Annotated in this window: 49 protein-coding genes and 1 pseudogene (1 of these 50 running past the window's edge); 27 read left to right on the top strand and 23 right to left on the bottom strand. The window is 55.1% G+C overall.

Features of this window, described 5'->3' with window-relative positions; all coding sequences use genetic code 11:
• Both LDK53_RS07075 and LDK53_RS07070 read left to right on the top strand, forming a co-directional pair.
• Window positions 1–414, top strand: partial view of a Bcr/CflA family multidrug efflux MFS transporter gene (locus LDK53_RS07075; protein ID WP_225285179.1) — the 3' end only. It extends 783 nt beyond the left edge of the window; 414 of the gene's 1,197 nt are visible here — the last part of the coding sequence; its start codon lies off the left edge, out of view; the stop codon is at window positions 412–414.
• A gap of 278 nt (window positions 415–692) precedes the next feature.
• Complete coding sequence (locus LDK53_RS07070) at window positions 693–1,037, top strand: YejG family protein (RefSeq protein ID WP_008500952.1); 345 nt, start codon at window positions 693–695, stop codon at window positions 1,035–1,037.
• A gap of 3 nt (window positions 1,038–1,040) precedes the next feature.
• On the opposite strand, the gene yejF is transcribed toward LDK53_RS07070, so the two are convergent.
• The 9 genes from yejF to LDK53_RS07025 all read right to left on the bottom strand — a co-directional run bounded on the left by yejF (window position 1,041) and on the right by LDK53_RS07025 (window position 12,632).
• Window positions 1,041–2,630, bottom strand: coding sequence for a microcin C ABC transporter ATP-binding protein YejF (gene yejF, locus LDK53_RS07065; protein ID WP_216689772.1), 1,590 nt, complete (start codon window positions 2,628–2,630; stop codon window positions 1,041–1,043).
• A 1-nt stretch (window position 2,631) separates the two neighbouring features.
• Window positions 2,632–3,657 (bottom strand): ABC transporter permease, encoded by a 1,026-nt coding sequence (locus LDK53_RS07060; protein WP_025756283.1) that lies wholly within the window; start codon window positions 3,655–3,657, stop codon window positions 2,632–2,634.
• The gene (locus tag LDK53_RS07055; RefSeq protein ID WP_059385226.1) at window positions 3,657–4,751 is read right to left on the bottom strand and encodes a microcin C ABC transporter permease YejB; all 1,095 of its coding nucleotides are present in this window, start codon (window positions 4,749–4,751) and stop codon (window positions 3,657–3,659) included. The genes LDK53_RS07060 and LDK53_RS07055 overlap by 1 nt, the downstream gene beginning before the upstream one ends.
• 9 nt (window positions 4,752–4,760) lie before the next feature.
• Entirely contained in the window at window positions 4,761–6,566 is a 1,806-nt protein-coding gene (locus tag LDK53_RS07050) for an extracellular solute-binding protein (protein WP_225285176.1), read from the bottom strand.
• A 74-nt stretch (window positions 6,567–6,640) separates the two neighbouring features.
• Window positions 6,641–8,197, bottom strand: a complete 1,557-nt coding sequence (locus LDK53_RS07045) for a cyclic di-GMP phosphodiesterase (RefSeq protein WP_025756280.1) — start codon at window positions 8,195–8,197, stop codon at window positions 6,641–6,643.
• A gap of 127 nt (window positions 8,198–8,324) precedes the next feature.
• On the bottom strand, window positions 8,325–8,894 hold the full coding sequence (mepS, locus tag LDK53_RS07040) for a bifunctional murein DD-endopeptidase/murein LD-carboxypeptidase (protein WP_008500946.1): 570 nt from the start codon (window positions 8,892–8,894) through the stop codon (window positions 8,325–8,327).
• A gap of 426 nt (window positions 8,895–9,320) precedes the next feature.
• Window positions 9,321–10,022, bottom strand: coding sequence for a phosphatase PAP2 family protein (locus LDK53_RS07035; protein WP_164881271.1), 702 nt, complete (start codon window positions 10,020–10,022; stop codon window positions 9,321–9,323).
• A 33-nt stretch (window positions 10,023–10,055) separates the two neighbouring features.
• On the bottom strand, window positions 10,056–11,042 hold the full coding sequence (locus LDK53_RS07030) for a CobW family GTP-binding protein (RefSeq protein ID WP_025756279.1): 987 nt from the start codon (window positions 11,040–11,042) through the stop codon (window positions 10,056–10,058).
• A gap of 123 nt (window positions 11,043–11,165) precedes the next feature.
• The gene (locus tag LDK53_RS07025; RefSeq protein ID WP_225285170.1) at window positions 11,166–12,632 is read right to left on the bottom strand and encodes a mannitol dehydrogenase family protein; all 1,467 of its coding nucleotides are present in this window, start codon (window positions 12,630–12,632) and stop codon (window positions 11,166–11,168) included.
• A 204-nt stretch (window positions 12,633–12,836) separates the two neighbouring features.
• On the opposite strand from LDK53_RS07025, the gene uxuA reads away from it, so the two are divergent.
• A complete protein-coding gene (gene uxuA / locus LDK53_RS07020; RefSeq protein WP_025756277.1) occupies window positions 12,837–14,027 on the top strand; it encodes a mannonate dehydratase in 1,191 nt (396 codons plus the stop codon).
• 116 nt (window positions 14,028–14,143) lie between these two features.
• Here the strand turns inward: uxuA and yeiP are convergent, their stop codons facing one another.
• Window positions 14,144–14,716, bottom strand: coding sequence for an elongation factor P-like protein YeiP (yeiP, locus tag LDK53_RS07015; RefSeq protein WP_008500940.1), 573 nt, complete (start codon window positions 14,714–14,716; stop codon window positions 14,144–14,146).
• A 163-nt stretch (window positions 14,717–14,879) separates the two neighbouring features.
• On the opposite strand from yeiP, the gene LDK53_RS07010 reads away from it, so the two are divergent.
• On the top strand, window positions 14,880–15,134 hold the full coding sequence (locus LDK53_RS07010; protein WP_225285169.1) for a YkgJ family cysteine cluster protein: 255 nt from the start codon (window positions 14,880–14,882) through the stop codon (window positions 15,132–15,134).
• On the opposite strand, the gene setB is transcribed toward LDK53_RS07010, so the two are convergent.
• Entirely contained in the window at window positions 15,131–16,312 is a 1,182-nt protein-coding gene (setB, locus tag LDK53_RS07005; RefSeq protein WP_225285167.1) for a sugar efflux transporter SetB, read from the bottom strand. The two genes, LDK53_RS07010 and setB, sit on opposite strands and share 4 nt — an antisense overlap.
• Before the next feature lie 362 nt (window positions 16,313–16,674).
• Here setB and fruB point away from each other — a divergent pair, with 362 nt between their 5' ends.
• The 6 genes from fruB (at window position 16,675) to LDK53_RS06975 (ending at window position 23,931) form a co-directional block, all read left to right on the top strand.
• Window positions 16,675–17,805, top strand: a complete 1,131-nt coding sequence (gene fruB / locus LDK53_RS07000) for a fused PTS fructose transporter subunit IIA/HPr protein (RefSeq protein WP_225285162.1) — start codon at window positions 16,675–16,677, stop codon at window positions 17,803–17,805.
• The gene (gene fruK, locus LDK53_RS06995; protein ID WP_014170919.1) at window positions 17,805–18,743 is read left to right on the top strand and encodes a 1-phosphofructokinase; all 939 of its coding nucleotides are present in this window, start codon (window positions 17,805–17,807) and stop codon (window positions 18,741–18,743) included. Before fruB ends, fruK begins: the two co-directional genes overlap by 1 nt.
• Before the next feature lie 16 nt (window positions 18,744–18,759).
• On the top strand, window positions 18,760–20,445 hold the full coding sequence (fruA, locus tag LDK53_RS06990) for a PTS fructose transporter subunit IIBC (RefSeq protein WP_059385231.1): 1,686 nt from the start codon (window positions 18,760–18,762) through the stop codon (window positions 20,443–20,445).
• Window positions 20,446–20,722: 277 nt separating this feature from the next.
• Entirely contained in the window at window positions 20,723–21,664 is a 942-nt protein-coding gene (locus LDK53_RS06985) for a pseudouridine kinase (RefSeq protein ID WP_225285160.1), read from the top strand.
• Window positions 21,652–22,590: a pseudouridine-5'-phosphate glycosidase gene (locus LDK53_RS06980; RefSeq protein ID WP_025756272.1), complete on the top strand. Its 939-nt coding sequence runs from the start codon at window positions 21,652–21,654 to the stop codon at window positions 22,588–22,590. The genes LDK53_RS06985 and LDK53_RS06980 overlap by 13 nt, the downstream gene beginning before the upstream one ends.
• Window positions 22,591–22,683: 93 nt before the next feature.
• The gene (locus LDK53_RS06975) at window positions 22,684–23,931 is read left to right on the top strand and encodes a NupC/NupG family nucleoside CNT transporter (protein ID WP_225285155.1); all 1,248 of its coding nucleotides are present in this window, start codon (window positions 22,684–22,686) and stop codon (window positions 23,929–23,931) included.
• 15 nt (window positions 23,932–23,946) lie between these two features.
• Here LDK53_RS06975 and LDK53_RS06970 read toward each other — a convergent pair whose 3' ends face one another.
• The 3 genes from LDK53_RS06970 to LDK53_RS06960 all read right to left on the bottom strand — a co-directional run bounded on the left by LDK53_RS06970 (window position 23,947) and on the right by LDK53_RS06960 (window position 27,771).
• Window positions 23,947–25,041 carry a sugar kinase gene (locus LDK53_RS06970; RefSeq protein ID WP_225285152.1) on the bottom strand — a complete coding sequence of 365 codons (1,095 nt, stop codon included), beginning with the start codon at window positions 25,039–25,041 and terminating at the stop codon, window positions 23,947–23,949.
• Between the two features lie 2 nt (window positions 25,042–25,043).
• Window positions 25,044–25,901, bottom strand: a complete 858-nt coding sequence (nfo, locus tag LDK53_RS06965; protein ID WP_094919131.1) for a deoxyribonuclease IV — start codon at window positions 25,899–25,901, stop codon at window positions 25,044–25,046.
• Between the two features lie 823 nt (window positions 25,902–26,724).
• Entirely contained in the window at window positions 26,725–27,771 is a 1,047-nt protein-coding gene (locus tag LDK53_RS06960) for a YeiH family protein (protein WP_047959108.1), read from the bottom strand.
• A gap of 97 nt (window positions 27,772–27,868) precedes the next feature.
• Here LDK53_RS06960 and yieE point away from each other — a divergent pair, with 97 nt between their 5' ends.
• The 3 genes from yieE (at window position 27,869) to cirA (ending at window position 32,555) form a co-directional block, all read left to right on the top strand.
• Window positions 27,869–28,735, top strand: a complete 867-nt coding sequence (gene yieE / locus LDK53_RS06955; RefSeq protein WP_025756268.1) for a DNA-binding transcriptional regulator YeiE — start codon at window positions 27,869–27,871, stop codon at window positions 28,733–28,735.
• A 158-nt stretch (window positions 28,736–28,893) separates the two neighbouring features.
• Entirely contained in the window at window positions 28,894–30,363 is a 1,470-nt protein-coding gene (locus tag LDK53_RS06950) for an amino acid permease (RefSeq protein ID WP_025756267.1), read from the top strand.
• A gap of 221 nt (window positions 30,364–30,584) precedes the next feature.
• A complete protein-coding gene (gene cirA / locus LDK53_RS06945) occupies window positions 30,585–32,555 on the top strand; it encodes a catecholate siderophore receptor CirA (protein ID WP_225285147.1) in 1,971 nt (656 codons plus the stop codon).
• Window positions 32,556–32,658: 103 nt separating this feature from the next.
• Here cirA and fghA read toward each other — a convergent pair whose 3' ends face one another.
• Complete coding sequence (gene fghA / locus LDK53_RS06940) at window positions 32,659–33,486, bottom strand: S-formylglutathione hydrolase (protein ID WP_225285111.1); 828 nt, start codon at window positions 33,484–33,486, stop codon at window positions 32,659–32,661.
• Between the two features lie 138 nt (window positions 33,487–33,624).
• Here fghA and LDK53_RS06935 point away from each other — a divergent pair, with 138 nt between their 5' ends.
• From LDK53_RS06935 to mglC, 7 genes are all read left to right on the top strand, one after another.
• On the top strand, window positions 33,625–34,773 hold the full coding sequence (locus LDK53_RS06935; RefSeq protein ID WP_047959104.1) for a YbfB/YjiJ family MFS transporter: 1,149 nt from the start codon (window positions 33,625–33,627) through the stop codon (window positions 34,771–34,773).
• Between the two features lie 102 nt (window positions 34,774–34,875).
• Complete coding sequence (folE, locus tag LDK53_RS06930; protein ID WP_025756263.1) at window positions 34,876–35,544, top strand: GTP cyclohydrolase I FolE; 669 nt, start codon at window positions 34,876–34,878, stop codon at window positions 35,542–35,544.
• Between the two features lie 19 nt (window positions 35,545–35,563).
• Window positions 35,564–36,721, top strand: a complete 1,158-nt coding sequence (yeiB, locus tag LDK53_RS06925) for a DUF418 domain-containing protein YeiB (RefSeq protein WP_225285109.1) — start codon at window positions 35,564–35,566, stop codon at window positions 36,719–36,721.
• Window positions 36,722–36,876: 155 nt separating this feature from the next.
• Complete coding sequence (galS, locus tag LDK53_RS06920) at window positions 36,877–37,899, top strand: HTH-type transcriptional regulator GalS (RefSeq protein ID WP_225285108.1); 1,023 nt, start codon at window positions 36,877–36,879, stop codon at window positions 37,897–37,899.
• Between the two features lie 295 nt (window positions 37,900–38,194).
• Window positions 38,195–39,193, top strand: coding sequence for a galactose/glucose ABC transporter substrate-binding protein MglB (mglB, locus tag LDK53_RS06915; RefSeq protein ID WP_008500923.1), 999 nt, complete (start codon window positions 38,195–38,197; stop codon window positions 39,191–39,193).
• 79 nt (window positions 39,194–39,272) lie between these two features.
• Window positions 39,273–40,793 carry a galactose/methyl galactoside ABC transporter ATP-binding protein MglA gene (gene mglA, locus LDK53_RS06910; RefSeq protein ID WP_094919124.1) on the top strand — a complete coding sequence of 507 codons (1,521 nt, stop codon included), beginning with the start codon at window positions 39,273–39,275 and terminating at the stop codon, window positions 40,791–40,793.
• Between the two features lie 15 nt (window positions 40,794–40,808).
• Window positions 40,809–41,819: a galactose/methyl galactoside ABC transporter permease MglC gene (gene mglC / locus LDK53_RS06905; RefSeq protein WP_225285106.1), complete on the top strand. Its 1,011-nt coding sequence runs from the start codon at window positions 40,809–40,811 to the stop codon at window positions 41,817–41,819.
• Window positions 41,820–41,868: 49 nt separating this feature from the next.
• Here the strand turns inward: mglC and LDK53_RS06900 are convergent, their stop codons facing one another.
• From LDK53_RS06900 to LDK53_RS06880, 5 genes are all read right to left on the bottom strand, one after another.
• Window positions 41,869–43,257, bottom strand: coding sequence for a glutamine synthetase family protein (locus tag LDK53_RS06900; RefSeq protein ID WP_225285193.1), 1,389 nt, complete (start codon window positions 43,255–43,257; stop codon window positions 41,869–41,871).
• Between the two features lie 120 nt (window positions 43,258–43,377).
• Window positions 43,378–44,097 carry an outer membrane permeability protein SanA gene (gene sanA / locus LDK53_RS06895; RefSeq protein ID WP_014884561.1) on the bottom strand — a complete coding sequence of 240 codons (720 nt, stop codon included), beginning with the start codon at window positions 44,095–44,097 and terminating at the stop codon, window positions 43,378–43,380.
• Window positions 44,098–44,224: 127 nt separating this feature from the next.
• Window positions 44,225–45,109: a cytidine deaminase gene (gene cdd, locus LDK53_RS06890; RefSeq protein WP_025756258.1), complete on the bottom strand. Its 885-nt coding sequence runs from the start codon at window positions 45,107–45,109 to the stop codon at window positions 44,225–44,227.
• Between the two features lie 129 nt (window positions 45,110–45,238).
• Window positions 45,239–45,934, bottom strand: coding sequence for a CidB/LrgB family autolysis modulator (locus LDK53_RS06885; protein ID WP_025756257.1), 696 nt, complete (start codon window positions 45,932–45,934; stop codon window positions 45,239–45,241).
• Complete coding sequence (locus LDK53_RS06880; protein ID WP_014884558.1) at window positions 45,931–46,326, bottom strand: CidA/LrgA family protein; 396 nt, start codon at window positions 46,324–46,326, stop codon at window positions 45,931–45,933. The genes LDK53_RS06885 and LDK53_RS06880 overlap by 4 nt, the downstream gene beginning before the upstream one ends.
• Before the next feature lie 166 nt (window positions 46,327–46,492).
• Here LDK53_RS06880 and dusC point away from each other — a divergent pair, with 166 nt between their 5' ends.
• From dusC to LDK53_RS06865, 3 genes are all read left to right on the top strand, one after another.
• A complete protein-coding gene (dusC, locus tag LDK53_RS06875; protein WP_025756256.1) occupies window positions 46,493–47,425 on the top strand; it encodes a tRNA dihydrouridine(16) synthase DusC in 933 nt (310 codons plus the stop codon).
• A 128-nt stretch (window positions 47,426–47,553) separates the two neighbouring features.
• The gene (mdtQ, locus tag LDK53_RS06870; protein ID WP_225285105.1) at window positions 47,554–48,972 is read left to right on the top strand and encodes a multidrug resistance outer membrane protein MdtQ; all 1,419 of its coding nucleotides are present in this window, start codon (window positions 47,554–47,556) and stop codon (window positions 48,970–48,972) included.
• A 50-nt stretch (window positions 48,973–49,022) separates the two neighbouring features.
• On the top strand, window positions 49,023–49,787 hold the full coding sequence (locus tag LDK53_RS06865; protein WP_225285104.1) for an SDR family oxidoreductase: 765 nt from the start codon (window positions 49,023–49,025) through the stop codon (window positions 49,785–49,787).
• Between the two features lie 53 nt (window positions 49,788–49,840).
• Here LDK53_RS06865 and LDK53_RS06860 read toward each other — a convergent pair whose 3' ends face one another.
• The gene (locus LDK53_RS06860) at window positions 49,841–50,413 is read right to left on the bottom strand and encodes a DedA family protein (protein WP_225285103.1); all 573 of its coding nucleotides are present in this window, start codon (window positions 50,411–50,413) and stop codon (window positions 49,841–49,843) included.
• A 157-nt stretch (window positions 50,414–50,570) separates the two neighbouring features.
• Here LDK53_RS06860 and LDK53_RS06855 point away from each other — a divergent pair, with 157 nt between their 5' ends.
• Both LDK53_RS06855 and pbpG read left to right on the top strand, forming a co-directional pair.
• The gene (locus LDK53_RS06855; protein WP_013097942.1) at window positions 50,571–51,158 is read left to right on the top strand and encodes a Yip1 family protein; all 588 of its coding nucleotides are present in this window, start codon (window positions 50,571–50,573) and stop codon (window positions 51,156–51,158) included.
• 167 nt (window positions 51,159–51,325) lie between these two features.
• Window positions 51,326–52,249, top strand: coding sequence for a D-alanyl-D-alanine endopeptidase (gene pbpG / locus LDK53_RS06850; protein WP_225285101.1), 924 nt, complete (start codon window positions 51,326–51,328; stop codon window positions 52,247–52,249).
• Between the two features lie 95 nt (window positions 52,250–52,344).
• Here pbpG and LDK53_RS06845 read toward each other — a convergent pair.
• Window positions 52,345–52,898 (bottom strand): annotated as a pseudogene (locus LDK53_RS06845) (N-acetyltransferase family protein).
• A gap of 112 nt (window positions 52,899–53,010) precedes the next feature.
• Window positions 53,011–54,759: a D-lactate dehydrogenase gene (gene dld, locus LDK53_RS06840; protein ID WP_225285097.1), complete on the bottom strand. Its 1,749-nt coding sequence runs from the start codon at window positions 54,757–54,759 to the stop codon at window positions 53,011–53,013.
• 189 nt (window positions 54,760–54,948) lie between these two features.
• Here dld and bglX point away from each other — a divergent pair, with 189 nt between their 5' ends.
• Complete coding sequence (gene bglX / locus LDK53_RS06835) at window positions 54,949–57,246, top strand: beta-glucosidase BglX (RefSeq protein WP_225285095.1); 2,298 nt, start codon at window positions 54,949–54,951, stop codon at window positions 57,244–57,246.
• A gap of 146 nt (window positions 57,247–57,392) precedes the next feature.
• Window positions 57,393–57,671, top strand: a 279-nt coding sequence (locus tag LDK53_RS06830) for a glycine betaine ABC transporter substrate-binding protein (RefSeq protein ID WP_318527748.1), incomplete at its 3' end; no start/stop codon positions are given.

The raw sequence follows: 57,671 nt of genomic DNA, 5'->3' as shown, positions 1-57,671 counted from the left end.
CTGTTTATCATGACCATCATCAACAGCCGTTTTGTCCGGCGGGTGGGGGCGCTGAACATGTTCCGCGCCGGTCTGTGGATCCAGTTTGTGATGGCCGTCTGGCTGGTTGTGAGCGCGTTTCTGGGCGTGGGCTTTTGGGCGCTGATCGTTGGCGTGGCGGCTTTTGTCGGCTGCGTGGCGATGGTGTCATCGAATGCGATGGCGGTGATCCTGGATGAGTTCCCGCACATGGCAGGCACCGCGTCATCCCTGGCGGGGACGTTCCGCTTCGGTATCGGCGCGATCGTCGGGGCGTTACTGGCTATGGCCACCTTCAGTACGGCATGGCCAATGCTGTGGGCGATGGCTTTTTGCGCAACCAGCTCAATCCTTTTCTATCTTTACGCCAGTCGACCGCGAAAAGCGGCTCACTGATTTACAGAGAAGGCCCGGCAGGGCCTTTTTTGTTGATACATATCAACCAAACCCGTGTTCGTTTACCCCGTGTTTGTTTATTTTATGTAAAATCTATTTGTGTAAAAAGTCACATCATTGTATTCAAAAAGGTTGAGTTAGATCGCAGAAACGGGTACATATAGCGCCGACGCGAGCCTGGAAACGAATAAAAAGCGCTGAATAGTGCAGGCTGGCGATGATGTGTTACTATAAATGTAAATAAATTGTGAAGTGAATTTTACTTCCGGGGAACGAACGTGAATACATTACAACTCTCCATTGTCCATCGCTTGCCTCAGAGCTATCGCTGGTCGGCGGGTTTTGCAGGTTCGAAAGTTGAACCGATTCCGCAAAACGTCGCGGGCTGCGAGAATTGCCTGGTGGCACTCAAACTGCTGAGCCCGAGCGACGAAAATGCATGGCGGGTGATGGAACGTCTGAGCCAGGCCCTGACCGATATCGAAGTGGACAGCTCCGTGCTGGAGTGCGAAGGCGAGCCGTGCCTGTTTGTGAAAAGCCAGGACGAGTTTGCAGCCACCTGCCGTCTGAAGAATTTTGGCGTTGCTATTGCTGAGCCTTTCTCTGGCCAGTATCCCTTCTGAGCGCTAGTCTGCCGACAACAGCTGGCGCGTGTAGCGCTGCGTTGGCGCGGTGAATACGCGCTGGCACTCACCCTGCTCGACCACTTCTCCCTGTCGCAACACAATCACCTGATGGCACAGCGCCCTCACTACCTGTAGATCATGGCTGATAAAGATATAGGCCAGCCGGTGTTTTTCCTGTAACCCTTTGAGCAGCGCCAGGATCTGCGCCTGTACGGTCCTGTCCAGAGAGGACGTTGGTTCGTCCAGAATAATCAACTCTGGTTTCAGGATCAGCGCGCGGGCAATCGCGATACGCTGGCGCTGCCCGCCGGAGAATTCAGCCGGGTAGCGGTGACGCGTCTCGGGATCTAAACCCACTTCAACCATCACCCGTTTCACCTCCTGCTCGCGCTGCTGAGCACTCAGGGCGGGCTGATGCACGCGCAGGCCCTCTTCGACAATCTGTAACACGCTGAGCCGCGGGTTAAGCGAGGAGTTGGGATCCTGAAAAACCACCTGCATGCGGGGACGAACGGGCAGCATCTGCCGCCGGTTCCAGCGGTGCAGCGGCATGCCGTCAAAGAGGATCTCGCCCTGCGAGGCAATTAAGCGCAGCAGCGCCAGACCGGTGGTGCTTTTACCCGAACCGGATTCGCCCACCAGCCCGAGGGATTCGCCAGGACGCAGCGAGAATCGGAGGTTTTTCAGCACCGGGTTTCGATCGACAATGCGCCGCAAAATACCTTTGCGGATCGGGAACGAGACGGACAGATCCTCAACGCGCAACAGCGGCGCGCTGTCCGCATCGAGAGGAACCGGATCGCCGGCGGGTTCGCTGTCGAGCAGGCGCTGCGTATAAGGATGCTGTGGCGCGTTCAGCAGCGTGGAGGCGATATTCTGTTCCACACATCGCCCGTTTTGCATCACCGCGACGCTGTCGGCCAGCTTTTTCACAATGCTCAGGTTGTGCGTGATAAACAGCAGGCTCATATTGAGCTCGTCACGCAGCTCCCGCAGCAGCGTTAATATTTGCGCCTGTACCGTCACGTCGAGCGCCGTTGTGGGCTCGTCGGCTATCAGCAGTTCCGGGCGCGTGAGCAGGGCCATGGCAATCATCACGCGCTGGCGTTCACCGCCGGAGAGCTGATGCGGAAAATCATTGAGCCGTTTGGCCGCATTGCGTATGCCTGTTCGCTCAAGACAATCCAGAATTTCTCCCCGCGCCGCCTCTTTGCGCATCCCCCGGTGCAGGGAGAGCACTTCATAGAGCTGTTTTTCCAGGCTGTGCAGCGGGTTGAGTGAAACCATCGGCTCCTGGAAGATCATGGCGATTTTGTTGCCGCGAATGCCGCGCAGGGTGTGTTCGTCGGCATGCAGCAGTGAACTGCCGTGAAACAGAATATCCCCTTGCGGGTAGCTCACCGGCGGAGACGGCAGCAGGCGCAGGATGGAAAGGGCAGATACGCTCTTGCCGGACCCCGATTCCCCCACCAGGGCCAGCGTTTCACCGCGCTGGATCTGCAGCGACAGATCGGTGACCACGGTGCGCGTCTCGCCCTGCGTTGAAAAAGCAATCGACAGGTTATCAATACTGAGAAGAGGCTGGGTCATCTTATACCGCCTTGTTAGGGTCGAAGGCATCGCGCACGGCTTCGCCAATAAAAATCAGCAGTGAAAGCAGCACGGCCACGGAGAGAAAAGCGGCGATGCCTAACCACGGCGCCTGCAGGTTGTTCTTACCCTGCAGCAGCAGTTCGCCGAGAGACGGCGAACCCAGCGGGAGACCAAAGCCCAGGAAATCGAGTGAGGTGAGGGTGGTGATGGAGCTGCACAGAATAAACGGCAGGAAGGTGAGCGTGGCCACCACGGCATTTGGCAGCATATGGCGGAAGATAATCCCGCGATCGCTGACCCCAAGCGCCTGCGCGGCACGAATATAGTCGAAATTGCGGGTACGCAGGAATTCCGCGCGCACGACGCCAACCAGTGCCATCCAGCCGAACAGGACGGTGATGCCTAACAGCCACCAGAAACCGGGCTGCACCACGCTGGAGAGCAGAATGATGAGAAACAGCGTTGGCATGCCTGACCAGACTTCAATCACCCGCTGGCCCCAGAGGTCGATTTTTCCCCCGTAGTAGCCCTGAACGGCACCCGCCACGACGCCCAGCACGCTGGAGAAAATGGTCAGCATCAGCCCAAAGAGAAGCGAAATACGGGTGCCATACAGGATGCGCGCCAGCACGTCGCCACCGTTGGCATCCGTTCCCAGCCAGTTTTGCGCGGAGGGCGGAGAAGGGAAGGGGGTCGTCGTGGCGAAGTTAATACTGTTTGCGCCAAAGCGCACCGGGGCCCAGAGCGCCCAGCCGTGTTGCTCAATCTGCTGGCGAAGCCACGGATCCTGATACTCCGCCGGCGTGGCAAATGGGCCGCCAAAGTCGCTTTCGTTGTAACTGACCAGAACAGGCACGTACCAGCGGTCGTTAAAATGCACCAGCAACGGTTTATCGTTAGCGATCAGTTCCGAGAACATGCTCAACACAAACAGCACGGCAAAGATCCACAGCGACCAGTAGCCGCGGCGGTTGTGGCGAAAGCGGGCCCAGCGGGCCTGGTTGACGGGGCTTAAACGCGGCATCAGCGGCCCTCAAAATCGATTCGGGGATCGACCAGCGTATAGCTGATATCGCTGACAATATTCAGCAGCAGGCCAATCAGGGTGAAAATATAGAGCGTGCCAAACATCACCGGATAATCACGCGACACGGTGGCCTCATAGCCCAGCAGGCCAAGACCGTTGAGCGAGAACATCACCTCAATCAACAGCGAGCCGGTAAAAAACATACTGATGAACGTGGCTGGAAATCCGGCGATCACCAGCAGCATGGCGTTGCGGAACACGTGTTTCCACATGATCTGCTTTTCACTCACGCCCTTGGCGCGGGCGGTGACGACGTACTGTTTACGAATTTCATCGAGAAAGGCGTTTTTGGTCAACATGGTCAGGGCGGCAAAGCCGCCTATGACGGTTGCCAGAACCGGCAGGGTAATATGCCAGAGATAGTCGGTTATTTTCTGATACCAGGGCAACGTGCTGAAATCGGCGGAGACGAGCCCTCGCAGTGGGAAGAGATCGAAATAACTTCCCCCGGCAAAAAAGACGATCAGCAGGACGGCAAACAGAAACGCCGGAATGGCATAGCCGATGATGATGAACGTGCTGCTCCAGATATCAAAGCGGCTGCCGTTATAAACCGCTTTGCGGATCCCGAGCGGAATTGAGACCAGATAGATGATCAGTGTTCCCCATAGCCCCAGCGTTATCGAAACCGGCAGGCTTTGCTTAATCAACGTCAACACTGACGCGCTGCGAAACAGACTGTCGCCGAAATCAAAGCGGATGTAATCCCAGAGCATTTTGAAATACCGCTCGTGAATCGGTTTGTCAAAGCCGTAGCGATGAGTGATCTCGGCGATCACCTCCGGATCCAGACCGCGTCCGCCGCGATAATGGCTTTCGCTGATATTCCCCACGCCGGTTCGCGCATGGCTCGCGCCCATGCCTTCACCGCCCCCGCCGGGCATGCCGCCGCTGTTGCCAAATTCAATGGCGGCAATCGCCTGATCGACCGGCCCTCCGGGGGCGATTTGCACGATAAAAAAGTTAATCGTGATGATGGCCCACAGGGTGGGGATGACCAGCAGCAGACGGCGGAGAAGATACGCACCCATGATGATTCCTTATCGCCGCTCAGCGGGAAGTCTGGCGGCTTTGTTGACGTCATACCACCAGGTATCAAAGCCGAGGGAATAGACCGGGCGCACGGCAGGCACGGAGAACTTGTCCCAGCGCGCGAGGCGGTCTTCGCCCATGTACCACATCGGCAGCATGTAGTAATTCCAGGTTAACACTCTGTCGAGGGCGCGCCCAAGCGGCACGAGCTTTTCTTTATCTCCCTGCGCCGCCACAATTTTCGCAATCAGCGCATCAATCGCCGGGCTTTTTACGCCCGGAGCATTGTACGAGGAGTCGATGTAGCGGGAGGCCCAGGAGATTTGCAGGTCCGAGCTGGGCCACGGTTGCGCGGGCCACAGGCGCTGCATCATGTCGTAATCCCGGCTGCGCATGCGGCTGGTGATCTGGGCGTTATCGACCTGGCGAATGTTCATGGTTACGCCCAGACGCTCAAGATTATGCTTAAACGGCAGTACCCACTGATCGTTGCCCCCGGACGAGAGCAGCAGTTCAAAGCTGAGAGGCTGACCCGTTTTGGCATTAACCCGTTTTTGATTCTTCAGGTGCCAGCCCGCATCATCGAGCAGCTTGCTGGCTTTCAGCAGGTTGTCGCGATCGTAACCGTCACCGTTCGACGCGGGCGGCTGAAAGACACGGGTGAACACCTGCGGGGGGAGCTCGGCTTTCAGCGGCGTCAGAAGGGCCAGTTCGTCCGCTTTCGGATAATCACGTGCGGCATACTCGGTATTCTGAAAATAGCTGTTAGCGCGGCTGTAGGCGCCGTAAAACAGCGCTTTGTTCATCCATTCAAAATCAAAGGCCAGGGTAATGGCTTCCCGCACCCGGCGGTCAGTAAATACCGGACGCTGAATATTAAACGCCAGCCAGCGCGTGTCCTGGGCAGACGCATTTTTGTGTTCGTCCTTAACGATATAGCCTTTGGCGAAATTTTTCCCGATATAGCGGGTCGCCCAGTTTTTGGCGCTGCTCTCTACGCGTAAATCGAAGGCACCGGCTTTGAACGCCTCAAACGCCACGTTATCGTCAAGGTAGTAGTCATAGCGAAGGGTGTCGAAGTTCCAGCGCCCGCGGTTTACCGGCAGGTCAGCCGCCCAGTAGTCTTTAACGCGGGAGTAGACCACATACTGCCCCATGCGCCAGTCGGTGATGCGATAGGGACCGCCTGCCAGCGGTGGCGTCGAGAGCGGGTCGCTTAGCTTATGATTCTTCCAGAACGATTCCGGCATCACGGGCAGCGAGAACAGACTGAGCATATTCTCTTTGTTCGGTTCGCTCAGCTCAATGCGTACGGTCAGCGGCGCAATAGCTCTGACTGACGCCCCCTTATAGACAATGCGGAACTGGGGAACGCCTTCGGTCATAAATTTATGAAAGGTGAAGGCGACGTCGCTGGCCTTAACCGGTGTGCCATCGTGAAAACGTGCCTGGGGGTTAAGGGTGATTTCCGCCCATGCGAAGTTATCGGCATAACGCACATTCCCGGCAATCAGCGGATAGTAGCTGCCGGGCTCATCATCAGACGTGACAAAGAGCGTATCGTAAAGCGATTCCGTTCGCGCCGCCGCCACCCCACGCAGGGCGAAGCGGTTAAAGTTGTCGAACGTTCCCGTGGCGGAAAGCGTGACCTTTCCGCCTTTCGGCGCGTCAGGGTTAACGTAATCGAAGTGGGTAAAATTGACGGCGTATTTCGGCTCGCCAATCACCGCGAAGGCGATATTTTCTTTGATGGCTTGCGCCTGGCTGGACAGGCTCGTGAATGCCAACATCAGCAACATAACGCGCATAAGCATTTCGCGGCGGCTCCCTCTTTTACAGACCGGCTCGGTTAAGCTGAATAATAAGTGACGCCGCAGGCAATGTGAAATTATTCACCGTCGGGTGATACGTCCGGTCGCCATTCGCGGAACTGTGCCAGCGGCATCGGGCGGCTAATCCAGTATCCCTGCAGGAAGTTGACGCCATGTTCACGCAGCCAGGCGGCCTGTTCCGGCGTTTCCACCCCTTCGGCGACGGTCGACATATTCAGTCGCCTTGCCAGCGTGAGCACGGCATCCAGCACCGGCGAGGTTACGGTCTCGGTACCAATGGCATTCACGAAACCTCGGTCGATTTTGAGATAGTCCATGGTGAAATGCTCAAGATAAATTAGCGCACTGTGGCCCGTACCAAAATCATCAATGGCTATCTCAAAGCCTTCATTATGCAGCCACTCGAAAAGGCTGTTGGCTTCCCGATGGTTAAGCATGTCGCGCTCGGTAATTTCCAGCACGATCTGGAAGTAATCCGGCGGCAGTAGCGCTTTGAAGGTGCGCATATCGTCTTTGAAGCTTTCCGCATGCAGATGTCCGGGCGCAATGTTGATCCCCACTTTTGCTCCAGGGGGAAGAAGGGTCTGTAACACGGGGGCATCGTGAATAATCAGATCAAAGAGATGCAGCGTCAGCGGGACAATCAGCTTCTGCGCTTCAGCGAAGTTGATAAATGCATCTGGCGGAATTTCTCCCATTGTCGGATGTTTCCAGCGCATCAGCACTTCAAGCCCGGTCATCCGGAGCGATTTGGCATCAACGACGGGCTGATAAACCACATAAAACTGACCGCGCTTAATGGCGCTTAAAATCTCTTTACCCGGATTGAGCCGAATGCTGAGGATGTAGTAATTGAGCGATCCGGCAGCAATACCGCATACCAGCCCGAAGAACAGGGCATAGAGAATTTCATCGCTGGTCCACGCGTCCGCATACAGTTTTATGGTCAGGGGGACCTCTTTCAGCGTCGCGGTGCGGGCCGGGATATCATGTAAATCATGCGCTTTGACTAGCCTGCTGGAGCGCGTCGACAACGCATTATCACCAATAATGATGGCAATGCCCGCAAACTCGTCCTGACGCGCGGTATAGAGCAGGTAAGGCGTCAGATTGATATTCACCGAGGTGAACACACCGCCATCCTTCACTAACGGGTTACGGTACCAGATGGCAATCGCGGGTTTATTGGGCAACATCGGGGTGCCCGGTAGCAACGCCATATCAATCGGTTTACCGATGTGCAGCTCAGGTATCAGCTCCTCCATCGGGACATTCATCGGGCCGGTGGCCGATGAGCAAAATGCCATTTTGTCTCTTACCAGCAGGAAGGCGCGAACATTAATGCTAAAGGCGGCGCGCGAGGTGAGCTCCTGATTGACCTCCTGGCAGGTGTTCAACGTGAGCGGCTGGAGAATATCGACAGCGTTTTTTAACTCATCGAAATAGCTCTCCATATAGATGGAGATATCGTGAATCAGGGTGTCGAATTTGGTTTCCCGCTTGTGGTAGCTCCAGAAAAACTGCAATGACCCGAGGAGCAGGGCGGCGATAAGACCCGTGATAATGCTGATGAACAGAATCTTGCGATTGCTGGAAAAGTAGCGGGTGAACATAGACGTCGTGATTCCTGAAATGCCGCTGGATGTATTCAGTGTAACGGGCAAAAAAAAACACTGCCGAAGCAGTGCTTTTTTTCATCGTATCGCCAGCCAAGGGATAACCAACGATACAATTGTCATCTTAACTGCGGGTCAGAACACGGCGCGCTTCGTTGTAACGCTTCTTCCAGTACGGTTCGTTCATGCTGGAAATGGTCACACCACTGCTGGTGGAGGCATGTACAAACTGGTCATTACCAATGTAGATGCCAACATGACGACCTGTAGAACCTGCACGGAACAGAACTAAATCACCGGTGCGCAGTTTCGTACGTGAAATCGACTTGCCCATCTCCTGCTGTTCATACGTTGAACGCGGAAGGTCTAACCCAAACTGCTCACGGAACGTACGCTGTACAAAACCGGAACAATCAATACCTGTTTTTGTGCTGCCGCCAAGACGATAACGCACGCCTTTCCAGTCAGCATACTGGTCCATAATGCGGGACTTCACGTCCAGATTACGTACCATATTTTCAAATTCATCCTGAGAGGCTTGCAGTGACGAGGAATCTTCCATTCCCACAACACGCGTCTCAGGATGCATATTCTTTGCGGTGTTCGATGTACTACATGCAGACAACAGTACCGCGACTGCTATCGCCGGGATCCCCCGTAAGATATATCTCAGAAACGGTTGAGATTTGACCATTTTGTTTATTTTCCCTTGAAGTCCTTAACGACAAATATCGTTATAAAAATGCCAAACGTGACGAGACTAATTATCTGTTCACATTGAGACAATTCTTTCTGATCACATTTGTGGCACAGCGCACAAAATTATTCACCAGCGAAATCATTATCTCTATGGGGCAAAACGAGTTCGAGATTAACCGATTGCCCGGGGTATTGCGAGTAAAAAAAGCTTTTTTTTATAAGAAATTGTGATACAGAAAGTAAAAATCCGTAATTGCTTAAAATACGGTCGGATCCGACGCGTTATCGCGCAATTGCTTCATTTTTATCATGAAACTGATGACAGGAATATGACAGCGCGAAACGATCGTGGCGGGAAGGCTATCAGGGATCATGTCGATCCCTGATGATTAACGTTAATTTGAGTTAGATGTTTGTTTAATTATTGTTGCTTTTTGCCCGGAAGATAGCGATCGAACAGGCCTATTATTCTGTCACTCAGCGGCGTCATCAGACACCACGGCAACGCAATCAGCGCAACGGAGAGCGAACCGACGGCAATATCGCTGAACCAGTGGGCGCCAATCATTACGCGCGGGAAGGCAAAAACCACAAAAATAATCAGGGCTATTGCAAAGGCTTTTCTGCCGAAATAGCGAAGCATTATTGCGGAAAAAATAAGCAACATCATCCCGTGATCGCCGGGGAAACTGTCCTTCGACGCGTCTTTTGTCGGAATATGCAGCAGCTCGCTGACGCGATAAATATCGGTGAAGAATAGCGTTGGGCTTGAACGTTTAACCGGAATAATCGCGGTAGCCAGCTGGTTAATGATGACCGCGAACAGCAGCATCACCAGACCGATAATCAGAATGCGTCGACGTCCCGCATTATCGGCTTTCAGCCAGAATGAGAGCATCAGGCAGCCCATGGCCAGCAGAGAGAAGCCGTCGAAGGCGCGGTTGTTGGTGAGAGCCACCAGCCACAGGAAGGCGTTGCTCTTAACCAGCTCCTGGTTGAAGAAGTGAAAAATGGTCGAATCCAGCGGGAACCAGAAACCATGATTCGCCGGGATATACCAGGAGAAGAAAAGCGCCAGACCGGCGACATTAAGCAGTAATATCAGGGGAAATCGCGTTGTCATAACATTCAGCATAGAGTGAAAACTGGGGCAACGTTAGCCGCCCGAACTTAAACGAATCTTCAACAGGCTGGACTGCAAGGCATTCCAGTCGGTGTTAACCGCACTAATTAACTCTATACGGCTGTCCGGCGGCGCCACGTTTTGCGTTTCAATGAAGAAATCGTCGCCCTGGCGGTTAATCCGTACCAGTCCATCCGGCGTGCGCATAATCCCTTTCACGCGATCGACGGGGGCAAGTCTGGCCCACTCCAGGATCCCAATGGTGTCGAAGACTGTTTCAGCATCAAAGATCCAGCCGCAGGCCTGATATCCCTGACCGCTATTCAGATTGCGGCGCCAGCGCTGATGCTCCGGCAGACTGAGGGCAGCCAGACCCTGCTTAACCGGATGACTGTGCGCGTGCTCCGCGCTGGCGGGCAGCTCGGTGAGGTTCAGACGAGGAAGATCAAGCAGGGCGCTGTCTATTTTCCCCTGGGTGGTCTGTACCCGCGTACGATTACCGCCGAAATGCTGCCACCACGCTTCCAGTGCCGCCTGACTTTCAGCCGTGGCGCGATCTTCTTTATTGGCGACGATAATGTCAGCCGAGGCGAGCTGGTCGCGGAAGTTCTCATTGGCGACGGCTTTTTCATCGAGCAACTGGCGTGGATCGAGCAGACACAGGGTGGCGCGCAGATCGATCCACGGCTCGTAAACCGGGGCGGTCAGTAGATCGAGGATCTGCTTCGGGTGGCCCAGTCCGGTGGGTTCAATCAGCAGGCGGTCGGGTTTGCCCTGACGCAGCAGCGTGTTGAGTCCCACCTGCATTGGCAGGCCATTGACGCAGCACATGCATCCGCCGGGGATCTCTTTAATCAGCGCGCCGCTGGATGACAGCAGTGCGCCATCAATGCCTACCTCGCCAAATTCATTGACCAGCACGGCCCATTTCTCGGCCGGATCTTTAGTTGCCAGCAGGTGAAGAATGGAGGTGGTTTTTCCGCTGCCGAGAAAACCGGTGATGAGGTTGGTTTTGGTCACGTGCGCTCCGGGAGAGAAGGGTGATGCGATAACACTGTTCTCTTATCCTGACGAAAAACGTGACCAATGAGAAGGGGAAGGGCGAACGGAGACCCTTTCCGTTCGCGTTAAGCGCAATAATCGTTAAATATTTAACGTTTCAATAACAGCCTGACGCGCGCCGTGGCGGCTGATTCGCTGGTAGGCCTGGTTAACCGCCTCAACAAAAACGCGGTTTTGCGCCAGATCGTGGCCAAAGACTTCACTCAGCCCCAGCAGCGCGTTGACGCGATCGACCTCGTCGCTGGCATCAACAACCGCACGGATTTTATCGCTGAGGGGATCGCGAACATCAATCGCGTTGCCACGGTCGTCGGTGCCGCTGACGTAGCGTATCCAGCCGGCCACGCCGAGCGCCAGCAGTGGCCACGGCGTTTTTCGCTCAAGATGGATGCGGATCCCGTCCAGCATGCGCTGGGGCAGTTTCTGGCTACCGTCCATCGCGATTTGCCAGGTACGGTGCTGGAGTGCCGGGTTCGCAAAGCGTTCGAGCAGGCTATCGGCGTAGGCGGTGAGGTCGACATCCTGAATACGTAATGTGGGCGCCTGTTCGTCGAGCATGAGCCGACGGGCGGCATTACGGAAAGAGGGCTCCTCCATACATTCATTAATGTGCGCATAGCCCGCGAGATACCCGAGATACGCCAGGAAAGAGTGGCTGCCGTTGAGCATGCGTAATTTCATCTGCTCCCACGGCAGTACATCCTGCACCATCTGGACACCCGCCACTTCCCACTCGGGACGGCCCGCGACAAAGTTATCTTCCACCACCCACTGAATAAACGGTTCGCAACTGATGGCGCACGGATCTTCAACGCCGAGCGCTTCGGTGATTTCCGCAAGCGAGGCGTCAGTCGCGGCGGGGACAATCCTGTCGACCATCGTGCCCGGAAAACTGACGTGGCTTTCGATCCACTCCGCCAGCGCAGCGGAACGTTTTTGCGCCATGCCCAGTACCGCATTTTTCACTACGTGCCCGTTATCCGGGATATTGTCGCAGGAGAGCACGGTAAAGGCGGGCAGGCCACGCTCGTGGCGGCGATGGAGGGCTTCGACCAGAATCCCCGGGGCAGAATGCGGTTCAGTCGGATTTTCAAGGTCGTGGACGATCCGCGCGTTGTGCAGATCCAGTTTACCGGTCGCAGGATCGATGCAATAGCCTTTCTCGGTGATGGTGAGCGACACAATCGCGACCTGCGGCTCACAAAATTTCTCAATAATGGCGGACAGGGAGTCCAGCTTTGCGTTCAGGCATTCATGGACGGCGCCGACGATAATCGGCTGATTGCCGTCTGCACCTTTCTCCAGCACGGTAAACAGATGATCCTGCGCGCGCAGCTGGCTCATCAGCACATCACCGCTGAAGAGGCTGATCTCACAGATCCCCCAGTCGCCGCCTTTTTCATTCAGCACCCGGTTTGTTAACAAGGCCTGGTGCGCGCGGTGAAAGGCACCAAAGCCAAAATGAACGATGCGGGAGCGTAACTGCGCGCGATCGTAGCGAGGTTGCTGAACGTGAGCAGGCAGCGAGGTGGAGGCAATTGTCTTCATGAAATACACACCTGATTAACCATTAATTAACAATGCCAGTGTAAAGTTATATGACAACAAATAAAATTGGTGAGCCGTAAATATCCCGGTTCTGTGAGTTTGATCAATCAATGTGTGGCGGTGTATTGACCCTTCACGGCAAACATGTATGGTAGTCGTCATCGCATTAACACATATTGGTATAACAACTTGAGGGGTGGGGTAATGGAACAAACCTGGCGTTGGTACGGGCCGAACGATCCGGTTTCTCTTGATGATGTGCGTCAGGCTGGCGCAACGGGTGTTGTCACGGCGCTGCATCACATTCCTAACGGTCAGGTCTGGCCGGTGGAGGAAATTAAACAGCGCCAGGCCCTGCTGGCGGAGAAGGGATTAACCTGGTCTGTCGTGGAAAGTATTCCGGTTCATGAGGATATCAAAACCCATACCGGGGAGTATCAGACCTGGATTGCGAACTATCAGCAGAGCATTCGTAACCTTGCGGCCTGCGGCATTGATACCGTCTGCTATAACTTCATGCCGATCCTGGACTGGACGCGCACTGACCTTGAATATCAGATGCCGGACGGTTCAAAAGCGCTGCGTTTCGATCAGATTGCCTTTGCGGCATTCGAACTGCACATTCTGAAGCGCCCGGGCGCCGAAGCGGACTATACCGCGGAAGAGCAGCAGCAGGCGCTGGCGTGGTTTAACGCGGCAAGCGACGCGGACATTGAAAAGCTGACCCGCAATATTATTGCTGGCCTGCCGGGAGCGGAAGAGGGGTACACGCTGGATCAGTTCCGCGCGCGTCTGGCGGAGTACGGCGATATTGATAAGCACCAGCTGCGTGAAAATATGGCGTACTTCCTGCGCGCCATTGTTCCTGTGGCGGAAGAGGTTGGGGTTCGCCTGGCCGTACACCCGGACGATCCACCGCGTCCGATCCTCGGCCTGCCGCGTATCGTCTCCACGATTGAAGATATGCAGTGGCTGAAGGAGACGGTTAACAGCATCTACAACGGTTTTACCATGTGTACCGGCTCCTACGGCGTGCGTGCGGATAACGATCTGGTGCGGATGATTGAAACCTTTGGCGATCGTATCCACTTCACGCATCTCCGTGCGACCTGCCGTGAAGAGAACCCAAAAACCTTCCACGAAGCCGCGCACCTGGGCGGTGATGTGAATATGGTTGCGGTGGTGGACGCCATTCTGGCGGAAGAGGCGCGTCGTAAGCAGGCGGGCGATGTACGTCCTATTCCATTCCGTCCCGATCACGGCCACCAGATGCTCGACGATCTGCGTAAGAAAACCAACCCTGGCTATTCGGCAATTGGCCGTCTGAAAGGGATGGCGGAAGTGCGCGGCGTGGAGCTGGCGCTGAAGATGACGAAGTATCCGGAGCTTCTGTAAGCGAAATTGCCGGGTGGCGGCTGCGCCTTACCCGGCCTACAAAAACACAAAAACCGGCTTCAGGGCCGGTTTTTCGTAGGCCCGGTAAGCGTAGCGCCACCGGGCAAAAGCCGCAATCAGTCAGCACGACCCATATAACGTTTTTCTTCGATATGGATGCGGATTTTCTCGCCCGCTGAGAGGTATTCCGGTACCTGCACAACCAGACCGGTTGTCAGGGTAGCCGGTTTGTTGCGGGCGCTCGCAGATGCGCCTTTGATGCCTGGTGCCGTTTCAACGATTTCCAGATCGACAGTCTGAGGTAGTTCCAGCGCCAGCAGCACGCCATCCCAGGTCAGAACCTGCATGTCAGGCATGCCGCCTTCAGGAATGAACAGCAGCTCTTCTTCAATCTGATCTTTGGTGAAGATGTACGGGGTGTAATCTTCTTTGTCCATGAATACATATTCGTTGCCGTCGATGTAGGAGAAATCAACGTAGCGACGGGTCAGGGTCACGGTATCAACGATATCGTCACCTTTAAAGCGCTCTTCCACTTTCAGGCCGGTACGGACATCGGCAAAACGCATTTTGTACAGCGTTGCTGCGCCACGGGCGCTCGGGGCCTGAATGTCGATATCTTTCACAATCAGCAATTTGCCGTTGTAATTCAGTACCATACCTTTCTTAATTTCGTTCGCTCTTGGCATTGCAGTAATCCTGTTTACGGGAGGTAAAAAATATCGCGCCAAATTACTCGTGCGCGGCCTTTCAGGCAAGAGGAATTCGTGGCTTTTGCTATCAATACACAAAAGGTGTTACTGTGCGCGCGATGCCCGACTGAGCGGGCGTTCGTCAGCGAAGAGAGCATTTATGGATTGCCGTCCAGATTGTGGCGCGTGCTGTACTGCACCGTCCATTTCAAGTCCCATTCCAGGAATGCCCGGAGGCAAGCCTGCCAATACCCGCTGCGTTCAGCTCTCAGAGACTAACCTGTGTAGGATCTTTGGCTCACCGTTGCGCCCGAAGGTCTGTTCCGGGCTTCAGCCCTCAGCCGAAATGTGCGGTACCACGCGTGAGCAGGCGATGACGTACCTGCTTGAGCTGGAAGCGCTCACCGCGCCTTAAACGTCTTTAATCTTCGCCAGACAGCCAAGCGTCAGCGTGCACATCACCAGCGCAATCCAGAACACGGTGTGATAGTTCCAGATCTCAGCCACGACGCCGGCCATTGAACCGGCGATAATCCAGCCCACGCGGGTGGTATTGGTATACAGGGTCGTGGCGGAGCCTGCCTGGCCCGGCATCAGATCCTGGAAGTAGAGCATGCCTATCCCGGCGAGAATGCCGATATAAATGGCGTTCAGCAGCTGTAAAGCCAGCAACAGCCCCGGCGTGTGAACCGTCAACATACCAATATAGAACAGCAGGCCAGCGACGGCGGCGATACGCATTAAGAAACGCTTTCCGAAACGCTTCGCGTAGTAACCCGCGATGAGCATGGTCGGGATCTCAAGCCCGGCGGCGGTGCCCATCATAATGCCCGCCAGCTTTTCCGGTAGATGCAGTTCATCAATAATAAACAGCGGCATGTTGATGATATACAGGCTATTGGTGCCCCACATCAGCGTGCAGATAATAAAGAGAAGCAGGGCATCGCGGCGGTTACGGCGCGGGGCTTCCAGCACACCCGTTGCCACTTTGGGCTCTTTGCGCATTGACGGCAGAAAGAACCACACCAGCGCGCCGCAGACGATAAACGCAACGGCCGCACTCAGGTACATCACCGTAAAGCCAAAACCCATCGCCAGCGCGTAAGCCAGCGGCGGCCCTATCACCCATGCCAGCGACACCTGAGCACGCATAACAGAGCTGAACATCACCGCTTCGCGTCCGGTATGGTCGGCGTGCTCGCGGGCAAGGGCGAACATCTGTGGGTTCGCCGTCGAGCCAAAGCTGCTCAGGAACACGCCGATGAACAGCAGAATGAAATAGTTACGGTTCCAGGCAAACAGAACGCAAGCCAGTACACCGAGCAGGCAGCAGAAAACGATCAGACTTTTACGATCGCCTTTTCTGTCGGAGCGCCCTGCCAGAAACTGACTGACGAGGATGCCGATGATGGCGCTTCCGGTAAAAAAGAAACCGACCATTGCCGGACGGGCGTGGACTTCATTGGTCAGAAATAAACTCAGCGTCGGCGTCTGTAACGCACCGGCAATACCCGTGAAGAAGGCAACAATCAGGAATGCCGCAGAGGTCAAATCAAAGGGCTTCGGCGAGGCAGCCGCAGGGGTGTTATGCATGTTTTATAATTAGCGAGTAGCAGAGAGGGAGCGGAGTTTACGCCGTCAGCTAAAAAATAAACAGTGGGTGCGGTCAATGATGCCACGAAAAATCAAAATGGCATTTCATCTTGCATCCTCCCCGGCTGACCTTAGCTGAAACTGACTTGCTGAACTTCAGCAAAATTCAGCTGAAGGAATAAGAAATGTGCTGTATCTCTAAATTCTGACATCAGAAAGACGAGTTTACTTGCAAGGCATTGCAGAAAGCGCAAGACTTTTTGAAACGTTTCAGCGCTATCTTGTTTTAACAAACGGAGCAGGCTAGCGCATTTTTTCTCATTTAAGCTGAAACGATTCAAGTTCAGCAGGAGAGGAGAACCATGTTCCAGTTATCTGTTCAGGATATCCACCCGGGCGCTCAGGCCGGGGATAAAGAAGAGGCTATTCGCCAGGTTGCCGCTGCACTTGTGCAGGCGGGTAACGTCGCGGACGGCTACGTAAACGGCATGCTGGCGCGCGAACAGCAGACCTCAACCTTCCTCGGCAACGGCATTGCCATTCCGCACGGCACGACGGACACCCGCGATCAGGTGCTGAAAACCGGCGTTAAGGTTTATCAGTTCCCGCAGGGCGTGCTCTGGGGCGAGGGGCAGGTGGCCTATGTGGCTATCGGTATCGCGGCCAGCAGCGACGAACACTTAGGCCTGCTGCGTCAGCTGACGCACGTCCTGAGCGATGACGCGGTGGCTGAACAGCTCAAATCCGCTACGACAGCGGAAGAGCTGCGCGCCTTGCTGATGGGCGAAAAACAGAGTGAAGCGCTGAAACTGGATTATGAAACGCTGACGCTGGACGTGGTTGCCTCCGACCTGGTGACGCTGCAGGCGCTAAACGCGGGTCGCCTGAAGGAAGCCGGCGCGGCGGATGCCACCTTCGTAACGCGTGTGATCAACGATAAGCCGTTGAATCTGGGGCAGGGTATCTGGCTGAACGACAGTGCTGAAGGCAACTTGCGCAGTGCTATCGCCGTGAGCCGCGCGGCCAGCGCGTTTGACGTAGACGGCGAACGTGCGGCCATGCTGGTGACCGTGGCGATGAACGATGAACAGCCGGTTTCCGTGCTGAAACGTCTGGGCGATCTGCTGTTGAACAACAAAGCTGAAAAACTGCTGAACGCTGATGCCTCCACCGTGCTGGCACTGCTGACCAGTGATGATGCGCTGACGGATGACGTGCTGACCGCAGAGTTCGTGGTGCGTAACGAACACGGCCTGCATGCCCGTCCCGGCACCATGCTGGTGAATACCATTAAACAATTCGAAAGTGAGATCACCGTGGCGAATCTTGATGGCACGGGCAAACCGGCCAACGGCCGTAGTCTGATGAAAGTTGTCGCGCTGGGCGTGAAGAAAGGTCACCGTCTGCGCTTCACCGCGCAGGGTGCGGATGCTGAACAGGCGTTGAAAGCGATTGGCGATGCCATCGCTGCGGGTCTGGGGGAGGGCGCATAATGAGCAGACGTGTTGCGACTATTACGCTGAACCCGGCTTATGACCTGGTGGGGTTTTGCCCGGAAATTGAGCGCGGCGAAGTAAACCTCGTGCGTACCACTGGCCTGCATGCTGCGGGTAAAGGGATTAACGTCGCGAAAGTGCTCAAGGATCTCGGTATCGATGTCACCGTGGGGGGATTCCTCGGTAAAGATAACCAGGATGGTTTCCAGCAGCTGTTCAGCGAGCTGGGCATTGCTAACCGTTTTCAGGTTGTGCAGGGTCGTACCCGTATCAACGTTAAGCTGACGGAGAAAGACGGTGAAGTAACCGATCTGAACTTCTCCGGCTTTGAGGTGACTCCGTCCGACTGGGAGCGTTTTGTGAACGATTCCCTGACCTGGCTGGGCCAGTTCGACATGGTATGCGTCAGCGGCAGTCTGCCGTCCGGCGTGAGCCCGGAAGCGTTCACCGACTGGATGACGCGCCTGCGCAGCCAGTGCCCATGCATTATTTTTGACAGCAGCCGCGACGCGCTGGTTGCGGGTCTGAAAGCCTCTCCATGGCTGGTGAAGCCAAATCGCCGTGAACTGGAGATCTGGGCCGGTCGTAAGCTGCCAGAATTAAAAGATGTGATTGACGCTGCCCATGCGCTGCGTGAGCAGGGTATCGCTCATGTGGTGATTTCGCTTGGTGCAGAAGGGGCGTTGTGGGTTAACGCGTCCGGCGAATGGATCGCCAAACCGCCATCGGTTGACGTTGTCAGCACCGTTGGTGCAGGGGATTCCATGGTTGGCGGCCTGATTTATGGTCTGCTGATGCGTGAATCCAGTGAACATACTTTACGTCTTGCCACCGCCGTTGCAGCCCTGGCCGTCAGCCAGAGCAATGTCGGTATTACCGATCGTACCCAGTTAGCCGCGATGATGGCGCGCGTTGACTTAAAACCTTTTAACTAACAGCAGGAGAGGAATAATGAAAACGCTGCTGATCATTGACTCCGGTCTCGGACAGGCTCGCGCCTATATGGCGAAGACCCTGCTGGGCGCGGCGGCACAAAAAGCGCATCTGGAGATTATCGATAATCCAGGTGATGCCGAACTGGCCATTGTCCTGGGCGATAAAATCCCGGCTGACAGTGCGCTGAATGGCAAAAAAGTGTGGCTGGGCGATATTAATCGTGCGGTGGCCCACCCCGAACTGTTCCTGAGTGAAGCGAAAGGTCATGCGTCTGTTTACAGCGCGCCTGTTGCCACGGCACCGGTTGCTGCAGCAGGACCGAAACGCATTGTCGCGGTGACGGCCTGTCCGACGGGGGTGGCTCACACCTTCATGGCGGCTGAAGCCATTGAAACCGAAGCGAAAAAACGCGGCTGGTGGGTAAAAGTTGAAACGCGTGGCTCTGTGGGCGCGGGCAACGCTATCACCCCTGAAGAAGTGGCGGAAGCCGATCTGGTGATTGTGGCGGCGGATATCGAAGTGGATCTGGCGAAATTTGCCGGTAAGCCGATGTACCGTACCTCAACCGGCCTGGCGCTGAAAAAAACCGCGCAGGAGTTTGATAAAGCGCTGGTGGAAGCGAAGCCGTATCAGGCTACCGGTACCGCGCAGACCGCGACGGAAGGGAAGAAAGAGTCAGCAGGCGCCTATCGTCACTTGCTGACCGGTGTCTCTTACATGCTGCCAATGGTGGTCGCGGGTGGTTTGTGTATTGCGCTGTCATTCGCATTTGGTATTACCGCGTTTAAAGAACAAGGGACGCTGGCTGCAGCATTGATGCAGATCGGTGGTGGTTCTGCGTTCGCGCTGATGGTACCTGTTCTGGCGGGCTTTATTGCCTTCTCCATCGCTGACCGTCCGGGCCTGACGCCGGGACTTATCGGCGGTATGCTGGCCGTCAGCACCGGCTCCGGATTTATCGGCGGTATCATTGCCGGTTTCCTGGCGGGTTACGTCGCGAAGCTTATCAGCGCGAAGCTGAAGCTGCCGCAGAGTATGGAAGCGCTGAAACCGATTCTGATTATCCCGCTGATTTCCAGTCTGGTGGTTGGGCTGGCGATGATTTACCTGATTGGTAAGCCGGTTGCAGGTATCCTCGCGGGCCTGACTCACTGGCTGCAAACTATGGGTACTGCGAATGCGGTACTGCTGGGTGCGATCCTCGGGGGCATGATGTGTACCGATATGGGTGGCCCGGTGAACAAAGCGGCGTACGCTTTCGGTGTTGGCCTGCTGAGTACCCAGACCTACGCGCCGATGGCTGCCATTATGGCCGCAGGTATGGTGCCTCCGCTGGCACTGGGTCTGGCCACGATTATCGCGCGTCGTAAATTCGACAAAGCGCAGCAGGAAGGGGGTAAAGCGGCGCTGGTACTGGGTCTGTGCTTTATCACCGAAGGGGCGATTCCATTTGCCGCCCGTGATCCAATGCGTGTTCTGCCGTGCTGTATCGTTGGTGGCGCGGTGACCGGCGCTATCTCCATGGCGATTGGCGCAAAACTGATGGCACCACACGGCGGTCTGTTTGTCCTGCTGATCCCTGGCGCCATCACACCGGTACTGGGTTACCTGCTGGCGATTGTTGCGGGTACGCTGGTAGCTGGTCTCTCTTACGCGGTGCTCAAACGTCCTGAAGCGGACGTGGTGGCGAAAGCGGCGTGATATAAATCCCCTCTCCCAGGGCAGAGAATTCTCTGCCCTTTTTTATTTCTGCATTTTGTGCCCTGTCTCTCAGGTTTTCCTGCCTTCCCGAATTATATCCATCAAAAAATGTGATTCTGTTCATAACTACTCGCTTTAGCGCTTGCAGCCAGATTCCGTTTGATCAAAACATGCGCAATACAAACACATGTTTGTTTGCAAACATAAGCTCTAATAGATTTTGGTGTCGTTAATCGCGACATCATTACTATGGCAATGCTTTGCCGGAGGGTGTGCTATGCGCAAAAAGGAATACATAGTAACAATCGGTTCAGCCAATATGGATGTGGCCGGATATTCACATGATTCACTCAATTATGCTGACTCCAATCCAGGGCGGATAAAATTTTCTCCCGGCGGTGTGGGAAGAAATATTGCCCATAATCTTTCATTGCTGGGTAAAGCATCATGGCTACTCACTGCAGTAGGCCAGGATTTTTACGGTGAAATGTTATTAACACAAACCCGTCAGAGTGGTGTCCACGTAGAAAAAAGTCTGTGTGTGCCCGGTGAAAATACATCCTGTTATTTATCACTGCTTGATAATACGGGTGAAATGTTAGTGGCTATCAATGATATGAGTATTTCCGAACATATTTCTGCCCGTTTTTTAGCGCAACATGCGGATTTTATTCATCACGCATCAGCAGTTGTTGCCGACTGTAATATCAGTGAGGAGGCGCTGGTCTGGATACTCGAAAATGCCGGCGGCGTACCGGTATTTGTAGATCCGGTATCCGCCTGGAAATGTATCAAAATTCGCAATCATCTCGACAAAATCCACACGCTGAAACCCAACCGACTGGAAGCCGAAACCCTCAGTGGGATTGCGCTTTCCGGACGTGACGACGCTGCGGATGTTGCCGCCTGGTTCCATGCGCATGGGCTAACGCGGCTGGTACTCAGCATGGGGGGGGATGGCGTTTACTACAGTCACGCCAACGGGGAGCATGGGTGGGCATTACCTGTTAAAACGCAGGTCATTAATGTGACCGGTGCAGGCGACGCCATGATGGCCGGGCTGGTCTCCTGCTGGGTAGATGGTTTGTCATTTATTGATTCCGTACGTTTCGCGCAGGGTTGCTCATCCATGGCGCTTGCCTGTGAATATACCAACAACCCTGATTTATCTGTTGAAAACGTTATTTCCTTACTGGAGAAATCCGCATGTCTGAATTAACACTGAATGCTGAATTACTGCAAATCTCACCAGAGGTACAGGACGCGCTTAAAAATAAAAAGCCGGTCGTCGCGCTCGAATCCACCATTATTTCTCATGGGATGCCTTTCCCACAAAATGCACAAACGGCAATTGAGGTCGAACAAACCATTCGTCAGCATGGCGCTGTTCCGGCAACTATTGCCATTATTGGCGGAATAATGAAAGTAGGCTTGAGTAAAGATGAAATTGAGTTATTGGGGCGCGAAGGGCACAGCGTCACAAAAGTCAGTCGCCGGGATTTACCGTTTGTCGTAGCAGCCAAAAAAAATGGTGCCACAACGGTTGCCTCCACCATGATTATTGCGGCGCTGGCCGGAATTAAAGTTTTTGCAACCGGGGGAATCGGTGGTGTTCATCGTGGTGCTGAACGCACGTTTGATATTTCTGCCGATCTTCAGGAGCTGGCACATACCAATGTCACGGTGGTGTGTGCGGGCGCGAAATCTATTCTCGATCTGGGGCTCACCACCGAATATTTAGAAACTTTCGGTGTCCCGTTAATTGGCTACCAGACAACCTCTCTTCCGGCATTTTTCTGTCGTACCAGTCCATTTGACGTGAGCATTCGTCTCGATACCGCAGAAGAGATTGCCCGCGCCATGCTCGTGAAGTGGCAGACGGGTCTGAACGGCGGACTGGTGGTGGCCAATCCGATTCCTGAATCATTCGCTATGGCAGAAGGCAAAATTAACGCAGCCATCGATCAGGCGGTACGAGAAGCTGAAGAGCAGGGCATCGTGGGCAAAGAAAGCACGCCTTTCCTGCTGGCCCGGGTGGCCGATCTGACCGGTGGCGACAGCCTGAAGTCTAATATACAGCTGGTCTTCAACAACGCCGTGCTGGCCTGCGAGATAGCGAAAGCCTATCAACGTCTCGCCTGCTAAAACCGTTCAGTCAGCATGCTGTCGACCACCAGGGGCAAACACAACTGAGGCCCGGCGACAACGCCGGGTTTACTGGCATGAAGGGAATTCGTAATGGATATCATGAGAAGTGTTGTGGGGATGGTAATTTTACTGGCAATTGCGTTCCTGTTGTCAGTCAATAAAAAGCGTATCAGCCTGCGTACCGTGGGGGCTGCGCTGGTTCTGCAGATCGCCATCGGTGGGATTATGCTCTATTTTCCTCCCGGTAAATGGCTTGTTGAGCAGGCCGCGCTGGGCGTACATAAAGTCATGTCCTACAGTGATGCAGGGAGCGCCTTTATCTTTGGCTCGCTGGTAGGGCCGAAAATGGATGTTCTGTTTGATGGGGCGGGGTTCATCTTCGCGTTTCGTGTGTTACCTGCCATTATTTTTGTCACCGCCCTGATCAGTCTGCTCTATTACATCGGCGTGATGGGGCTGCTTATCCGATTTCTTGGCGGTATTTTCCAGAAAGCACTGCACATCAGTAAGATCGAATCCTTTGTTGCCGTGACCACCATCTTTCTCGGGCAAAACGAGATCCCGGCAATTGTGAAGCCGTTTATTGACCGTCTTAACCGCAATGAACTGTTCACCGCGATCTGTAGCGGTATGGCATCGATTGCTGGCTCGATGATGATTGGTTATGCCGGAATGGGCGTGCCGATTGATTATCTGCTCGCCGCATCGCTGATGGCCATTCCGGGTGGGATCCTGTTTGCGCGTATACTCAGCCCGGCGACGGAAGCGTCAAACGTCTCTTTTGATAACCTGTCATTCACTGAAACCCCACCGAAAAGCATTATTGAAGCTGCCGCGAGCGGGGCGATGACCGGGCTAAAAATTGCTGCGGGTGTTGCAACGGTAGTGATGGCGTTTGTCGCTATCATTGCGCTGATCAACGGCATGATTGGCGGCATTGGTGGCTGGTTTGGTTACGAACACACCACGCTTGAAGGGATTTTTGGTTATGTTCTGGCTCCTCTGGCCTGGATTATGGGGGTTGACTGGCATGAAGCAACGCTTGCCGGAAGCCTGATCGGTCAGAAGCTGGCAATCAATGAGTTTGTGGCCTACCTCAATTTCTCACCGTATCTGCAAACGGCAGGCTCTCTGGATGTAAAAACCATCGCCATTATCTCTTTCGCCCTCTGCGGTTTCGCCAATTTTGGATCCATTGGCGTTGTCGTCGGCGCATTTTCCGCCATTGCGCCACAGCGGGCGCCCGAAATAGCGCAGTTGGGAATACGGGCCCTGGCAGCAGCCACGCTTTCCAATCTCATGAGCGCGACGATTGCGGGTTTCTTCATCAGTTTATAAAGAATGACCCAGGCATTATGCCTGGGTTGTATTGAGCAGATAGAGGGCGTTATTAGCTGAAAGGGCAGGATTATTGAGGCTGACGCTGGCGCGTGATAAGGCAGCACACGCCATCGCGAAATTCGCACCGTCACGAAAATCGCTCCCTTCCAGAAAACTATAGAGAAGGCCCGCCATAAAACCGTCATCCGCGCCAAAACCGTCCACGACAGGATGCGCAGGCGGGAAGAGACGAAATTGTTCGCCATTCTTCTGGCTACAAAAAACCGATTCATCCTTCATGTAAACATAAACATGCTCAACCCCTTGCTGATGCAGAAAATCCGCTGCGCGGGCCAGGTCAGCATCGGTAATGACGGGATTGCCCCAGAGGATCTCCAGTTCCTTTTGGGTCGGCTTTAGGGTATGGATCCGTGAATACCAGGTCTTAATTTTTTCCGCTTTGAATTCAGAAACGGTATCAATAAAGACCGGAATATCATCCGCTATGGTAAAGACCCACTCCATCGCTTCCGGGGTGAGGTTGCAATCGGCAAGTATCACCCCGGCGTGACGGAGCAGATCCCGCGAGTTGTCCAGCAGTTGCGGCGTCAGCTTTTGCAGAATCTGTGTATCGTTTATCGCCAGCACCGTTTCATCCTGCTGGTTTGCGACGGAGAGGTAGGTTGACGTGTTATGTCCGTGTAAGCGGATACAGCTGGAGACATTTACCCCCGCCTGACGCGTTTGCTCCAGCAGTGTTTCGCCGTAAAAATCACTGCCTACCGCTGAAATTAAATGGACGTCTCTTCCCAGTAAGGCAAGATTATGCGCGATATTACGGCCCACGCCGCCAGCGGAACAGTGGATGCTGCCCGGATGAGAGGCCGATTGCGGATAGTGGATTTCCGCCGTGCCGCGAATATCCATATTGATGGCGCCGACCACCACGCAATACTCCCGTTCGGTGAGGATATATCCTTTACCTTTGATCATCCCCTTGCGCATCAGATCCATAATATGTGCCGCGACACGCGAACGGCTGATCTGCAAAATATCGGCGATTTCGTTTTGCTGAATAAGGGGATTACGCCGCAGGATCTTGAGTATCTGCTTCTCTCTTTCGTTCATTCTTACGCAACCGCCTGTTCTGTCTGCTGTGCTTTCAGCCAGGCAATCTCTTCCGCCCAGATATCCGGGTTAATGGTTTCCAGCACCATGGGGATCCCATCAAAACGGGCATCCTGCATGATAAAGCGGAATGCATCATGGCCGATATTACCTTCGCCCAGGCTGTGGTGGCGGTCAACGCGGCTGCCAAAGGCGCTTTTCGCATCATTCAGGTGCATACCGCGCAGATACTTAAAGCCAACAATGCGCCCGAACTCGTCGAAGGTGTTTTTCGTGGCTTCGGTGGTGCGCAGGTCATAACCGGCGGCAAAGGCGTGGCAGGTATCAATGCACACGCCCACGCGGGATTTATCTTCCACCCCGTCAATAATGGCCGCCAGATGTTCAAACTTAAAGCCGAGGTTGCTGCCCTGACCGGCGGTATTCTCAATCACCGCCGTCACGCCTTTAGTTTTATCCAGGGTGATGTTGATGGATTCGGCAATGCGCGCCAGACAGGCATCTTCGTCGATCTGCATCAGATGGCTACCTGGATGGAAGTTCAGCAGCGTCAGCCCCAGCTGTTCGCAGCGCTGTACTTCATCGAGAAACGCTTCGCGGGACTTCTCCAGCGCGTCCTGTACCGGATGTCCGAGGTTGATCAGGTAGCTGTCATGGGGGAGGATCTGACCCGGCCCGTAGTGGTATTTCTCACAGGCGGCTTTGAAATCATCAATCACATCCGTGGTGAGCGGCGCGGCGCGCCACTGGCGCTGGTTTTTGGTGAACAGGGCGAAAGCGGTCGCCTCAATTTCGGCGGCGCGAATGGCAGCATTGGCAAGGCCACCTGCAGCGCTGACGTGCGCTCCAACATATTTCATAAAGGGACTCCTGTTAAACCCACCATCGAAAAGGGCAATAATAGCGGATCTAAAAGGGGTTTACGTTATTGAATGTGCAGTCCGTTGATAATGAGACCTTTAAGATACGGCGTTCGCTGGAAGGTCCGCCGGACAGTTTGGTACAGTAGCCATTCTTGATCGGGGGCAATGGCGTCTCTGGATGAGATCGTATCAAACGGCATGTAGAAAGCAGGAAGCAGTGTAAGCCGTTCGAGTTGTTTCTCGTATTCGATTTCAGGAATGGGGAGTTGGATATCCCTTTTTAGCCCTGGATCATCATAGAACGATATCCAGTCATCCAGCAGTGTTCTATCGCCCGTTATAGCCGTGTATTTATAAGCGCTATTGAGTAGGCGTCACGCTCCGCACCGTAGCATCGTTCGTTGGCTCTTCTGTATAAATCCCAGATTGCTTTTTTTCTAACCTCAACCGACTGTGATTGAAGCCAGAAGTCAAACCAGTTGGCTTCAATTTTTCTAAACCGATCGCAGACATTTAGGCGATGCTCAAGTACTTCTCTGGCGCGAAGTTGTGCTGCTTCAAGATCATCAACTGGATTAGCGTATGCTTGTCGTGTCGAAGTTATTACAAGGAGGGTGAATAATAAATTAACGAAACGCACGATCCATGCACCTCCAGAAGTCAAGATCTTTACCGGTGGAAGAATATCCAGTTCCGAAAATGACTTTTCCTTAAAATGACACAAAGACAAACAGTTCAGCAGAGATTATTCATCTCCACTGAGCTGTTGATGGCAATTAGGAATTTTTCAGATTTTATTAATATTTTTGGAATCAATGCATTAACGCATCACGCTGTGCACCAGCAGGTTAATCGCGCCGCCACCGACAATCAGCCAGATGAAAAGCACCAGCGCCATCAGCAGCGGTTTCGCACCGGCTTTTTTCAGCGCACTGACGTGGGTGGTCACCCCCAGCGCCGCCATGGCCATCGCCAGCAGCACGGTATCCAGCGTCACCAGCATATCGACAACGGCTTTCGGCAGCAGGTGGAAGGAGTTGAAAATCGCCACCACGATAAACAGGATCGCAAACCACGGAATGGTGATTTTACTTTTCTCGCTGCCGCCCGCCGGAGCCAGCTGTTTAACCCGCGCGGCCAGGAAAATCAGGAACGGCGCGAGCATCATCACGCGCAGCATTTTGGCAATCACCGCCGCGTTTTCGGCTTCCGGATTAATCGCGTGACCTGCTGCGACCACCTGAGCCACTTCGTGCATGGTTGAGCCAATATAGATGCCATAGGTTTCCGGGCTGAACCAGTGGGCTACCAGCGGATACATCGCCGGGTAGAGGAAAATCGCCACCGTACCGAAGATTACTACCGTCGCCACCGCCACGGTCACTTTGCTGGCTTCGGCCTTCACGACAGGTTCCGTTGCCAGTACCGCCGCAGCGCCGCAAATACTGCTGCCTGCGCCGATTAACCAGCTGGTTTGCTTGTCCAGACCAAAGACTTTCTGGCCGATAAAGCAGGCCAGTAAAAAGGTACTGGTCAGGGTCAGGACATCGATGGCGATCCCGCTGACGCCAACGTCGGCAATCTGCGAAAAGGTGAGACGAAAGCCGTAGAGAATGATCCCGAGACGCAGCAGGTGCTGTTTGGCGAAGATCACGCCGCCGTCACAGGATTTCCAGATATGTGGGTAAACGGTGTTACCCACGACCATGCCGAGCAATATCGCCAGCGTTAAGGCGCTAAAACCTGCGCCGGCAACGGCGGGAATGCTTCCGCCCCATAACGCCACGCCGGTCACCGCGGCGCTGAGCGCAAGACCCGGCACGAAGTGCCACAATGTACGATGATGCTGTAAGGTGAGTTCTGACATAACCTTCTCCTTTGTCTGGCTAAAGGTTACGGCGCTCTGGCTTAAAAATAAAATTGATTATATACTTATAATCAATCTATATAAGTGGTAAGCAACCATGCACATTACATTGCGCCAGCTGGAAGTCTTTGCCGAAGTGCTGAAAAGCGGGTCGACGACGCAGGCATCGCAGATGCTGGCGCTCTCGCAATCAGCGGTTAGCGCAGCCCTGACCGACCTCGAAGGTCAGCTGGGCGTTCAGCTTTTCGACAGGGTAGGGAAGCGCCTGGTGGTCAACGAGCACGGGCGCCTTCTCTACCCGCGCGCGCTGGCCTTGCTGGAGCAGGCTATCGAAATCGAACAGCTGTTCCGTGAAGATAACGGGGCGATCCGCGTCTACGCCAGCAGCACCATCGGGAATTACATCCTGCCGGAAGTGATTGCCCGCTACCGTCGGGATTTTCCCACCCTGCCGCTGGAAATGAGCGTCGGTAATAGCCAGGACGTCATCAACGCGGTGATCGATTTCCGCGTGGATATCGGTCTTATCGAAGGTCCCTGCCATAACGTCGATATCATTGCCGAGCCCTGGCTGGAGGATGAGCTGGTGGTCTTTGCGTCCCCGGCCTCGTCTTTATTGCAGGGCGAAGTGACGCTGGAGCGGCTGGCGCAGGCGCAGTGGATCCTGCGTGAGCAGGGCTCCGGCACGCGGGAAATTGTCGATTACCTGCTGCTGTCCCATCTGCCGCATTTCCAGCTGGGGATGGAGCTGGGGAACTCAGAGGCGATTAAGCACGCGGTGCGTCATGGCCTGGGCATCAGCTGTCTTTCACGGCGGGTCATTGCTGAGCAGCTTGAGACGGGGTCGCTGGTGGAAATTCCCGTTCCGCTCCCGAAACTGGTGCGCACGCTGTGGCGCATTCACCATCGTCAGAAACACCTCTCCAGCTCGCTGCAGCGTTTTCTGCGCTATTGCGAAATCTAAACGCGTCCCTCACCCCAATGGGGAGAGGGAAAAATTATGCTTTACTTATAATCCTGGCCGCGTCATGAAGCTCTCTTATAACTGAGTATTTCTGCCGGAAGGAATCCGGATCGTCTGCTACAATCGCGCCTCATTTATTAAATGGACAGCATTTTCATATGGTTTCAGAAATTAAAACCACAGAAGCGCCCACGCTCCGTCGTGAACTCAAGGCGCGTCACCTGACGATGATCGCCATTGGCGGTTCAATCGGTACAGGTCTTTTCGTTGCCTCTGGCGCAACGATTTCGGCAGCAGGCCCGGGTGGGGCGCTTTTCTCTTATATCCTGATTGGCCTGATGGTGTACTTCCTGATGACCAGTCTGGGCGAACTGGCCGCGTACATGCCGGTGTCAGGTTCGTTTTCGACCTACGGTCAAAAATACGTTGAAGAAGGTTTCGGTTTCGCGCTGGGCTGGAACTACTGGTACAACTGGGCGGTCACCATCGCCGTTGACCTCGTCGCTGCACAGCTGGTGATGAACTGGTGGTTCCCGGATACGCCGGGCTGGATCTGGAGCGCACTGTTCCTGACCGTCATCTTCCTGCTGAACTACATCTCCGTGCGCGGTTTCGGCGAAGCGGAATACTGGTTCTCTTTGATCAAAGTGGCAACCGTCATCATCTTTATCGTCGTCGGTGTGGCGATGATCGTTGGTATTTTCAAAGGTGCTGAACCTGCGGGCTGGAGCAACTGGACAACAGGCGATGCGCCGTTTGCCGGTGGTCTTTCGGCAATGATTGGCGTGGCAATGATTGTCGGCTTCTCCTTCCAGGGGACTGAACTGATTGGTATCGCTGCCGGTGAGTCTGAGAACCCGGAAAAAAATATTCCGCGTGCGGTTCGTCAGGTCTTCTGGCGTATCCTGCTGTTCTACGTGTTCGCTATCCTGATTATCAGCCTGATCATTCCATACACCGATCCAAGCCTGCTGCGCAATGACGTCAAAGACATTAGCGTCAGCCCGTTCACGCTGGTCTTCCAGCACGCCGGTCTGCTGTCTGCGGCGGCAGTGATGAACGCCGTGATCCTCACCGCCGTGCTTTCTGCCGGTAACTCCGGGATGTACGCATCCACCCGTATGCTCTACACCCTGGCCTGCGACGGTAAAGCCCCGCGTATCTTCGCGAAACTGTCCCGCGGCGGCGTTCCACGTAACGCGCTGTACGCAACAACGGTAATCGCCGGTCTGTGCTTCCTGACCTCCATGTTTGGCAACCAGACGGTATACCTGTGGCTGCTGAACACCTCGGGGATGACGGGCTTTATTGCCTGGCTGGGGATTGCCATTAGCCACTACCGTTTCCGCCGTGGCTATGTCAAACAGGGCTATGACATTAACTCGCTGCCGTATCGTTCCGGCTTCTTCCCGCTGGGTCCTATTTTCGCCTTCATTCTGTGTCTGATTATTACGCTGGGACAGAACTATGAAGCGTTCCTGGCGGATACCATTGACTGGGGCGCCGTCACGGCAACCTACATTGGTATTCCGCTGTTCCTTGTCATCTGGTTTGGTTACAAACTGACGAAAGGAACACACTTCGTTCGCTACAGTGAAATGGAATTCCCGGAACGATTTAAACAATAACCGCACTCCCTCTCTTTTAACCCGCTCATTCGAGCGGGTTTTTTTATCCCTGTAGGCTGAAACAAAGATATATTTTTTAACAATTTAATTGATAATAATTATCGTTTGCTTTATCGTTATCAAAAATAAGCGTGTCACCGACCCACCGCAGATGTGGGCGGCAAGGAAGACGCTGTGAGTGATGATTTGATGTAGTTGTATTTACCTCATGGAGATATGGAATGTTTAGGTTGAATCCCTTCGTCAGGGGAGGACTTTGTGCGTCCGCAATGTCCCTGGCCCTGCCTGTTATCGCAGCAGAATCCGGCGACACAATGGTTGTAACGGCCTCCGCAACCGAGCAAAACCTGAAAGATGCGCCAGCCAGCATCAGCGTGATTACGCAGGAAGATTTGCAGCGCAAACCCGTTCAGAACCTGAAAGATGTGTTACGGGATGTGCCGGGCGTACAACTCACGAGCGAAGGGGACAACCGTAAAGGGGTAAGTATTCGCGGTCTGGACAGCAGCTATACGCTGATCCTGGTCGACGGCAAGCGCGTTAACTCCCGCAACGCGGTTTTCCGCCATAATGATTTCGACCTCAGTTGGGTGCCGGTTGACGCCATCGAACGAATCGAAGTGGTGCGCGGGCCGATGTCCTCGCTTTATGGCTCCGACGCGCTGGGCGGCGTGGTGAACATTATCACCAAAAAAATCGGTCAGAAGTGGACGGGCACCCTGAGCGCCGATTCCACGATTCAGGAACATCGCGATCGCGGTGACACCTACAACGGTCAGTTTTACACCAGCGGTCCGCTGGTGGACGGTCTGCTGGGGCTGAAAGCCTACGGTAGCCTCGCGAAGCGTGAGAAAGACGGCCAGCAGAAATCCTCTACCACGGCGAGCGGTGAAACGCCGCGCATCGAAGGCTTCACGAGCCGCGATGCTAATGTCGAATTCGCCTGGACGCCGTCCGAAAATCACGACTTTACGGCGGGCTATGGTTTCGACCGTCAGGATCGTGACTCGGATTCCCTCGACAAAAACCGCCTTGAGCGTCAGAACTACTCCCTCAGTCACAACGGTCGCTGGGGCATCGGCAACAGTGAGCTGAAGGTATACGGCGAGAAGGTTGACAACAAAAACCCGGGCAACAGCAACCCTATCACCTCTGAGAGCAACGCAGTGGACGGGAAATACGTGCTGCCGCTGGGCGAAATCAATCAGTTCCTGACCTTCGGCGGTGAATGGCGTCATGATAAGCTGAAAGATCCGGTCAACCTGACTGGCGGTTCCAGCAGCAGTACCTCGACAAGCCAGTATGCTCTGTTCCTGGAGGATGAGTGGCGTATCTTTGAACCTCTGGCGCTGACCACCGGTATCCGTATGGATGACCATGACACCTATGGCGATCACTGGAGTCCGCGGGCGTATCTGGTGTATAACGCGACCGATACCGTAACGGTGAAAGGGGGCTGGGCTACCGCGTTTAAAGCGCCGTCACTGCTGCAGCTGAGCCCGGACTGGGTCAGCGGCTCATGCCGCGGTGCCTGCGAGATTGTCGGTAACCCGGAGCTGAAACCGGAAACCAGTGAGAGCTTCGAATTCGGTCTCTACTACAGCGGGGAAGAGGGCTGGTTAGAGGGCGTACAGGCCAGCATTACCACCTTCCAGAATAATGTGGATGACCGCATCAGCATTAGCCGTACGGCCAATGTGAAGCAGGCCCAGAGCTACCCTAACTACGTTGGCCTGAATGCGGACGGTGAACCGATTTTCCGCTATTACAACGTTAACAAGGCGCGTATCCGCGGGGTGGAGACGGAGCTGAAATTCCCGCTGGCGGAAGAGTGGAAAGTGACGCTGAATTACACCTATAACGATGGTCGTGATATCAGTAACGGCGGCAACAAACCGCTGTCCGATCTGCCATTCCACACGGCCAACGGTACCGTTGACTGGCAGGCGACCCAGGACTGGTCGTTCTACGTTCAGGGCAACTACACCGGCGAGAAACGCGCGTTGACCAGCAGTGCCCCTACGCCGGGTGGCTATGTCATCTGGAATACCGGTGCGGCGTGGCAGGCAACGAAAAGCGTTAAGCTGCGCGCGGGCGTGCAGAACCTGCTGGATAAAGACCTGAGCCGTGATGATTACAGCTATACAGAAGATGGCCGTCGTTACTTCGTGGGTGTGGATTACAGGTTCTGATCCAGTCTGGTGCCGGGTGGCGGCTGCGCCTTACCCGGCCTACAAAAAGGCACAAGCTTGTAGGCCCGGTAAGCGAAGCGCCACCGGGCAAAAAAGGCCGCACTTACCCGAACAAATGCTCCGCATGGAAGCGGAGATGATCCTCAATAAAGGATGCGATGAAGTAATAGCTGTGATCGTATCCCGGTTGAATACGCAGCGTCAGCGGCCAGTCTTTCTGGCGTGCCGCTTCTGCCAGCACCGCGGGCTGTAGCTGCCCGGCAAGGAACTGATCCGCATCTCCCTGATCGATAAGGATAGGAAGGGCATCTTCCGGTTTGCTGTTCAGCATCAGCGCACAGCTGTCCCATGCCAGCCATTTTTCCGCATCGTCACCCAGATAGTGGGTAAAGGCTTTTTGCCCCCATGGCACCTGGGTGGGGTTCACGATAGGCGCAAATGCCGACACGCTGACGTATTTTCCCGGGTTTTTCAGCGCCATGATCAGCGCCCCGTGACCGCCCATCGAGTGGCCGCTGATCGCGCAGCGCTGGCTGACCGCAAACTGAGACTGCACGAGGGCAGGAAGTTCATCGCGAATGTAATCATACATACGGTAGTGGCGCGCCCAGGGCAGTTCGGTGGCATTCAGATAAAAGCCGGCGCCTTTGCCAAGGTCGTATCCCGCATCGTCGGCCACATCATCGCCACGTGGGCTGGTGTCCGGCATGACCAGCGCAATACCCAGTTCGGCAGCAATACGCTGCGCGCCCGCTTTGGTGGTGAAGTTTTCGTCGTTGCAGGTCAGGCCGGAAAGCCAGAACAGAACCGGCGGGTTTTCCGTCGGGGGCAGGAAAATGCTGAACGTCATCGCACAGTTCAGAACGGTGGAGTCGTGCCGCCAGCGCTGCTGTCGACCTTCAAAACAACGGTGCTCTTCGAGCAGTTCCATGCTGGGCTCCTTAATGAGAATGTGCAGTCATAAAACCCATAATACAGCGTTTTCATTAACCTGTGAGCAACTTTCACTTTCGTCAGACGACGAGATGCTGCATCATAAATTTACTTTTCTTTAACATTTGGAGCGTTCATGGCGCTGCGTATTGCGCTCAGTGGGTTCGTCGTTCTGGTGGTGGCAATGGGAATCGGGCGCTTTGCCTTTACCCCTCAGGTGCCGCTGATGATAGCTGCCGGGCAGCTTACGCTGACCAGCGCGGGTCTGGTGGCGGCGATGAACTATCTGGGCTATCTGGTGGGTGCGTGGGATGCGATGCGCGCCCACCGCTTTGTTGAAATGCGTCTCTGGCTGGGCATCGCGGGGGCGGTGGCGTTGACGCTACTCTCCGCGGCGGCGGATAACGCCGTTGTACACGGTCTGCTGCGCTTTGTGATTGGCTGCATGAGCGGCTGGTCTATGGTGCTGATTGCTGCCTGGACCAACGAACGCCTGGGCCAGTTGGGCAAACCGGGCCTGAGCGCCGCCGTGTTTGCCGGACCCGGAGCAGGCATTGCCCTGAGCGGGCTGCTCGCCGTCTATATTCAGGCGAAATCCCTTTCGGCCGGTGCGGCATGGCAAATTTACGGCGTGCTGGCGCTGGTGTTGATTGCGCTGGTGGCACGCTACCTGCCGCGAGCCGGACAACTTCATCGACCCGGCACCGCACCGGAGCCGCTGGTACTGACGGCAGATTTAAAACGCCTGGTCTGGAGCTACAGCCTGGCCGGGTTTGGGTACATTCTGCCGGCGACCTTTTTATCGCAAATGGCGGCCGTACGTTTTCCCGGCAGCCTGTTTGCCCAGTTCGTCTGGCCGATTTTTGGTCTCGCCGCCGTGGTGGGCATTGCGCTCAGCATTCTGTTACGTCACACCTCAACGGCTAACCGCCGGCTGGCTATCGTGCTGTGGCTTCAGGGGGCCGGCGTGCTGGCGGCCTGGCTGCTGCCCGGAATTGGCGGATTGCTGACAGGCGGGCTACTGGTGGGCGGCGGGTTCCTCTGCGCCGTTCAGCTCTCGCTGCTGTACGGCCGCGAACTGGCTCCGGAGCACACGCGGTATATGGCAGGTTTGCTCACGACCGGGTATGCCATAGGCCAACTGGTAGGGCCGGTAACCTCAGCGTTATCGACCTGGCTTACCCACCGGCTGGAGCCTGCGCTGGGCCTGGCGGGCGTTGCGCTGTTCGTCGGCGGTGCCCTGGTGTGGAATCGTCACGCTGAAAGGCAACAGCAATTGCAATAATTATCGTCGTGAATACTGGATTATGTGCGCGGCCCCACGCACAATGAGCGCATACTTTTGCCACAACGAGGGCAAAAGACGCCACACCTGCAGGAGAACAAAATGTCATCACTCAGTAAAGAAGCTGCCCTGGTCCATGAAGCCCTGGTTGCGCGCGGTCTTGAAACGCCACTGCGTCCGCCCGTTCAGGATATGGACAATGAAACCCGCAAGCGTCTGATTGCCGGTCATATGACCGATATCATGGAGCTGCTGAATCTCGATCTGAGTGACGACAGTCTGATGGAGACGCCGCACCGCATCGCGAAAATGTACGTCGACGAAATTTTCTCTGGCCTGGATTACGCCAACTTCCCGAAAATTACCGTCATCGAAAATAAGATGAAAGTGGATGAGATGGTGACGGTGCGTGATATCACGCTGACCAGCACCTGCGAACACCATTTCGTCACTATCGACGGTAAAGCGACCGTGGCGTATATCCCTAAAGATACGGTGATTGGCCTGTCGAAGATCAACCGCATCGTGCAGTTCTTTGCGCAGCGTCCACAGGTGCAGGAGCGTCTGACGCAGCAGATCCTGACCGCGCTGCAAACGTTGCTCGGCACCAATAACGTGGCCGTCTCAATCGACGCGGTTCACTACTGCGTGAAAGCGCGCGGCGTGCGTGATGCCACCAGTGCGACTACCACTACCTCGCTGGGTGGGCTGTTTAAATCGAGCCAGAATACCCGCCAGGAGTTCCTGCGCGCCGTTCGTCACCACAACTAAGTCTTACAGGGCAGGGACCATGGAGCGAAACGTCACGCTCGATTTTGTTCGCGGCGTCGCCATTCTCGGTATCCTGCTGCTTAATATCAGCGCCTTCGGTCTGCCGAAGGCGGCCTATCTTAACCCTGCGTGGTATGGCGATATCACGCGCAGTGATGCCTGGACGTGGGCGATCCTCGATCTCTTCGCGCAGGTCAAATTTCTTACGCTCTTTGCCCTGCTGTTTGGCGCAGGCCTGCAGCTCCTCCTCAGGCGCGGCACGCGCTGGATCCAGTCGCGTCTGACGCTGCTGGTTATTCTCGGGTTTATCCACGGGCTGTTCTTCTGGGATGGCGATATTCTCCTCGCGTATGGCTTAGTCGGGCTCATCTGCTGGCGTCTCATACGCGATGCGCACAGCGTAAAAAGCCTCTTTAACACCGGCGTAATGCTCTATGTCATGGGGCTGGCAGTGCTGCTGCTGTTGGGGATGATCTCGGGCGAGGCGACAAACCGTTCCTGGATCCCGGATGCCGCAAACCTGCAGTACGAGCAATACTGGAAGCTGAAGGGCGGTACGGAAGCAATAAGCAACCGTGCGGATATGCTGGGCGATAGCCTCCTTGCGCTGGGCGCGCAATACGGCTGGCAGCTGGCGGGAATGATGCTGATGGGCGCGTCACTGATGCGCACCGGTTGGCTGAAAGGCGAATTCAGCCTGCGCCACTATCGCCGCACCGGCATCGGGCTGGTGCTGCTCGGCGTGCTGATTAACCTTCCGGCGGTGATGGCGCAGTGGCACCTTCACTGGGATTACCGCTGGTGCGCTTTCCTGCTCCAGGTGCCGCGTGAGCTGAGCGCACCGTTCCAGATCATCGGCTATGCGGCGCTGATCTATGGCTTCTGGCCGACGCTTTCTCGCCTGTGGATGGTCAGCGCTATCGCCTGCGTGGGGCGCATGGCGTTAAGCAATTACCTCCTGCAAACGCTTATCTGCACCACGCTTTTCTATCGCTTTGGTCTGTTTATGAAATTCGACCGCCTCGAACTGCTGGCGTTTGTTATCCCGGTCTGGGCGGTAAACCTGGCGTTTTCTGTTCTCTGGCTACGCTATTTCCGCCAGGGGCCGCTGGAGTGGGTATGGCGTCAGTTAACCGCACGTGCTTCAGGGATATCATTGAAAAATACATCCAGATAACGATCTGGATCACAATCATTAACAAAACGGATGTAAGCGTTTTCATGAGTGTGAGCTTCTTCACGTAGTCCCCTTTCTCTCACTGCCAAAATAGCCACCTTGCTAAACACAGGGGGTGTCTGTGAGTTGCTGCAATCCTTTGAAGGATGGTGAATATGATCACCATTCGTGACGTCGCCCGTCAGGCGGGCGTTTCTGTGGCTACCGTCTCGCGTGTCCTGAACAACAGCGCGCTGGTCAGCCCTGAAACCCGTGAAACCGTAATGAAAGCCGTGACTCAGCTTGGGTACCGGCCAAATGCCAATGCCCAGGCGCTTGCGACGCAGGTCAGCGACACCATCGGCGTGGTGGTAATGGATGTATCGGACGCCTTTTTTGGTGCGCTGGTGAAAGCGGTCGATGTGGTCGCCCAGCAGCATCAGAAATATGTCCTGATCGGCAATAGCTATCATGAGGCGGAAAAAGAGCGCTATGCCATCGAAGTGCTGATCCGTCAGCGCTGTAACGCCCTGATTGTCCACTCTAAAGCCCTGAGCGACGAAGAGTTAATCGGGTTTATGGATCAGATCCCAGGCATGGTGCTGATCAACCGCATCGTTCCGGGCTATGCCCACCGCTGCGTCGGGCTGGATAACGTCAGCGGCGCGATGATGGCCACCAAAATGCTCATCAACAACGGCCATCAGCGGATCGGTTATCTGGCCTCCAGCCACCACATTGAAGATGACGAACTGCGGCGCGAGGGGTGGCAGAATGCCCTGAAAGAGCACGGCATTACGCCATCCGAGAGCTGGGTAGGAACCGGTACGCCGGATATGCAGGGCGGTGAGGCGGCCATGGTGGAGCTGCTGGGCCGCAATCTCCAGCTTTCAGCGGTGTTTGCCTATAACGACAGCATGGCGGCCGGAGCCCTGACGGCGCTGAAAGATAACGGTATTGCGGTGCCACAGCATTTATCACTCATTGGTTTTGACGATATCCCGATTGCCCGTTACACCGACCCGCAGCTGACAACGGTGCGTTACCCTATAGCCTCTATGGCGAAACTGGCGACTGAACTGGCGTTACAGGGGGCGGCAGGGCTACTGGATCCGGGGGCAACACATTGTTTCATGCCGACTTTAGTACGTCGTCACTCCGTTGCGGCCCGGCAAATTGTGGTTCCGATCACTAACTGATTACATGGGGTGATGTAACCGTTTTCAATCTGTGAGTAAATTCACAGTATCTTAACAAGGCGCTGACTATGATGTCAGCGTTTTAGGGGCTGAAACGCTATGTAACAGTGATTATTCACTTTCACTATAGCCAACGTGCCGCAAACAACGAATAAAACGCATTTCTGGAGCGTTACCGAACACGGAAGATAGAAATTTTATAAGTGAACTTCGGCTGTCAGTAACGTTTTATTAACACCTGCCCGCCGATCGTTATTCACAAGAACTACCCTGCATAAAAAAAACCGGAGATACCATGAATAAGAAGGTGTTGACTCTGTCTGCTGTAATGGCAAGCATGCTTTTTGGTGCAGCAGCGCACGCTGCGGATACCCGTATTGGTGTGACCATCTATAAATACGACGACAACTTCATGTCTGTTGTGCGTAAAGCAATTGAGAAAGATGCTAAAGCAGCGCCAGACGTTCAGCTGCTGATGAATGACTCCCAGAACGACCAGTCCAAACAGAACGACCAGATCGACGTTCTGCTGGCGAAAGGCGTGAAAGCCCTGGCCATCAACCTGGTTGACCCGGCGGCAGCAGGCACGGTGATTGAAAAAGCGCGCGGCCAGAATGTGCCGATCGTCTTCTTCAACAAAGAACCTTCTCGCAAAGCGCTGGACAGCTACGACAAAGCGTATTACGTCGGTACCGACTCCAAAGAGTCCGGCATTATTCAGGGCGATCTGATCGCGAAACACTGGGCGGCAAACCCGAACTGGGACCTGAACAAAGACGGTCAGATTCAGTTTGTGCTGCTGAAAGGCGAACCCGGCCATCCGGATGCGGAAGCCCGTACCACTTACGTTATCAAAGAGCTGAATGACAAGGGTCTGAAAACCCAGCAGCTGGCGTTAGATACCGCGATGTGGGACACCGCTCAGGCGAAAGATAAGATGGACGCATGGCTGTCCGGCCCTAACGCCAACAAAATTGAAGTGGTTATCGCCAACAACGATGCGATGGCAATGGGTGCGGTAGAAGCGCTGAAAGCTCACAATAAATCCTCCATCCCGGTATTCGGCGTGGATGCGCTGCCAGAAGCGCTGGCGCTGGTTAAATCCGGTGCGATGGCCGGTACCGTGCTGAACGATGCCAACAACCAGGCGAAAGCGACCTTCGATCTGGCGAAAAATCTGGCCGATGGCAAAGGCGCGGCAGACGGCACCAACTGGAAGATTGACAATAAAATCGTTCGCGTGCCTTACGTGGGCGTAGACCAGTCCAACCTGGCTGAGTTTATCGGTAAATAAGAGTATTAAATTGTCTTCACTGGGCGCAATTCGTTGCGCCCTTTTATAACGCGATATGCGAGGCCAACAAGGTATAATTATGGTCAGCACAACTACTCCGTCATCCGGTGAATACCTGTTGGAAATGAACGGCATCAACAAGTCATTTCCCGGCGTTAAGGCACTCGATAACGTTAATTTAAAAGTTCGTCCTCACTCTATTCATGCTTTAATGGGGGAGAACGGTGCGGGTAAATCAACATTATTAAAATGCCTTTTTGGGATCTATCAAAAAGATTCTGGCAGCATTCTTTTTCAGGGGAAAGAGATCGATTTCCATTCAGCGAAAGAAGCACTGGAAAACGGTATCTCGATGGTTCACCAGGAATTAAACCTGGTACTGCAGCGTTCAGTTATGGATAACATGTGGTTGGGACGTTATCCCACCAAAGGTGTTTTTGTCGATCAGGACAAAATGTATCGAGACACCAAAGCGATTTTCGATGAGCTGGATATTGATATCGATCCGCGCGCCCGCGTGGGAACATTATCCGTATCCCAGATGCAGATGATCGAAATTGCTAAAGCCTTCTCCTATGATGCGAAAATCGTCATCATGGACGAACCGACATCGTCACTGACGGAAAAAGAGGTTAATCACCTTTTTACCATTATCCGTAAGCTTAAAGAACGCGGCTGCGGCATTGTGTATATCTCCCACAAAATGGAAGAGATCTTCCAGCTGTGTGATGAGATAACCATTCTGCGCGACGGTCAGTGGATTGCCACGCAGCCGCTGGAAGGGCTGGACATGGACAAGATCATCGCCATGATGGTTGGCCGTTCCCTGAACCAGCGCTTCCCGGACAAAGAAAACAAACCGGGTGAAGTGATCCTCGAAGTCCGCAACCTGACTTCGCTGCGTCAGCCCTCTATCCGCGATGTCTCCTTCGACCTGCACAAGGGTGAAATCCTGGGCATTGCCGGTCTGGTGGGGGCAAAGCGTACCGACATCGTGGAAACCCTGTTTGGCATTCGTGAGAAAGCCGAAGGCACGATTACGCTGCACGGCAAAAAGATTAACAACCACAACGCCAACGAAGCCATTAATAATGGTTTTGCGCTGGTAACGGAAGAGCGTCGTTCGACCGGTATTTATGCGTATCTGGATATTAACTTTAACTCGTTAATTTCTAATATTCGCAATTATAAAAACAAAGTCGGGCTGCTGGATAACTCCCGCATGAAGAGCGATACCCAATGGGTTATTGACTCCATGCGCGTGAAAACGCCAGGGCACCGCACTCAGATCGGTTCGCTTTCGGGCGGTAACCAGCAGAAAGTCATTATCGGCCGCTGGTTATTAACCCAGCCAGAGATTCTGATGCTGGATGAGCCTACCCGCGGTATCGACGTCGGCGCGAAGTTTGAAATTTATCAACTGATTGCCGAGCTGGCGAAAAAGAATAAAGGGATCATTATTATTTCTTCCGAAATGCCGGAATTGTTAGGGATCACAGATCGTATTCTGGTTATGAGCAATGGTCTCGTTGCCGGTATTGTTGACACCAAAACGACAACGCAAAACGAAATTTTGCGTCTTGCGTCTTTGCACCTTTAAGATCAGGGGCTCCTCATGAGTGGGTTAAATAAAAAAAGTTTTCTCACTTACCTGAAAGAAGGCGGTATTTACGTTGTTCTTTTAGTACTGCTGGCCATCATCATTTTCCAGGACCCTACGTTCTTAAGCCTGTTGAACCTGAGTAACATTCTGACCCAGTCCTCCGTGCGTATTATCATTGCGCTGGGCGTAGCGGGCCTGATCGTCACCCAGGGGACAGACCTTTCTGCCGGTCGCCAGGTCGGCCTGGCGGCGGTTATCGCGGCAACCCTGCTGCAGTCGATGGAAAACGCCAACAAGGTGTTCCCGGAAATGGCCACCATGCCCATTTTCGTGGTGATCCTGATTGTCTGCGCCATCGGTGCGGTGATTGGTCTGATCAACGGTATTATCATCGCCTACCTGAACGTGACGCCATTTATCACCACGCTGGGTACGATGATCATCGTTTACGGTATCAACTCCCTGTACTACGACTTTGTCGGTGCGTCTCCTATCTCGGGCTTTGACAGCGGCTTCTCAAGCTTTACGCAAGGGTTTATCGCGCTCGGCAGCTTCCGCCTGTCGTATATCACCTTCTATGCCCTGATTGCGGTGGCCTTCGTCTGGATCCTGTGGAACAAAACGCGTTTTGGTAAAAACATCTTCGCTATCGGGGGTAACCCGGAAGCGGCGAAAGTCTCCGGCGTCAACGTTGCCCTCAACCTGCTCATCATCTATGCCCTGTCCGGGGTGTTCTACGCCTTCGGCGGGATGCTGGAAGCGGGCCGTATCGGCTCTGCAACCAACAACCTTGGCTTCATGTATGAGCTGGATGCGATCGCAGCCTGCGTGGTGGGCGGCGTCTCCTTCAGCGGTGGTGTGGGTACCGTACTCGGCGTGGTGACCGGTGTGATCATCTTCACCGTCATCAACTACGGGTTGACCTATATCGGCGTAAACCCTTACTGGCAGTACATCATCAAGGGCGCCATCATCATCTTCGCGGTCGCGCTGGATTCACTGAAATACGCGCGTAAGAAGTAAGCCTCACTCGTCTCCTGCGGCCCGCTCAACGAGCGGGCTTTTTTATGCCCTAAGCCAGATTTGACTCCTCCCGGGTCACAATGCGCTCAAACCAGTCGAGTTCTGAGAGCTTGCAGGCAACCCACTGTTCAGAAAAGGCCTCACCCAGGCTGTCGGTGAGATATTGACAGCGGGCGAAGGTCTCAATCGCTTCCTGCTGAAACAGCGGCAGGTCGGGTTGGTCCTGCTGCGGTTCAGCCAACGCCTCCTCGTCGATATTTTCCAGCCCGTACAGCATGCCGGTCAGGAGGGTTGCAACCACCAGATAGGGATTGGCATCAGCCCCGGCCAGACGGTACTCAATGCGACGGTTGCTGTCATCCGAGCAGGGGATCCGCAGGGCGGCGGTACGGGTGTTATAACCCCAGGAGTGAAAGAGGGGTTCCGTCAGGTTTTTACGCAAACGACGAAACGCGTTGACGCCCGGGGCAAGAATGGCGACGGAGGCGGGCATCAGCGCCAGCTGGCCCGCGATACATAAACGCATCATGCTGTTAAGCGCATTCACCGGTGAGGCAAAGAGGTTGTTACCGCGGCTGTCGTTGAGGCTGAAGTGGACGTGAAAACCGCTGCCCGAGAGCTGGCTGAAAGGCTTGGCCATAAAGTTGGCCTGCAGGCCGTGTTTTTCCGCCACGTATCGGGCCAGGCGGCGCAGCGCCAGCACGTTATCACAGACCTCAACAACGTGATGACTATGCTTCAGGTTTAATTCGTACTGACCGGACTCGGCTTCCGCCACGATCCCGGTGAGCGGAATGCGCTGAAGGTGTGCCAGCTGTTCCAGTTCGTCAAACAGCGCCGCGTGCGCGCTTGGGGTATCCATATGAAAGCAGCCCTGATTTTGCGCATCCTGTCGCCCTTGTTCCGTCAGGTAGAACTCGATTTCCGGGGCAATAACCGGGAAGAGCCCGTGCTGGTGGAAGCGGGAAAGTACAGTCTGCAGGATCACACGCGGCTCCAGCGGGCAGGGTTTCTCGTCGCTGTCTTTCATCGTCAGCAGGATCTGCGCGTTGTGCTGTGGATCGTGTGGACAGGGACGCAGGGAGCCGGCGACGGGGACGCAAAGGCGGTCGGGTTCATCAGGCAGCGAGGCGGCGATTTGTCCTTTCTGGTCCATCGAATAGACGGAAAGCGGAAAATAACAGCCGTTTTCCAGCGTCAGCATGCTCTCTACCGAGAGGCGTTTGCCGCGCATCGTGCCGTTGATATCGTTCAGATAAACGTCAACGTGCTTCGTCTGCGGGTAGCGTTCCAGGTAATCGGCCACTTCCACGGCAATGTTGTGCTGCAGGGCATCAATTTTTTCATCAAGCCAGAGACCGGAATTCAGCGCGCCGGGGAGTGATAAACCGGGAAAGTTAAAATACGGGCGGAGACTTTTCAGGAAAAACGCATTCATTATCGAGTTCATAGTCATTCTTCAATGAAGCCGTAGCGGCAGTGAACTCAGCGTAAAAGAGCCAGCGTAAAGGCGGGATAAAAAGCGTCACGCCCGGCGTAAAGAAAGTATAAAGGCGGGCTATTTTTTCTCTTTTTTCTGCATATCAAGCAGTTGCTCTGGCGTCACCGCCGGGTAACCCTGAGCGTCTTCAGGCACTTCATGCATCGCCGGAATCGGCACCAGCGGGCCTAAGAAGCGCGGTTCGCGTTTGAAAATATAGAGGTCTGCCAGGGCGCCAAAGCGGGCACCAAATTCGCGAACGCGCACGCTGAGCATATCTTTTGGCGATGGCACCGCATAGCACTGCGCCTGAATACCCATATGCAGGGCGATAAACAGCGCGCGCTCGCAGTGGAAGCGCTGGGTGATGATGATGAAGTCGTTGGTGTCGAAGACTTTGCGCGTGCGCACGATGGAGTCGAGGGTGCGGAACCCGGCGTAGTCGAGGACGATATCAGCAGGGTCCACCCCCGCGGCAATCAAATCCTTACGCATCGTCACCGGTTCGTTATAGCTTTGCAGGGCGTTATCCCCGCTTAACAGCAGGTAGTTCACTTTGCCGCTGTTGTAGGCGTTCAGCGCGCCCTGGATGCGGTAACGGTAATACTGGTTGATGACGCCGGTGCGGTAATACTTGGCGGTGCCGAGCACCACGCCCACCTGACGGTAAGGCAGGTCCTGCAGGTCATCAAAGATGTAGGGGGCGGTTTTCCAGCTCATCCAGCGGTCGAGACCGAGCACGATCAACAGCAGTATGCCGACCAGGACAGACAGGCTGTAAAACACGCGCTTTAACATGCAGATGGCTCGTACCGAAGATGAATTTAACTCAGGCTACTTTACCCGCCTGGTTAGCGCAAGAAACAGCGACTCAACTGAGGGGTTTTTCAGCAAACTGGCGGGCATTTCTGCCCGCCGGAAGGAATCAGGCAAGCAGTACGCGGTCAATCGTCGTACAGCCCAGCGCCTTGAGCGTCGCGGCGGTGGCATCCCACTGAATCAGCGGCGCATCGGCTCTCTCTGCCAGAATGGCGCGCTGAATGTCAGGATAGTCATAGCCGTTCAGGCTCAGCAGGTTGAGGGCGCCCTGCAGCGGCGGCAGCGTTGGGTTAAACGCCGCGTTCTCCGCATAGCTGCCGCTAAAGATGCGCCCATCGCGGCACTGTAGCGCCACCCCGCTCGGGGACTTGCTGTACGGGGTATGGCTCTTGTTGGCAGCGCGAATGGCCGCCTGGGACAGGTCATCGCCGGACAGGGCGAAACCGTGGTCCTGCTCGTCCATCAGCAGCGTTTTGATCTCCAGATCTTTCGGGCCAAACGCGTCTGGCAGGTAATCCGCCAGCGTGTGCGGCGCGCGGCCCGGCAGGTTGATGCGCAGCTGCAGACCGCTGTTCAGCTCGTTCATAAACTGACGGCAGTGACCGCAAGGGGTGTAGTTCACGGTAATGGCGCTCAGTGCTTTTTCACCGCGCAGCCAGGCGTGGCTGATGGCGCTCTGCTCGGCGTGAACGGTTTGCTGCATGGTTGCGCCCAGAAACTCCATATTGCCACCGAAGTACCAGGTACCGCTGACCCCGCGTGCAATGGCACCGACGTTGAAGTGGGAAAGATCGGCCCGCGCGCAGGCGGCGGCCAGGGGCAGCAGTGCGAAAGCCAGCGCGTCTTCGTCCAGTCCCGTTGCCTGTTTCAGCATCGTGACCTGCTCCGCCGTCAACAGGGCGGGGAAGTGTGCATCTGCCAGAACGGGAGCCAGGGCTGACTGCAAATTCTCTGCAAGCTGGGCGAAAGCAGCTTGAAAACGTGGGTGCATGGCGTTTGCCTCATAAAGGTTAATGGATCGGTAGTTTACGGAGCCGTCAGGGCTTTATATGTGATCCACTTCTCATTATGTATGCAACTTATGAAATCAAAATGAAATTTGCGCGACGCATCGCAAATTTTAGCCCATCACCGCCAGAATCAGCGGGAAAATGAACGGGGCCAGCAGGGAGGTGATAATCCCGCAGATCACCAGCGCCAGGGAGCTAAACGCCCCTTCCTGATAATCCAGCTCCGCGCAGCGGGCGGTGCCCAGCGCATGCGAGGCGGTACCCATCGACAATCCCCGGGCAGCCTTCGTATGGATACGCATGGCGTTCAGCAGGGTATGACCAAATACCGCGCCAAGAATGCCAACGAAAATCACGCACATTGCGCTGATGGCCGGAATACCGCCGAGGCTGCCGCCGACTGCCATCGCGATAGGCGTGGTCACCGATTTCGGCAGGATAGACGCCGCAATCTGCGGGGAAGCCCCCATCAACAGCGCCACCGATGTCCCCGTAATCATTGCCACCAGGCTGCCGACAAAACAGATGGTGATGATGGATTTCCAGCGAGCGCGGATCTGGTGCAGCTGTTCATATAAAGGAAACGCCAGCGCGACAACGGCGGGCTGCAGCAGGTCGTTGAGGATTTTGCTGCCAGCAAAGTAGCGTTCGTAAGGAATGCCGGTGAGCAGCAGGAACGGGATAATCACCACCATCGCCACCAGCAGCGGGTTCAGCAAGGGCATTTTGAAACGTGCGGCAAGTTTACGTGCGGCGAAGAACACCACCAGGGTTAACGGCAGCGACCACCAGATATTGGCTATCATTTTTTTGTTTTCTCCCCGATCACGTTGCGTTCACCATGCACCAGATGCGAACTCCAGCTCACCACCAGGAAAACCACCAGCGTACTGACCGCGCAGGAGACCACGATCGGGCCGAACTGGGCTTTAAGCAAATCAAAATACTGCATCACCCCGACGCCGATAGGCACGAAGAGCAGCGCCATATAGCGAATAAGGACAAAGCAGCCGGGGTTGACCCACTTTGCCGGCAGAATTTGCAACGCCAGCAAAACAAAGAGGATCAGCATACCGATAATGCTGCCGGGAATAGTAATGGGCAGCAGCGACGCGATGAAAATCCCGGCATACAGGCAGGCGTAAATCAGGACGAATGCGCGCAGATATTGCCAGATAATGTTCAATGATTTACTCATGGTGAAAGTCCTTGCTGAAACGGATTCATCATACAATTAAACCTGAAAATGTGCCACGGATCACATCATGAAATTTGAGCATACCAGACATTCCGGAATGGAACGTCGTGCTTTCCACATACCCGGAGAGCAGATACTATAGCGCGTCTTTTTTACAGGTACTGCTATGCGTGTCTTACTGGCCCCAATGGAAGGCGTGCTCGACTCCCTCGTGCGCGAGCTTCTGACCGAGGTGAACGATTACGATCTCTGCGTGACGGAGTTTCTGCGCGTGGTCGATATGTTGTTGCCGGTAAAATCCTTCTTCCGCCTGTGCCCCGAGCTGCACAACAACAGCCGGACCTCTTCCGGCACGCTGGTGCGTATTCAACTGCTCGGTCAGTATCCGGAATGGCTGGCGGAAAACGCCGCCCGTGCGGTTGAACTGGGCTCTTACGGCGTGGATCTCAACTGCGGCTGCCCGTCGAAGCTGGTGAACGGCAGCGGCGGCGGAGCGACGTTGCTGAAAGATCCGGAACTGATTTATCGCGGCGCGAAAGCAATGCGTGAGGCCGTGCCTTCGCATTTGCCGGTGACGGTTAAGGTGCGCCTGGGGTGGGACAGCGATGCCCGGCAATTTGAAATCGCCGATGCGGTGCAGCAGGCCGGGGCTACCGAGCTGGTGGTGCATGGCCGCACCAAAGAGGATGGCTATAAAGCCGAGCGCATTAACTGGCAGGCGATTGGTGAGATCCGCAAACGTCTCTCCATTCCGGTGATCGCCAACGGCGAAATCTGGGACTACGAGAGCGCGCAGGCCTGTCTGAACGCCACCGGCTGCGATGCGGTGATGATCGGCCGCGGGGCGCTGAATGTGCCCAACCTCAGCCGGGTGGTAAAATATAACGAGCCGCGTATGCCGTGGGCAGATGTCGTCACGCTGCTGCAAAAATATAGCCGTCTGGAAAAGCAGGGCGACACCGGTTTGTATCACGTGGCGCGAATTAAACAGTGGCTGAGTTATTTACGCAAAGAATATGATGAAGCGCTGGGGTTATTTCAGGAGATCCGGACATTACAAACCTCCGCTGATATTGCCCGGGTAATTCAGTCGAAGTAATTAATTCATTTGATGAATAATTTTCTGTTTATGTAAATGTATAACAATTTACGGATTGCCACGCATTACTAAAAAAACAAATAACATCAAGCGTAATTTGCGCCTTTCTTTTTTGAGTCTATGGCGTAATGAAACGTTCTTTTATTTTATCTCTGAGTGCTCCTCTCGCGTTTGTACTGGTTGCCTGTGCGCCGGAACATGCCACGGTTTCCCCTCTCCAGGCCCGGACGGTAACGGCGTCGGTTAATACGGTTTTGCATCATCAGGACTGGCCGAAAAATGAGTGGTGGAAGGCGTATAACGATCCCCAGCTTAACCGTCTTATTGCAAAAGCATTGAACGATGCGCCGGATATGCAGATTGCCCGCCAGCGTATTACGCTTGCCGAAGCCCAGGCAAAAGCCACGCTGGCTGCCGACGGTCCGCAGATGGATTTTTCAGCGGATACCGAACGTCAGAAAATGTCCGCCGAAGGGCTGATGGGGCCCTTCGCTATTACTGACCCGGCGGCAGGTACCACCGGGCCGTGGTACACCAATGGCACCTTTGGCCTGACCGCCGGCTGGGATCTCGACCTGTGGGGAAAAAATCGCGCGCAGGTGGAGGCCCGAATAGGCAAAGTCAATGCGCAAAAAGCGGAGCTTGAACAAACCCGTCAGCTGCTGGCCAGCAGCGTGGCTCGGCTCTACTGGGAGTGGCAAACCCAGGCCGCCGCGGAGGATGTACTCGGGCAGATTAAACAAGAACAGGACAATATCATCGGGGCCGACCGCGAGCTGTATCTGCATGGGATTACCTCCTCCGTAGAGGGCGTCGAAACGGATATCAACGCCAGCAAAACCGAAGAGCAGATGGCTGAGGTGAGCGGCAAGATGAAAGCCATAGAGGCGCGTCTGGTCGCGCTGACCAATTCATCCACTTTAACACTTACCCGGCACGCCTTGCCGACGGTGGAAGCCTCGTTACCCTCGACGCTGGGATACGAACTGCTGGCACGCCGTCCGGATCTGCAGGAGGCGCACTGGTACATCGAAGCCTCCATGAGTGAGGTGGAGGCCGCCAGAGCGGCATTTTATCCTGACGTGAACCTGATGGCCTTCTTACAGCAGGATGCCCTCCACCTCAGCGATCTGTTCCGTGCTTCCGCGCAGCAGATGGGCGTGACCGCCGGGCTGACGCTGCCCATTTTCGACAGCGGCAGGCTGAACGCCAGCCTGGATATCGCGCAGGCGCAGAACAATCTCTCGGTGGCGAACTACAACAAAGCGGTGGTGGAGGCGGTTAATCAGGTGGCGCGCACGGCCAGTGACGTCGAAACGCTGACCGCGAAAAACCGTCATCAGCAACAGGTGGAAAAAGATGCGGCACGGGTGGTAGAGCTGGCGCAGGCGCGTTTTAGCGCGGGAATGATTGCCGGCTCCCGGGTCAGTGAAGCCAGAATCCCGGCGCTTAAAGAGCATCTCGCCGGATTAATGCTGAAAGGTCAGTATGTTGACGCCACGCTGCAGCTGACCTCGGCCCTGGGCGGTGGCTATCATCATGGCTAAAAAAGGCCATTATCTATACTTACCTCTTTGCTGTTTTTCAGGAGGTGAGTATGACCAGAGTAGCGATTGTTACCGCATCGGATTCCGGGATTGGTAAAACCACGGCGCTGATGCTGGCTGAGCGCGGGTTTGATATTGGCGTCACCTGGCACTCAGATGAAAACGGGGCGCTGGACACCTGCCGTGAAATCGAAGCGCAGGGCCAGCGTGCAGAGGCTATCCATCTTGATTTAAGTACTCTGCCGGAAGGCGCTGAGGCGATAGAATCGCTGATTGCGCGTTTTGGTCGACTGGACGTGCTGGTCAATAATGCCGGGGCGATGGCCAAAGCGCCGTTTCTGGATATGCCGTTTGACGACTGGCGGAAAATTTTCACCGTCGACGTTGACGGCGCGTTTCTCTGCTCGCAGATAGCGGCACGTCAGATGGTGAAGCAGGGGGAAGGGGGGCGGATTGTGAATATCACCTCGGTCCATGAGCACACGCCGCTGCCGGAGGCCAGCGCCTATACCGCAGCAAAACATGCGCTGGGAGGGTTAACGAAGTCCATGGCGCTGGAGCTGGTTAAGCACAACATTCTGGTGAATGCCGTCGCGCCGGGGGCGATTGCCACACCTATGAATGACATGGATGACAGCACGGTGAAAGAAGGTTCATTGCCGGAAATCCCGCTGGCAAGACCGGGGTATACCAAAGAGATCGCAAGCCTGGTGGCGTGGCTGTGCGATGGCGACGCCAGCTATACCACCGGACAATCGTTTATTGTCGACGGAGGATTTATGCTGGCGAATCCGCAGTTTAAGCCGGAGGGGTAGGACGTTCCCCTCACACTCTCCCTGTGGGAGAGTGTGAGGGCATCAGGCCGCACTCACTCCTCATCCTGCTTCTTCTCTCTGTGCCGCATCCACAGCCTGACCCCAATCACCGCCCCGACCACCAGAATCAACCACGCCCAGTGTTTCAGGTGCTGGTCGAGATTATGCAGCCATGGGCCAATCACTTCGCCCCCCACGTAACCGAGCGTGGTAAAAATCAGCGCCCAGGCAACAGCGCCAACAATATTGAGGGGCAGGAAAATTTTTGGTGGCAGGCGGCTGGCCCCAATCAATATCGGCCCTACGATTCGAAAGCCGTACATAAAGCGGGTGCCAATCACAAACAGGTAAGGGTGGCGCTGGATCAGCCGTTGCGCTCTGCGGATCTTCTTTTGATGCTTAGCAAAACGTTGCAGCAACGCAGGCCCGAAACGCAGTCCCAGAAAATAGAGCAGCTGATCGCCAATCATGCCGCCCAGCGCGACGGCGGCAACCACCAGCGGGAATTTTAACAGCCCCTGATGTGCGGCGACGCCGCCTAACAGCGTGATAGTTTCACCTTCTGCCACGCTCCCGACCACCAGCGCAGCGTATCCGTATTGTTCAATAAATCCGTTGATATCCATTACGTCAATATCATCTCCCTTAGTATGTCTCGCTTAATCATATACCCCATGAATCAACAGCGGGGAAATCAACGGAAATTTCCCACTGTACATAAAATAATCTAAAGCCTGCATTATACTTAAGGTATCGATGACGGGCCGACAACAAGGGGGCGCTATGAACCATGTCTGGGGACTTTTCTCCCATCCCGATCGTGAAATGCATGTCATTAAAAGTGAGAACGAAACGGTCTCGCATCATTACACGCACCATGTGCTGCTGATGGCTGCGGTGCCGGTAATATGCGCTTTTATTGGAACAACACAAATCGGCTGGAACTTCGGGGACGGCACCGTGGTTCAGCTCTCCTGGTTTACCGGGCTTTATCTGGCCATTCTCTTCTATGGCCTGATGCTGGCGGGTGTAGCGGTGATGGGGCGCGTTATACACTGGATGGCGCGTAACTACCCGCAACGTCCATCGCTGGCGCACTGTATGGTCTTCGCCGGATATGTCGCGACCCCGCTGTTCTTAAGCGGTATTGTTGCGCTCTATCCACTGGTCTGGTTGTGCGCGCTGATCGGTACCATTGCCCTCTTTTACACCGGTTATCTGCTGTATCTGGGGGTCCCAACCTTCCTCAATATCAATAAAGAAGAGGGCCTGAGCTTCTCCAGTTCAACGCTCGCCATCGGCGTGCTGGTCCTGGAGGCGCTACTGGCGCTGACGGTTATTCTTTGGGGTTATGGATACCGTCTCTTCTGAGTTCACTGCATTGCTGGCGTAAATGCCAGCAATGCAGCATCTGTTCACGATTATCCGCTGGCGACAACGCCCGGTGACCGCTATGATGCCGAAGCCAGCCTGTGTTTCTCCGTTGACACAGGCGGTGTACGTCATTACGTGCGTGAATAATTATCAGAAGTCTCACCATGCTGAAATTCCGAGTCTCTTTACTTAGCCTGGCGCTGTTGCTGGGCGCGTCCGCTGCCGTGCCAGCCGTCGCCAAAACGCCCGCGGTGACCACCGCTGCTGACCAGCCGCAAATTGCCTCCGGCAGCGCGATGATTGTTGATCTCAACACCAATAAGGTGATTTACGCCAGCCATCCGGACCTGGTACGCCCGATCGCCTCGATTACCAAATTAATGACCGCGATGGTGGTGCTTGATGCCCATCTGCCGCTGGACGAAAAGCTGAAAGTGGATATCAGCCACACGCCGGAGATGAAAGGGATCTACTCTCGCGTGCGTCTGAACAGTGAAATCAGCCGGAAAAATATGCTGCTGCTGGCGCTGATGTCGTCTGAAAACCGTGCGGCGGCGAGCCTTGCGCATCACTATCCTGGCGGCTATGACGCGTTTATCCGCGCGATGAACGCCAAGGCCAAAGCGCTGGGAATGAACAATACGCATTATGTTGAACCGACGGGTCTGTCGATCAACAACGTCTCCACGGCGCGCGATCTGACGAAACTGCTGATTGCCAGCAAACAGTACCCGCTGATTGGACAGCTTAGTACCACCCGTGAAGAGATGGCGACCTTTGCAAACCCGGCCTATACGCTGCCGTTCCGCAACACTAACCATCTGGTTTATCGGGATAACTGGAATATTCAGTTAACGAAAACCGGTTTTACCAACGCGGCAGGGCACTGTCTGGTGATGCGCACGGTGTTTAACGGTAAGCCTGTGGCGCTGGTGGTGATGGATGCCTTCGGCAAATATACCCACTTCGCCGACGCGAGCCGTCTGCGCACCTGGATTGAAACGGGAAAAGTTCAGCCTGTGCCAGCTGCGGCATTGACGTATAAAAAGCAGAAAGCGGAACAGATGGCGACGGCGCAGAACGACTGAGCCTCCTCTGCGCGCTGATGCCCTCACCCCGACCCTCTCCCACAGGGAGAGGGAGAAAACACTAAAAAACGGTAACCCAGGTTACCGTTTTGCTTTTATTCCGGCAGCGTCCAGTCCCCGTCGTTGAGTGGGCGCTGCATAATCACCGTATCCCGCCAGTCGCCTTTCTTGTATCCCACGCTGCGCAGCTGTCCGACAATCTCGAAGCCGTGCTTTTTATGCAGGCGCAATGAGCCGGCATTATTATTGCCGTCTCCCACCACGGCAATCATCTGCCGCCACGGGCCTTGCTCACAGCGTGCGATCAACGCAGACATTAATGCCGAGCCAAAACCGCGCCCGGTGATGCTGGCATCCACATAAATCGACTCTTCCAGGGTATAGCGGTAAGCGTGTCGCGGCCGGTAAGGGGTGGCGTAGCAATAGCCCACCACAATGCCGCGATACAGCGCGATTAACCACGGTAACCCGTGGTCAGCCACGCTTTTCATGCGATGACGCATTTCATCGATGGTGGGGGGAACTTCTTCAAAGGATGCGCGCCCGTGAAGCACATGCCAGGCATAGATGGCGGCGATGGCATGCACATCATCGGGAAGGGCGTCGCGCACTTCCAGTTCGGTCCGGATAAAACATCAACAGCCGACATGATGTGCCTGCTCCTCGTGATAGAAAGCCGGAGAAACGTTTCTCCGGCGACAGGCAGTTACTCTATTACGATTAAGTAGCGCTTAACAATCTCTCAAATTTGGCTGTATGAATTAATCAGATGCTTGCGTTATGCGCTGCTCCGCGTCTGTGCTCTCTTGCCAGTATTTCTTCCGCGTTGTTTTACCGATGCCGGGATTCATGCTGTTTGTAGGGTCATTCTCGCGATAAAACTGCTTAAGTGCGTCCGGGGCTTTATAAAGATGCCCGACGTTGTGTTCCGCAGGATATTGTGCGCCGCGTTCACGCAACAGGGCGAGCATCTGCTCCTTCAGCGCGTGCGCGTCGACCCCTTTTTTGACAATGTAGTCCTGATGGAAGACATAACACATAAAGTGGCCGTAATAGAGTTTGTGCACCAGCTTACTGTCAATTTCCGGCGGCAGGTGTTCAAACCACTCGGTGTCGTTGCGTCGCAGAGCGATATCCAGCGCCAGAATATCTTCCACCTCTTCGGAATGTACCGCCTGATAACGGATGGCGGCACCTGCGGCGGCAAAACGGTGCAGGAACGCTTTGCTGCCCTCTTCAGGCGTACAGGCAAAGAAATCCCCCTCGGCGGTCTTAAAGAATTCGCTCAGCCAGGACTGCGCTTCGGCAATCCCGTCCCCGGCCATTTTTAACAGCAGATGATGCTCGTACTTATCGCGCCAGGTTTTCATCCGCTCCGGTAAATGTGCCGGGAAAACGTTGCCCAGTTTCTGCATAAAGCGGTCGGTGAAGTGCGGTTTAAACAGGGGCACTTTCTCCAGCATCGCGTCGGTGCGGCCCTTCATGGTGAAGAAGAACGGCATTTTGTCGGTGCCGAGCTTGTCGATCATCAGAAACGTATCTTTGCCGTAACGCTCGGCGATGTCGTAAATGTCCCGGTGCATATACTCGCCCGCCACCGGCAGATTCGTGAATTCGCCCAGAATGTGTCGGCGGATCGCCGTCAGCACATCCGGCTGATTGGTCCCGATGTAAAACACCTGCTGCTTTTTCTCGGCCGGGAAGGTGTCGAGACGCACCGCGAACACCGCCACCTTGCCCGCGCAGCCGGAGGATTCAAACAGGCGATCCGGGTCGGCGTTGTAGCGCGCCGGCGTATCGGCGTTGATATCCCGCACGCGGGTCACATAGTCGTGATCGTGTGCATGACGGCCGTCGTGCTGAACGTCTTCATCCTTCACGCGATCGTCGTCGAGCTTGCTGAGGATCTGCTCCGGCGTGACGCCGAGATCGATACCCAGATGGTTAACCAGCGTCAGCTTGCCGTTTTCATCGATACGGGCAAACAAGGACATCTCGGTATAGGCGGGGCCGCGCTGCACCAGCGAGCCGCCGGAGTTATTGCAGATCCCACCGACCACCGAAGCGCCAATACAGGAGGAGCCGATCACCGAATGTGGTTCGCGGCCCAGCGGCTTAAGCGCTTTTTCGAGGGAGTAGAGCGTCGTGCCGGGGAAGGCGAGCACCTGCTCGCCTTTATCCAGCAGGTGCAGTTTGTCGAGGCGCAGGGTGCTAATGATCACAATGTCACGGTCGTAATCGTTGCCGTTCGGCGTTGAACCTTCAGTCAGGCCGGTGTTCGCCGCCTGCATTAAAATAATCTTGTCGGCGGCGACGCAGGCGCTCAGCACGCGCCACAACTCCAGCAGCGTGCCGGGGAAAACCACCGCCAGCGCCTCGCCCTGGCCGGAGCGGAAGCCCTTGCGGTAGCGGGCAGTTTTCGCCGGGTCGGTAAGCAGGTGAGAGGAGCCAACCAGGCGCGACAGTTCGTTAATAAAAGCCGTGTTATCGTTTGTTCGAACAGAAGACATTTTCCACTCCTTGTGGTGGGGCAAATTTCTCGCTGTAAAGCATAGCGCGATTAACTGTTAAGCGGTCGAGTATTCACGAGAAAAATCAGAGAATAACCCTGCAACGTTCAGAGGGTTTGTGGCACACTGCGCTTTTCGCACGGTATGGCCGAGATCGTCCGGCGGTTATTGATGAGAGAGTAAAACGACATGAAATGGCTATGTTCTGTAGGTGTCGCCGTCAGCCTGGCGCTGCAACCTGCGCTGGCAGAGGATTTGTTTGGTAACCATCCGCTCACGCCTGAAGCCCGGGACGCGTTTGTCACGGAATTGCTCAAGAAAATGACGGTCGATGAAAAGATCGGCCAGCTGCGTCTGATCAGCGTCGGTCCGGATAACCCAAAAGAGGCGATCCGCGAGATGATCAAAGACGGGCAGGTTGGCGCCATCTTTAATACCGTCACCCGTCAGGATATCCGCAAGATGCAGGATCAGGTGATGGATCTCAGCCGCCTGAAAATTCCACTGTTCTTCGCCTATGACGTGGTACACGGCCAGCGTACCGTCTTTCCCATCAGCCTAGGCTTAGCCTCCTCGTTTAACCTCGACGCGGTGAAAACCGTGGGGCGCGTATCGGCTTATGAAGCCGCGGACGACGGCCTGAACATGACCTGGGCACCGATGGTGGATGTCTCGCGCGATCCGCGCTGGGGTCGTGGCTCGGAAGGCTTCGGTGAAGATACGTATTTAACTGCCACAATGGGCAAAACCATGGTGGAAGCGATGCAGGGCAAGAGCCCGGCGGATCGCTATTCGGTGATGACCAGCGTCAAGCACTTCGCGGCCTATGGCGCAGTGGAAGGCGGTAAAGAGTACAACACCGTCGACATGAGCCCGCAGCGCCTGTTTAACGACTACATGCCGCCGTACAAGGCAGGGCTCGATGCAGGCAGCGGCGCGGTAATGGTGGCGCTGAACTCACTCAACGGCACGCCAGCGACGTCTGATTCCTGGCTACTGAAAGACGTGCTGCGCGACCAGTGGGGCTTTAAGGGCATCACGGTGTCTGACCACGGCGCGATTAAAGAGCTTATCAAACACGGCACCGCCTCTGACCCGGAAGATGCGGTGCGCGTGGCGCTCAAGTCCGGCATTAACATGAGCATGAGCGACGAGTACTACAGCAAATACCTGCCGGGTCTGGTGAAGAGCGGCAAGGTCACGATGGCGGAGCTGGACGATGCCACGCGTCACGTGCTGAACGTGAAATACGATATGGGGCTGTTTAACGATCCTTACAGTCACCTGGGTCCGAAAGGGTCTGACCCGGCAGATACCAACGCCGAAAGCCGTCTGCACCGCAAAGAAGCGCGTGACGTGGCGCGCGAAAGCCTGGTGCTGCTGAAAAACCGCCTTGAGACGCTGCCGCTGAAAAAATCCGGCACCATTGCCGTGGTAGGCCCGCTGGCCGACAGCAAGCGCGACGTCATGGGCAGCTGGTCTGCCGCGGGCGTGGCCGACCAGTCCGTGACCGTGCTGACCGGGATTAAGAGCGCCGTGGGTGATAACGCGAAAGTGCTGTATGCCAAAGGCGCCAACGTCACCAACGATAAAGACATCGTGACCTTCCTCAACCAGTATGAGGAAGCGGTGAAGGTCGATCCGCGCACGCCGAAGGAGATGATTGACGAGGCGGTGAATACCGCGAAGCAGTCTGACGTTATTGTCGCGGTGGTGGGCGAAGCGCAGGGAATGGCGCACGAAGCCTCCAGCCGAACGGACATCACCATCCCGCAGAGCCAGCGCGATCTGATTGCTGCCCTGAAAGCCACCGGCAAGCCGCTGGTGCTGGTGCTGATGAACGGTCGTCCGCTGGCACTGGTGAAAGAGGACCAGCAGGCTGACGCCATTCTGGAAACCTGGTTCGCCGGTACCGAAGGCGGTAACGCCATCGCCGACGTGCTGTTTGGCGATTACAACCCGTCGGGCAAGCTGCCGATGTCCTTCCCGCGCTCTGTCGGGCAGATCCCGGTTTACTACAGCCACCTGAACACCGGCCGTCCTTATAATGCCGACAAACCGAACAAGTACACCTCCCGTTACTTCGACGAAGCTAACGGCCCGCTGTATCCGTTTGGTTACGGTCTGAGCTACACCACCTTCAAGGTCTCTGACGTGAAAATGTCGGCGCCAACCCTGAAGCGTGACGGCAAGGTCATCGCCAGCGTTGACGTGACCAACACCGGCAAGCGCGAAGGGGCAACGGTGATCCAGATGTACGTTCAGGATGTCACGGCCTCCATGAGCCGTCCGGTGAAACAGCTGCGCGGCTTCGAGAAGGTCACTCTGAAACCTGGCGAAACCAAAACCATCAGCTTCCCGATTGACGTGGACGCGCTGAAGTTCTGGAACCAGCAGATGAAATACGATGCGGAACCGGGCAAGTTTAATGTCTTTATCGGCGTGGATTCTGCCCGCGTAAACCAGGGCGAATTCGAGCTGCTGTAACCTTTCTTGCCTTTGCATCCCCCGACTTCCGGGGGATGCGTCTTACCTTATGCTAAAAAGGCATTTTGCCGGGTAAATCCGCCGTTTTAAGCTACGCTTTTCTCTCAAGCCTCTGAAAAAGGCGATAAAAAAATGAGGACAGCGGAATGACGATTAAAACGGGGATGGTAGCTTCTGTGGCGCTACTCGCAGCGCTAAGCCTGCCGCTACAGGCGGCGGAGCCGGTAAAAGTGGGCTCAAAGATCGATACCGAAGGCGCGCTGCTTGGCAATATTATTCTGCAGGTGCTGGAAAGCCACGGCGTGAAAACTGTCAATAAAGTCCAGCTCGGCACCACGCCCGTCGTACGCGGCGCGATTACCTCCGGCGAACTGGATATCTACCCGGAATACACCGGCAACGGGGCATTCTTCTTCAAAGATGAA

The sequence above is a fragment of the Enterobacter sp. K16B genome (genome assembly GCF_020216105.1).
In the GTDB taxonomy this organism is placed as follows: domain Bacteria; phylum Pseudomonadota; class Gammaproteobacteria; order Enterobacterales; family Enterobacteriaceae; genus Enterobacter; species Enterobacter sichuanensis.
Note: the sequence above shows the minus strand (reverse complement) of the source record. Positions and strands in the feature narration are given on the sequence as shown.

What these genes read in the sequence shown, in the direction of transcription:
- LDK53_RS07025 (WP_225285170.1), bottom strand. Translation starts at nt 12,632, where the DNA reads ATGAAGACAATTGCCTCCACCTCGCTGCCTGCTCACGTTCAGCAACCT.
- LDK53_RS06960 (WP_047959108.1), bottom strand. Translation starts at nt 27,771, where the DNA reads ATGTCAGAACTCACCTTACAGCATCATCGTACATTGTGGCACTTCGTG.
- fruA (WP_059385231.1), top strand. Translation starts at nt 18,760, where the DNA reads ATGAAAACGCTGCTGATCATTGACTCCGGTCTCGGACAGGCTCGCGCC.
- LDK53_RS06865 (WP_225285104.1), top strand. Translation starts at nt 49,023, where the DNA reads ATGACCAGAGTAGCGATTGTTACCGCATCGGATTCCGGGATTGGTAAA.
- yeiB (WP_225285109.1), top strand. Translation starts at nt 35,564, where the DNA reads ATGGAGCGAAACGTCACGCTCGATTTTGTTCGCGGCGTCGCCATTCTC.
- fruB (WP_225285162.1), top strand. Translation starts at nt 16,675, where the DNA reads ATGTTCCAGTTATCTGTTCAGGATATCCACCCGGGCGCTCAGGCCGGG.
- uxuA (WP_025756277.1), top strand. Translation starts at nt 12,837, where the DNA reads ATGGAACAAACCTGGCGTTGGTACGGGCCGAACGATCCGGTTTCTCTT.
- dusC (WP_025756256.1), top strand. Translation starts at nt 46,493, where the DNA reads ATGCGTGTCTTACTGGCCCCAATGGAAGGCGTGCTCGACTCCCTCGTG.
- yeiP (WP_008500940.1), bottom strand. Translation starts at nt 14,716, where the DNA reads ATGCCAAGAGCGAACGAAATTAAGAAAGGTATGGTACTGAATTACAAC.
- LDK53_RS06970 (WP_225285152.1), bottom strand. Translation starts at nt 25,041, where the DNA reads ATGAACGAAAGAGAGAAGCAGATACTCAAGATCCTGCGGCGTAATCCC.
- LDK53_RS06985 (WP_225285160.1), top strand. Translation starts at nt 20,723, where the DNA reads ATGCGCAAAAAGGAATACATAGTAACAATCGGTTCAGCCAATATGGAT.
- LDK53_RS07045 (WP_025756280.1), bottom strand. Translation starts at nt 8,197, where the DNA reads ATGTTCACCCGCTACTTTTCCAGCAATCGCAAGATTCTGTTCATCAGC.
- LDK53_RS06860 (WP_225285103.1), bottom strand. Translation starts at nt 50,413, where the DNA reads ATGGATATCAACGGATTTATTGAACAATACGGATACGCTGCGCTGGTG.
- mglC (WP_225285106.1), top strand. Translation starts at nt 40,809, where the DNA reads ATGAGTGGGTTAAATAAAAAAAGTTTTCTCACTTACCTGAAAGAAGGC.
- LDK53_RS06880 (WP_014884558.1), bottom strand. Translation starts at nt 46,326, where the DNA reads ATGAGTAAATCATTGAACATTATCTGGCAATATCTGCGCGCATTCGTC.
- yieE (WP_025756268.1), top strand. Translation starts at nt 27,869, where the DNA reads ATGCACATTACATTGCGCCAGCTGGAAGTCTTTGCCGAAGTGCTGAAA.
- setB (WP_225285167.1), bottom strand. Translation starts at nt 16,312, where the DNA reads ATGCATAACACCCCTGCGGCTGCCTCGCCGAAGCCCTTTGATTTGACC.
- LDK53_RS06855 (WP_013097942.1), top strand. Translation starts at nt 50,571, where the DNA reads ATGAACCATGTCTGGGGACTTTTCTCCCATCCCGATCGTGAAATGCAT.
- LDK53_RS06885 (WP_025756257.1), bottom strand. Translation starts at nt 45,934, where the DNA reads ATGATAGCCAATATCTGGTGGTCGCTGCCGTTAACCCTGGTGGTGTTC.
- LDK53_RS07055 (WP_059385226.1), bottom strand. Translation starts at nt 4,751, where the DNA reads ATGGGTGCGTATCTTCTCCGCCGTCTGCTGCTGGTCATCCCCACCCTG.
- mepS (WP_008500946.1), bottom strand. Translation starts at nt 8,894, where the DNA reads ATGGTCAAATCTCAACCGTTTCTGAGATATATCTTACGGGGGATCCCG.
- LDK53_RS07010 (WP_225285169.1), top strand. Translation starts at nt 14,880, where the DNA reads ATGGATTGCCGTCCAGATTGTGGCGCGTGCTGTACTGCACCGTCCATT.
- nfo (WP_094919131.1), bottom strand. Translation starts at nt 25,901, where the DNA reads ATGAAATATGTTGGAGCGCACGTCAGCGCTGCAGGTGGCCTTGCCAAT.
- mdtQ (WP_225285105.1), top strand. Translation starts at nt 47,554, where the DNA reads ATGAAACGTTCTTTTATTTTATCTCTGAGTGCTCCTCTCGCGTTTGTA.
- bglX (WP_225285095.1), top strand. Translation starts at nt 54,949, where the DNA reads ATGAAATGGCTATGTTCTGTAGGTGTCGCCGTCAGCCTGGCGCTGCAA.
- fruK (WP_014170919.1), top strand. Translation starts at nt 17,805, where the DNA reads ATGAGCAGACGTGTTGCGACTATTACGCTGAACCCGGCTTATGACCTG.
- cirA (WP_225285147.1), top strand. Translation starts at nt 30,585, where the DNA reads ATGTTTAGGTTGAATCCCTTCGTCAGGGGAGGACTTTGTGCGTCCGCA.
- LDK53_RS06900 (WP_225285193.1), bottom strand. Translation starts at nt 43,257, where the DNA reads ATGAATGCGTTTTTCCTGAAAAGTCTCCGCCCGTATTTTAACTTTCCC.
- dld (WP_225285097.1), bottom strand. Translation starts at nt 54,759, where the DNA reads ATGTCTTCTGTTCGAACAAACGATAACACGGCTTTTATTAACGAACTG.
- pbpG (WP_225285101.1), top strand. Translation starts at nt 51,326, where the DNA reads ATGCTGAAATTCCGAGTCTCTTTACTTAGCCTGGCGCTGTTGCTGGGC.
- mglA (WP_094919124.1), top strand. Translation starts at nt 39,273, where the DNA reads ATGGTCAGCACAACTACTCCGTCATCCGGTGAATACCTGTTGGAAATG.
- LDK53_RS07050 (WP_225285176.1), bottom strand. Translation starts at nt 6,566, where the DNA reads ATGCTTATGCGCGTTATGTTGCTGATGTTGGCATTCACGAGCCTGTCC.
- galS (WP_225285108.1), top strand. Translation starts at nt 36,877, where the DNA reads ATGATCACCATTCGTGACGTCGCCCGTCAGGCGGGCGTTTCTGTGGCT.
- LDK53_RS06935 (WP_047959104.1), top strand. Translation starts at nt 33,625, where the DNA reads ATGGCGCTGCGTATTGCGCTCAGTGGGTTCGTCGTTCTGGTGGTGGCA.
- LDK53_RS07060 (WP_025756283.1), bottom strand. Translation starts at nt 3,657, where the DNA reads ATGCCGCGTTTAAGCCCCGTCAACCAGGCCCGCTGGGCCCGCTTTCGC.
- LDK53_RS07035 (WP_164881271.1), bottom strand. Translation starts at nt 10,022, where the DNA reads ATGACAACGCGATTTCCCCTGATATTACTGCTTAATGTCGCCGGTCTG.
- sanA (WP_014884561.1), bottom strand. Translation starts at nt 44,097, where the DNA reads ATGTTAAAGCGCGTGTTTTACAGCCTGTCTGTCCTGGTCGGCATACTG.
- cdd (WP_025756258.1), bottom strand. Translation starts at nt 45,109, where the DNA reads ATGCACCCACGTTTTCAAGCTGCTTTCGCCCAGCTTGCAGAGAATTTG.
- fghA (WP_225285111.1), bottom strand. Translation starts at nt 33,486, where the DNA reads ATGGAACTGCTCGAAGAGCACCGTTGTTTTGAAGGTCGACAGCAGCGC.
- LDK53_RS06980 (WP_025756272.1), top strand. Translation starts at nt 21,652, where the DNA reads ATGTCTGAATTAACACTGAATGCTGAATTACTGCAAATCTCACCAGAG.
- LDK53_RS06975 (WP_225285155.1), top strand. Translation starts at nt 22,684, where the DNA reads ATGGATATCATGAGAAGTGTTGTGGGGATGGTAATTTTACTGGCAATT.
- folE (WP_025756263.1), top strand. Translation starts at nt 34,876, where the DNA reads ATGTCATCACTCAGTAAAGAAGCTGCCCTGGTCCATGAAGCCCTGGTT.
- LDK53_RS06950 (WP_025756267.1), top strand. Translation starts at nt 28,894, where the DNA reads ATGGTTTCAGAAATTAAAACCACAGAAGCGCCCACGCTCCGTCGTGAA.
- mglB (WP_008500923.1), top strand. Translation starts at nt 38,195, where the DNA reads ATGAATAAGAAGGTGTTGACTCTGTCTGCTGTAATGGCAAGCATGCTT.
- yejF (WP_216689772.1), bottom strand. Translation starts at nt 2,630, where the DNA reads ATGACCCAGCCTCTTCTCAGTATTGATAACCTGTCGATTGCTTTTTCA.